Source organism: Neptuniibacter sp. 1_MG-2023, assembly GCF_030547185.1.
GTDB lineage: Bacteria > Pseudomonadota > Gammaproteobacteria > Pseudomonadales > Balneatricaceae > Neptuniibacter.
In genome coordinates this window covers 518,346-574,713 of the sequence record NZ_JAUOQR010000001.1, presented here as the reverse complement: position 1 = coordinate 574,713, position 56,368 = coordinate 518,346, and the positions used below count along the sequence as shown (strand labels likewise).

Sequence of the window (56,368 nt, the reverse complement as noted above, 5' to 3'; positions counted from 1 at the left end):
GGCATTAGCAGAAGAGGCCGGTGCTGATGGTATTACTATTCACCTGCGTGAAGATCGTCGCCATATTCAGGATCGTGATGTTTTTCTGTTAAAAGAAACTTTACAGACGCGGATGAATTTTGAAATGGCCGTGACTGATGAAATGATTGAAATTGCGGAAAAGGTAAAGCCTGCCCATTGTTGTTTAGTGCCGGAAAAACGCGAAGAGCTGACGACTGAAGGTGGTTTAGACGTAGCGGGGCAGGAATCACGAATTAAAGATGCCTGTAATCGTTTAAATGCGGCGGGTATCGAAGTTTCTTTATTTATCGATCCAACGTCTGAACAGATAGATGCCACTATCCGTTGTGGAGCCCCGGTGATTGAATTACATACAGGAGCTTATGCTGATGCAGAAAACTCCTTGGAGCAGGTGGCAGAATTAAAACGAATTAGAGATGCGGCTGCTTATGCTTATCAAAAAGGCTTAATTGTAAATGCTGGACATGGTTTGAACTACCATAATGTTGAGCAGATCGCTGAAATCCCAGAGATGAATGAGCTTAATATTGGACATGGCATTGTCGCACGGGCTTTGTTTGTTGGTCTTAAAGAAGCGGTGTCTGAGATGAAACAGCAGATGCTACAAACGCAAGCACGTATTCAGCCATTAAGAGATGCGCTGAAAAAATGATTGTCGGTGTTGGTACAGATATTCTTCAAATTAGCCGTTTGCGAAAAGCTTGGGTAAGAACACCTAAGCTAGCAGAGAGAATTCTGACCTCTGACGAACTTGCACTTTGTACCGAAGCCCATGACCCTGCTCTGTTCTTAGCTAAACGCTTTGCTGCAAAAGAAGCGGTGACAAAAGCATTGGGGACTGGAATAGGGCGAGGGGTGAGTTGGAAGCATATCGAAATCACCAAAGATAGTTTGGGTCGTCCTTTAGTCGTTTTAACTTTAGGTGCGGCTGAACGGGCATCCAGTTTAAATGTGGCCAATCTTCATCTTAGTTACAGTGATGAAAAAGATTATATAGTTGCATTTGTTGTGGCGGAAAGTAGTTAACCTGACGGTATATAGGAATAACTAAATGAGTAGAGTCTGTGTGATAACCGGCGGTTCTTTCGGTATTGGCCGAGCGGTTGTTAATAAGTTTTTAGACCAAGGTTATTCTGTTGTTAATCTTGATTTGAAGCCATCTGATTTAGCCAAAGATCAGTCTGTTTATATTCAATGTGATGTTTCAGATCCGCAGCAAATAGATAGCGCTATTAAACAGATTAAAGAAAGTATAGGCCGCATTGATGTACTTGTGTCTAATGCCGGTGTGCATTTGTCTGCCTCTATTGAAAACACCTCAAATGCAGAGTTTGAGCGTGTAATGGGCATCAATGTGAAAGGTGCTTTTTACCTACTCAAAGCCGTATTACCTATTATGAAAGCACAGCAATCAGGCTCAATTGTTTTAGTTGGTTCTGATCAGTCGCTAGTTGGCAAGAAAAACTCGTTTGTTTATAACATGAGTAAAGCGGCTTTAGCTTCGATGGCGAAAACAACCGCATTAGATTATGCCACTTATGGTATTAGAGCGAATATAGTGTGCCCAGGCACTATTGAGACACCTTTATACCATCAGGCAATAGATCGCTATTGTGAACGTACGGGAGCCAATAAAGCAGCTATCCATGCAGAAGAGGCTGCGCTTCAACCTTTAGGTAGAATCGGTCAACCAGAAGAGGTTGCATCATTAATCGCTTTTTTAGGGAGCGATGAGGCTAAGTTTATTACCGGCAGTGCTCAGGTTATTGATGGTGGTTATACCGCACAATAATATATTCATCAGGCTTAGGGTGTTTTATGAGTAGAGTGATAGATCCCCATATTCACCTCATTGATTTACAGCAGGGCGATTATGGTTGGCTGCAGGCTGATCATCGGCCTCAGTGGCCTGGTAAAGAAAAAATTAGACGTAGTTTTTTTGAAGCAGACCTAGTGAGTAGCCAAGTAATGGAGCTTGCTGGTTTTGTGCATATAGAGGCCGGTTTTGATAATGCATCGCCTTGGCGTGAGTTGGAATGGCTGGAACAGCATTGCCAGCTACCCTTTAAAAGCGTGGCCTTTGCTGATTTAACATCCAATCACTTTCCTGCCCAATTAGATCGGTTAGCGCAATGTAAATCACTTGTGGGTATTCGTCATATTCTTGATGAACATGCTGAAACGATTTTAAATAATGAGCGTGTGGTTAAGCATTTATCCCTTATTGCTGAAAAAGGTCTGCTCTTTGAAGCTCAACTTTCATTAACTGATCGTTCTGCAGTTAAGCATTTAAATCAGGTTTTATATTCTGTTCCCAAGCTTAAGGTTGTTATCAATCATTGTGGATCATCAGATCAACTATCAGAAAGTTGGATGAACTCGGTTACTCTATTAGCACGTCAGCCTAGGTGCTATATCAAATGTTCAGGGTGGGAGATGCGGAATGTTAATTGGACGTCAGAAGCAATAGAGCCCCTGATAAGGTTTGTTATTCGACAATTTGGTTTGAGCCGAGTGATGCTGGCTAGTAATTTCCCTGTATCAGAGCTTTCGTGTAGCTATTCAGAAGTATGGTCTCGGTATTTGCATGAGATGTCGTGGGAGGGTTTTGAACAGGAGATGCTTGTTTATGAAAATGCGAAACGTATATATGGTTTTGATTGAGACCTGTTTGTTATAAAAAAGGCTCATAAGTAAAATCTTATGAGCCTTTTTTCTTAAAAAATATCTAACTTATTTTATTTCCATTCTAGGTGAGCGCATAACGATCTCATCATTTAGCTCAATCCCTATACCCGGCGCTTCAGATACTTGGAAGAAGCCATCAATAGGTTGAGGGTCTTGAATACATAGTTCTCGATTCCATTTCTTAATAGCATAAGTGTGATGTTCATGAATTAAGAAGTTTGGAATAGCTGTTTCTAGGTGTAGTGAGGCCGCCGTTGCTACAGGGCCTCCACATACATGGGCTTGGATACGCACATCATATACATCTGCATAGTCACAAACTTTTTTGGTTTCGGTAAAGCCGCCGCATAAACCTATATCTGGTTGTAGTACATCTAGGCTTTGGTCTTCTAAGTATGGGCGTACACCCCAGCGATTATAGAGACGCTCACCACCGGCAATAGGGACATTGACTTTGTCAGCTACCCGTTTATGCAGTTCCGAATTAAGGTAATTAACAGGCTCTTCAAAGTACATGCAGCGAGCTTCTTCAACAATTTCACCTAGCTGGATCGCTGTCGATGCACCTGGGAGGCTGTGGCATTCAAAGATAATATCGCCATCTTCCCCCATTACATCACGTATAGCCATTAGTCGCGCACGGAACATTTTCATGTCTTGATTACTAAACAGTTTAGTACGATCAAAATGGGTTTCCCCTTTGGCGTCGTACATAATAGGGTCTACTTTTACTGCATCGTAACCTTCCGCCATCGCTTTCTCTGCTGCTTTGGCATAATCTTCTGGATCGGTTAAGCGCGCGAAATCCTCATCCCAATCAAATTGTAACTGGCTAGCGTAAGTACGAAGTTTATCGTTAACTTTTCCGCCTAATAGCTGATAAACAGGTACACCTAAAGCTTTTCCTTTAAGATCCCAAAGTGCGGTATCTATTGCGCTCATGGCTGAATAAATAATAGGTCCGCCACCTAAGCCCCAAAAACTACCGCGTAGCATTAAATTCCATAGATCTTCTGTTTGAAATGGATCCCTACCAATGAGCATCTCTTCTGCGAACTCTTTTATCATATGAGCTGCAGCGCTGTGACCAAGATCATAGGCTAAACCGGCTTCACCTACGCCACTAATGCCTTCATCTGTATGAATGCGAATAAAAACGGGGTTCCATACTGGACGATCTGGACAGTGGATATCAAAAATTTCTACGCGATTAATTTTCATTATTTAACCTTTTATAACAACTCTAAGCTACTTGTTATTTGAATTAGATAGGGGCATTAGGAAGCAAACGTCGGGTCAAGTCTGTAGGCTTTACGCAACATAGCAGGCCAAGATTTTTGCCCACCGGTTGAGCCTGAATGGACCACATTAGCTTGTTTGGAGATGCCTTCAACAATTTCAGGAGCAATATGAATAGCTTCTGCGCCAGTTGCTTGAATCATTAATTGTATTTCACAAGCACGTTGAAGATCATACATGCGCATAAACGCATCACCGACAGTGGGGCCAAGGGTGAGTGCACCATGGTTAGGGAGTAATAAGTGGTTATGTGTTCCTATATCACTTTGTAAGCGTTTTTTCTCTGCATGATCTACGGCAAGACCTTCATAACCATGATGGCCTAAAGAGGAGAGAGAGAAACAGGCGTATTGAGAAAGAGGAAGCAGGCCTTCTTTAAGTGTTGATACTGCAATTGTCTCGTTCGTGTGGAGATGAATTACACAGTGAGCATCATCGCGGGCCTCATGGATAGCGCTATGGATAGTAAAACCTGCAGGGTTTATATCAAAAGGAGTCTCATCCAGAATTTTACCATCTAGATCGACTTTAACGAGATTAGAAGCGGTAACCTCATCAAAGCTTAGGCCGAAAGCATTGACTAAATAATGCCCAGTATTGGGCACTTTTGCAGAAATATGGGTATAAATTAGATCACCCCAACCCAAATTTTCTACCAAGCGGTAGCATGCTGCTAAATTTATCCGAGTTTCCCACTCTTCTGGAGATACAGTGTTTTTAAGGTCTAATATAGGTGCTTCACACATGGTGCCCCCTAAAGGCTATTTATGCCGAGCTATTCAGTTTTTAAAATATTCAAAAAGGGAATTATACAGAGATTTTTGGAAGCATTGATGAGGAATAAAATTATTTATTTGGTAATAAGAACTATTTACATTTAGTGGTGTTTTAGTGATAATGGTTCTCATTGTCACTATTCGAACGGAGGTAAGTGTGAATACGCGTACTTTTAAATCAAGAATGGAGTTTCCGTTAATTGCGTTAACCGGTGCGAGTTTACTGGGCTTAATGTTTTTAGTTGTTTTGAATTAAATTCCATGACCATCATAAGGTACCGTCTGTGCGGTTAGTATGGGTGGTATTGGATATAGAGTAGTGAATGTTTTGGTTTAGGGAGAGGGGCTTTAAATTGTTTGAAGTACCTAAATTTAGGCGCTCCAGTGAGCGCCTTTGTAGTATATATCTGCCTAAGGTCAATGGGTTAAGGTGTGGTTTTTAAATTCCGCATCCACCCATACCTCGTTTCTCTAAGTATTTTTGATGGTATTCCTCTGCAGGCCAAAAGGTTTCAGCGGGCACTATTGCTGTAACGATTTTAGAGGGTAATAAACCGCTATTATCAAGTTTCTCTTTGCTTAATTCCGCGAATCTTTTTTGCTCTTCGTTGTGATAAAAAATAGCGGAACGGTATTGTGTTCCAATATCGGGACCTTGGCGGTTTAATGTGGTTGGGTTGTGTGCTGACCAGAAAGCATTTAACAGTTCTTCATAACTTGTTTCTTGTCTATCAAAGGTTACTTGAACTACCTCTGCATGGTTGGTATCCCCAGTACAGACGTCTTGATAGCTTGGATTTGAGTTATGGCCACCCATATAGCCGACTGCTGTACTGGTAACACCAGGGAGCTTTGAAAAGTGAAGTTCTATTCCCCAAAAGCAACCCGCTGCAAATGTTGCAATATTCATATGCTATTTCCTTCGTTTATGGCTAAGCCGTTTTAATACTGTAATCTGTTTGAGCTATTTCAGTAACAAAAAGTTCATCTTTGGTGCGGCGCAACAAATAGAGTGTGCTTTTTTGGTGCACTGATATAGTGTTTGATCTGTTTTATTTAGTTATACAGTAACTTTTATTAATTAACTAATTGATTTTAATGTAGTTTTATTTATTGGCATATACTGTGCTTTATAGGGTGTAGTTTAAAGAATTTCATTTTGTCCTAGGGGGAATTATTAATGATGAAATCAACTACGAAAACATTGATTGCTGCAGGTCTTTTGTCTGCTTCTGTTATGGCTGAAGCAGGTTTGTCTGCTAACATCGGCGCAATGAGCGACTACTACTTCCGTGGTACTGATCAGGGCGTTAATGGCGCAAGCATGATGGGTGGCTTGGATTATGACGCAGGTAATGGTATCTCTGTAGGTACTTGGGCTGCTTCATTGAACAATGGCGAGCAGGAGATTGATGTTTACGGTGGTTATGCCGGTGAAGTTGAAGACTTCTCTTACTACGTTGGCTATGCTGGTTACCTATATACAGAAGACGGCGCTACTGATTTCCATGAGATCAACTTTAACGTTGGTTACGGTCCTGTAAGCTTAGAATATACTGTGGGTACTGAAGACACTTCTGGTGGCACACCTGAGCTAGACTATACGTTCTTAGCGCTTACTGGCGAATATGAAGGTGCTTACCTTACATACGGTTCATTTGGTGATGATTACGATGGCGACTATTGGGAAATCGGTTACGGTGCTACTTATGAAGGTCTAGATATGGGCGTTGCTTATATCGATCCTGATAGCCAGATCGGTAGCGAAGACACTATTACTTTCTACATCAGCAAGACTTTCGACTTCTAAGTTTTGCACCTTGTTTGATTTTACATACTAGTATTAAGCCCGTCTTTGACGGGCTTTTTTTATGTCATTTTTAATGATAAAAAAACCGCGATAACCGCGGTTTTTTTGTGATAGTAAAAGCGTTAGCTTACCAGTGCGTCGAGTTTTTGCTTAAGTACACCTTGTACTTGGCCTGGGTTGGCTTTACCTTGAGACGCTTTCATGACTTGCCCCATAAAGAAGCCGATCATCTTGCCGCGTTTATCAGGTTCAGCGTTAACGTATTGCTCCACTTGTGGCGTATTGTTGGCGATGACTTCATCGACAATCTGTTCGATAGCGCCGCTGTCGGTAACTTGTTTTAAGCCTTTGGATTCGATGATCTCATCAGCGTTACCGCCTTCAGACCACATCACTTCAAATACTTGTTTAGCTATTTTTCCTGAAATAGTGTCGTCTTTAATACGTAGTAGTAATCCACCTAGCTGCTCTGCGTTAACTGGGCTGTTGGTGATATCCAGATCATGCTGATTAAGTAGTTTAGATAGTTCACCCATTACCCAGTTGGCTGCGAGTTTCGCATCGTTAGCGGTTTTTGCAATAACCTCGAAATAGGCTGCCATATTATGATCAGCAGACAGAACCATAGCATCGTATTCGCTGAGTTTATATTCTTCGATAAAGCGTGCTTTTCTGGCATCAGGGAGTTCAGGCAAGGTTTGACGTATTGCGTCAATGTAATCTTCATCAATAACAATAGGTAGAAGATCAGGGCAGGGGAAGTAGCGGTAATCGTTAGCTTCCTCTTTTGAGCGCATGGAGCGGGTTTCGTTTTTGTCCGCATCGTACAGGCGTGTTGCTTGTACTACACGTCCTCCATCTTCGATTAGATCAATTTGGCGTTCAATTTCACCCACTATGGCTTTTTCAATAAAGCGGAATGAGTTGATGTTTTTTGTCTCGGTACGCGTACCGTACTCTTCTTGGCCTTTAGGGCGAACGGAAACATTACAATCGCAACGGAAAGAACCCTCAGACATGTTGCCATCGCAGATGCCGAGGCTAGTGACTAGAGAGTGAATTTTGCGTACATAAGCTACCGCTTCTTCAGCGCTGCGCATGTCGGGTTCAGATACAATCTCAAGTAGTGGTGTGCCGGCGCGGTTGAGGTCTATGCCAGTCATACCAGGGAACTCATCATGTAGAGATTTACCTGCATCTTCTTCTAGGTGAGCTCTAGTTACACCGATACGTTTGGTCGTACCATCTTCCAGTGTGATATCAATATGGCCGATACCAACTATGGGGTGGAACAGTTGGCTAGTTTGGTAGCCTTTTGGTAGATCTGGATAAAAGTAGTTTTTACGATCAAATACAGATTTTCGTCCGATCTCAGCATCAACGGCGAGGCCGAATTTGACCGCCATTCGTAATGCTTCTTCATTAAATACCGGGAGTGTGCCAGGTAGCGCAAGGTCTACCGCGCACGCTTGTGTATTAGGTTCGGCGCCAAATGCAGTGCTGGCACCGGAAAAGATTTTGGATTTTGTGGCTAGTTGGGCGTGAATTTCTAGCCCGATTACCGCTTCCCATTCCATGATAATTAACCCCTCAGATGCCTTGTGGTGACTGTTTGTGCCAATCGGTTGCTAGTTGGAACTGGTGTGCAACATTTAGCAGTTTTTGTTCGGCAAAATAGTCGCCAATGATTTGTAACCCAGTGGGCAGACCATCAACGGTGCCGCATGGGATAGACATGCCTGGAAGGCCTGCTAGGTTGAGAGAGAGTGTGAAAACATCTTCCATGTACATTGCGACAGGGTCGGATGATTTTTCGCCTATCTTAAAGGCAGGGTGAGGTGTTGTCGGGCCCATAATAACATCGACTTCACTTAGTACCTTGCTAAAATCATCCCGAATAAGGCGACGGATCTGTTGGGCTTTATTGTAATAAGCATCATAAAAGCCTTCAGATAGGGCGTAAGCGCCCACCAATATTCTGCGTTTTACTTCAGGGCCAAAGCCTTCGCCTCGTGATCGCTTATATAAGTCTTCCAAATCTGTAGGATTTTCGCAGCGATAGCCGTAACGTACACCGTCAAAGCGAGATAGGTTTGAGGAGGCTTCTGCTGGCGCAATAATATAATAAGCGGGAATAGAGAGTGCTGTATTAGGTAGGCTAACCTCTTTAACGGTTGCTCCTAGTTTTTCAAACTCTTTGATGGCCGCTTGAGTCTGTGCTGCAATATCTGCGTTGATATCGCCGCTGAAGAACTCTTTAGGCAAGCCGATACGCAGGCCCTCAAGTGGTTTGTTGAGTTCTGCTGTGTAATCGGGTACGTCACGATCTGCTGACGTGGAATCGCGCTGATCAAACCCTGCCATCACATTTAACATGATGGCTGCATCTTCTGCTGTTTTAGTCATTGGACCGCCTTGGTCCAATGAGGATGCAAAGGCGATCATGCCGTAACGTGAAACGCGGCCATAGGTTGGCTTTAGGCCTGTAATGCCACATAGAGCTGCTGGTTGGCGAATGGAACCACCAGTATCTGAGCCAGTCGCTGCGGGTGTTAGTTGGGCCGATACCGCTGCTGCTGATCCGCCTGATGAGCCACCGGGTACACAATCAGTATTCCATGGATTGCTGCATGGACCATAAAAGCTACTTTCATTAGATGAGCCCATGGCGAACTCATCCATATTTGTTTTGCCTAAAGTTACGGCCCCAGCTTGGTTAAACTTATCGACGATTGTTGCGTTGTAAGGTGAGATAAAGTTATCAAGCATTTTTGATGCGCAACTGGTGCGAACGCCTTGAGTGCAAAAGATGTCTTTGTGGGCGATAGGTAAGCCAGTGAAGGTGCCTGCATCACCTGCTGCAATCGTTGCATCAGCTTTAGCTGCTTGTTCTAGTGCAAGTTCATCTGTAACTGTGATAAAGCTATTGTATTTATCATCTTCAGCCTTGATGCGTGCAAGATAGGCTTGAGTCAGCTCAACGCTGCTGAATTGGCCGGTTTTTAGCCCTATTGCTAATTCGGCGAGTGTTTTGTCAAACATGGACTTCTTATCCTTTAAATGTATTCCTGATGGGTGAAGTGGTTGCTAATTACCGCTTTACTCAATCACTTTTGGAACGAGGAATAGGCCGTTTTCAACGGCGGGAGCGACCGATTGTAGAAGTTCACGCTGATTATCTTCGGTGACATTATCACTACGAAGACGTTGTACTGCGTCAAGTGGATGAGCCATAGGTAACACATCCGTTGTATCAACGGCTTGCATCTGGTCAACCAGATCTAAAATGTTTGACAAATTTTGCGCGTATTCAGGAGCGTCTTGTTCTTCAATTTGAAGTCGCGCCAGATGGGCGATTTTGTCCACATCAGTGCGGTCCAGAGACATAATTTACTCTCACTTTTTGAGGTGTTATCAATGAAAATAACAAAGGAAAAAAATAAAGGCATACGTTATCATATTGGTGCTGTATCCTGAAGGATAAATAAGTAAGTTATTTCGGTAGATTTACTTATTTACGCCTTGCTCAAAACGCGTGCCATTGTTAGAGTTACGTGTTTTCAGGATATAGCGGCTATACCTGCAGGATTTCTTAGGACTCCCTTTACATGTTAAAGAAAATTCGTGGTCTTTTTTCCAGTGATTTGTCTATAGACCTAGGCACAGCAAATACACTGATTTATGTTCGTGACAAAGATATCGTTCTTGATGAGCCTTCTGTTGTTGCGATACGGCAGACGGGTAATCAAAAATCTGTCGCTGCGGTCGGTGCAGACGCGAAGCGAATGTTAGGCCGAACTCCTGGCTCTATTACAGCCATCCGCCCAATGAAAGATGGTGTTATTGCAGATTTTCATGTTACAGAGAAAATGCTGCAATATTTTATTAGTAAAGTTCATGATACCAATTTCCTTACACCTAGCCCGCGGGTACTTGTGTGCGTTCCATGTAAATCTACACAAGTGGAACGTCGTGCTATTAAAGAATCGGCGATGGGTGCGGGTGCGCGCGAAGTTTATTTGATTGATGAGCCTATGGCTGCAGCTATTGGAGCCGGTTTGCCGGTGGATGAAGCGAGTGGCTCTATGGTGGTTGATATAGGTGGTGGTACCACTGAGATTGCAGTGATCTCGTTGAACGGGATTGTTTATGCAGATTCTGTCCGTTTGGGCGGAGATCGTTTTGATGAGTATATTGTTACTTATGTGCGCAGAAATTACGGCAGCTTAATTGGTGATTCAACGGCTGAGCGCATTAAGCAAGAGATTGGTACAGCTTATCCATCTACAGAGATGCATGAGATCGATGTGCGTGGACGTAATCTCGCTGAAGGTATTCCTCGTAGTTTTACATTGAATAGCAACGAAATATTAGAAGCCTTGCAAGAGCCTTTGTCTGCGATTGTTCAGGCAGTGAAAAGTGCCTTGGAACAGTGTCCTCCTGAATTGGCATCAGATATTGCTGAACGCGGTATTGTGTTAACGGGTGGTGGTGCGTTGTTGCGAAATATTGATCGTCTTATTAGTGAAGAAACTGGCTTGCCTGTGATTGTTGCAGAAGATCCTCTTACTTGTGTAGCACGTGGGGGCGGTCGTGCATTAGAGATGCTTGATAAGCATGGTTTTGAGCTGGTAAGTCATGATTAACTTATGCCAGATGTTAGTGTCTTAATTTTTATATCCCGCCTCCTATGTGCGAGGGCTCGCCAGGAGGTGGGTTATTAAATCTATATTTCGCGGACGGTCTTCTGGTCGCCGCTTCCTTCTTCTTATTGTTATTGCGTTTGCTCTTATGGCTGCGGATCTCTATTCCGCAAAAGTAAGGGAAAGCCGTGCCTATCTCTCTCTTTTGTTGACTCCGTTACAATGGGTTATTGATGTGCCAAGCCGGTTTGCTGGTGAGGTTTCCGATATTGTGGTTGATAGGAGTTTACTGGTAAAAGAAAACGCCAAACTTAAGTCTGAAGCCTTATTGCTTGAACGTAAAGTTCAGCAAAATGATGCCCTATGGCTTGAAAATAATAGATTGCGTGAGTTACTTAAAGGTAGTCATAGAGTTGACGAAGAGGTTCAACTTGTTGAGCTTATTGGTGTCAACCCAGATCCATTCCAGCATCAGGTGATTATTAATCGCGGTAGTGAAAATAATGTAGTGCTGGGTCAGCCAATTCTCGATGCGGGTGGTGTAATGGGTCAAGTCACTGAGATCTCTTACTATACCAGTCGAGTTATGCTGATCACTGATGCAAGGCATGCCTTGCCAGTTGAGATTAATCGCAATGGATTCCGGACTATAGCTATAGGTAAAGGGGAGCTCGATGAGTTGGAATTGGATCATGTGCCCGATACCGCGGATATTCAAGAAAATGATTTAGTGATTACTTCGGGCCTAGGAGGACGCTTTCCTAGAGGTTACCCTGTGGCTATAGTTTCTGAAGTTATACGTGATCCGGGTCAGCAGTTTGCTCGGGTACGCATAAAACCAACCGCTCTACTGGATAAATCTCGACATCTCCTCCTGGTTAATATGCCAGAGATTCCCGTTGTGCCAGCTGATGCACAGCTAGAAAATGAAGTCACAGCCTCAGAGGAGAAGCAGTGAATTCTGGTGCTCCAGCTCCTAGCGGTGGTGGCGGATTGATTATATTAGCCACTTTTCTTGTGGGTTTGATGCTCAGTCAAATTCCGTTACCTTATTATCTTGAATGGGCTCGTCCAGAATGGGTCGCTATGATATTGATCTATTGGGTGATGGCTCTTCCGCATCGCGTGGGAATGGGAGTCGCTTTTTTTCTAGGTCTTTTTCTGGATGTGATTAAGGGGAGTGTGCTTGGATTAAATGCCCTTTCGTTAACGATCATCGCCTTTTTGACATTGTTATTGCACCAGCGTTTACGGATGTTTCCTGTCGTGCAGCAAGCACTGATGGTGATGGTGCTAGTGGGTATCAATCAGTTATTATTTCATTGGATGCAGGCTTTCACTGGATATACGGGTGATAACCTGATTTTCCTCCTTCCTTGTCTTATTAGTGCTGTATTATGGCCATGGTTGTTTGTGGTTTTACGCGGCATTCGTCGTCTATTCCGGATTAAATAAAATATTTGAGGCTATAAAGTGAAACTAGTACTTGCTTCTGCTTCCCCAAGACGAAAAGAGTTGTTGGCGCAGATTGGTGTGCAGTTTGACGTTAGTCCTGTTGATATTTGTGAAGATGTTAAACCTGGTGAGCAACCTGTACCTTATGTAAAAAGAGTCGCATTAGCTAAAGCGCAAGCTGGATACGATAAGGTTGAGCAGCAACAGGCTGTTTTGGGGGCGGATACCACGGTTGTTTTAGATGGTAATATAATCGGTAAGCCACAAAATAAAACGGATGCTGTTAATATATTGATGAGTCTATCGGGTAGGACTCATCAGGTTATTACTGCCGTTGCTGTAGTGTGTAGAGAACAAATCTATAGTTGTGTGGTCACAACCCGTGTGAAATTTAGAACACTTTCTCGAGAAGAGTGTGATCGGTATTGGGAAACCGGGGAGCCGACAGATAAAGCAGGCTCATATGGAATCCAAGGTTTGGGTGCTATATTTGTTGACAGCATTGAGGGTAGTTATTCCGCTGTTGTAGGTTTGCCTTTATCTGAAACGGCAGAATTGTTGAAATTGGCAGACGTAGAAATCTGGCATACATAAAGATATTTAAGGAACAGTCATGGGCGAAGAGATTTTAATCAACTTCACACCAATGGAAACCCGAGTTGCTGTGATTGAAAACGGTATGCCTCAAGAGGTCTACATCGAACGAGTTCACCGCCGCGGTATTGTGGGTAATATATATCAGGGGAAGGTTGTTAGAGTACTTCCGGGAATGCAGGCTGCCTTTGTTGATATTGGATTGGAGCGCGCTGCATTTATTCATGTTGAAGAAGTTTTGGCTCAGAATGTAACGCCTGAAGAAAAAAGTAATGCGTCAATTGCGATGGTGTTACGGGAAGGGCAAGCACTGCTGGTACAGGTTACTAAAGACCCTATTGGTACTAAAGGCGCAAGATTAACAACTCATTTATCTTTGCCGTCTCGATATTTGGTTTGTATGCCTGGAAATGAGCATATCGGTGTTTCTCAGCGTATTGAGGATGTGGAAGAGCGTGATCGGTTGCGCAGTATAGTTCAAACTTTATCAGAGACTGATGAGGCTGAAGAACCGACAGGCTTTATTCTTCGTACTGTTGCTGAGGGTGCTGCTGAGGCAGAGCTGGCCGAAGATATACAGTTTTTACGCCGTTTGTGGGATTCGATCAAAGTTAAAATAAAATCCGCAAAAGCCCCTAGCGTTATTTATGAGGATCTTCCTCTTAATATGCGCGCTTTGCGCGATATGGCTCATGGTGGCCTAGAAAAAATCCGTATTGACTCACGAGAAACTTTTCAGAAAGCTCAGGATTTTGTTAATGCCCTCGTGCCAGAGGTTGCAGGTAAATTAGAATACTATCCGGGTGAACGACCTATTTTTGATCTGTTCAATGTTGAAGAGGAGATTCAAAAAGCGCTGGGGCGGAAAGTAGAGCTTAAGTCAGGTGGGTACTTAATTTTTGATCAGACAGAAGCGATGACAACGGTTGATATTAATACTGGAGCTTTTGTTGGGCATAGAAACCTAGAAGAGACTATTTTTAAGACGAACTTGGAAGCGGCAACAGCAATTGGTCGTCAGCTGCGGTTACGTAATCTGGGTGGCATTATTATTATCGATTTTATTGATATGGAAGACTCAGATCACCAGCGCCAAGTTTTAAGAACCTTAGAGCGGGTTTTAGAAAAAGATCATGCAAAATGTAAGCTGACGGGTGTGTCTGATTTAGGACTTGTTGAAATGACGCGTAAGCGGACTAGAGAGAGTCTTGAGCAGGTTTTATGCGATGTGTGTATTGAGTGCCAAGGGCGAGGGTCAATTAAGACTCCAGAAACCGTTTGTTATGAGATTTTCCGTGAAATTTTAAGACAGCATCGAGCTTATGATACCGATAGTTATTTGGTTTTGGCTGCGCAGGCGGTTGTTGATTATCTGTTAGATGATGCTTCAAATCATGTGGCGGAGCTTGAATCATTTATTAGTAAGACCATTCGCTTTCAAGTTGAGCCTATGTATAACGCGGAAAGTTTTGATGTTGTTTTGCGATAGTAGGTATAGATAGTGAAACGTCATGCTCATTCAGTCATGTGGTTCCTTTATTGGCTGCTGGCTTTTTTGTGCGCGCTTTTAGCCTGTGCAAGTATTGTATTAAAAGTATTGGTTGATGATATAAGCCTATACCGTCAAGACGTAGAGGCTTTTCTTTCTTCGCAACTTAATGCAACAGTTCATATAGCTGACCTTCAAGGTCGTTGGGATGGGTGGCAACCTGTCGTTTCTATAGATGGTTTGTCAGTAGATAGGCTTGCAGATCAACCTGAGTTATCTTTTGCGTTGCTACGTGGGGATATAAAGTTTGATCCTGCAGCGTCAATTCGTGCTTTTACTCTTATATTTTCACAACTTGATCTCAATAGTATGACTTTGAGATATGACCTTTCTCAAGAGGTGGCTACTGGGGAGCAAGGTCAAGCAAGTGGTAATAAAGTTGATGGGACTGACCTAACTAAAATTGAACTCCCTCATTCAGGTTTTCTAGCTTTCTTGCTACAGCAAAGCTCCATCAATATGAGCGATACCCGTATTGTATTGCAGCCTAAGCATGGTGATGCGGTATCAGTCGCACCGATCCAGCTTAGCCTTCAGCATGATGGTGTGCTCCATCAGCTGAAAGTTGATGCTGATTTAGTTTCTACGTCAGGACAAGCATCGCTTAAATTTCTTGCTGAAGTTGAAGGAAATCCCTCAAAAAAAGCGGTCGATTTTTATCTTAAATTTGAGGGTGTAGATGAGCAATTGCTCAACCCTTGGCTTAACCTTGGTGAGATTCAACTGGAGAGTTTGAGTGGGGCTCAGGAGATATGGGGGCAGTCTTATCGTGGTCGCTTAACCTACCTCACCGGTAGAACATTAATTCAGAATTTTAAATACCAAGACTATGCTTTAGAGCAGTTTACTGTACAGACGGCATTAAATCGTCGCGATCGTGGCTATCAGTTACAAATTACTGACTTTCAAATTGATAGTGTGGAAAGTGGTATTGAGATACCTAAGATTAGTTTAGATTTTGAGCGTGAAGGCTACCTCGTTAAACCGCGGAGCTTAATGGTTGATAAAATAGAGCTGGCTTCTACATTTGATTGGTTACTTAAAAAGCCGTTTCTTCCTGAAGAGGCTCAATCTGCTTTTTCTGGTCTCGCACCCGTAGGTACGGTCAAAAATATTTTGGTTTCTTGGCCCACCTCCGCTGAGTTGAACGATTTTGAACTAGCGGCTGATCTCGAGAATGTTGGTATTAATGCTTGGACTGATGTTCCTGAGATAAAAGGCATTAATGGCCTACTGAAGGTTAACCGAGTGGGAGGTGAGATTCACTTAAAAAGTAGTGATTTCTTAATGCATTACCCCACCTTATTCGAACAGGCATGGGATTATAATGATGCAGAAGGCGTTATTGGTTGGCGCTTTGAAGACAAAGGAATAGTGGTTGCTTCCCAGCTTTTGAATCTAGCTAATGATAAGTTATCAGCGGCAGGACGCTTTAGTCTTTATCTTCCCTTTGATAGAGATGAGCAGCCGTTACTTAATTTACAGATAGGTTTGCAAGGCGCTGATGGTCTACAGGCAAAGTATTATATCCCGCCTAAAGAGGTTGGACTTGAAACTTATGAGTGGCTTGTTAAAGCGATTCAACAAGGGGAGATTAAGCGGGCTGGTTTTGTTTTAAATGGTGTTACCCGTGCACGGTTGTCCGATTATCAGCTACCGACAGTTCAGTTGTTTTTTGATCTAGAGGATGCCTCTTTTGAATACCAGCCAGGCTGGCCTGCGATTAAAAAAGCGGATGGTTTTATCTATTTCCGTAATGGTGAACTGGTGGCTGAAGCGGCAGGTGGCAATATTTATGATTCTGCTTTGAATTTTGCTTGGATTCATCTACCTCAATCTTCAGACAAGTTATTTGTCACAGGATCGGTCGACGGTGATGCTATAGATTTACAGCGTTTATTAACTGAAAGTGATTTAAGAACTGAGATAGGTGATGACTTTAATGATTGGACACTATCTGGACCTATAAGTACGTTAGTTAATTTAAATTTACCTTTAGCTGGTAAATCTGAGCCGCAGGTTTTTGTGAAATCGGATATCAAACAAGGCCGCTTCCAATCGGTAAAGGATAAGATCAGTTTCAGTAAAATAAATGGCGTCATTAATTATGATTATAGTATCGGCCTTTCGTCGGGTCCGTTAAAAGCTGAGCTATTTGAACAGCCGGTTACCGCTAATATATCCTCACGTTTGATTTCGAATAAAGTTAAGAAAACTGAAGTGAGTATTGATGGTCGTGTTAATGCTGACTATCTAGCGAATTGGCTTGATTCTGATTTCTTATCTTTATTGCAGGGACCACTTACATACAATGCCCGTTTGGATCTTTGTCCTGGCAAAGTTTGTAATCAGTTGGTTATCAAGAGCGATTTAAAGGGAACGCAAATCAACGCATTCCCGCCATTAAGTAAAACTAAAACACAAACCATGCCGTTAACAGTGGTCAGTGACCTTGGTCTTACTTATGCGGATGATCGTAGTGTCATACGTTTGAATTTAGCGGACCAGTTAAGAAGTGTGCTGATTAATAATGATAAGGGACTTGAGCGTGCTAGGTTTAGTTTAGGGGGAGAAAAGCCAGAGATACCGGAAGAGGCTGGTATTTGGGTTGATGGAACTCTTGCTGATCTTGATTATGCTCAGCTCGATGGGTTTTTATCGGGTTTAGGGTTTAATGGAAAGTCGGAGAAAAGCGGAGCTCAGTCTAGTAGTTTAGCGGGGAGTAAACTGAAGCAAGTTGAGCTCTCGTTGTCCCGTTTTAGTGCGGGAGGCTTTGATCTCAATAATCTCTCCCTCTCTTTGAAACCTGAACCTTTAGGTTGGATGTTGCGCGCTCAAAGCCAAGAACTTACGGGTGGATTGTGGCTGCCCAATGATGAAGGCAGTCCTTATAAGGTAGAGTTGTCAGAGCTAAGACTGAACCGTGATGAGTCGGATACTGAAGCTGAAGATGAGCCCCTTCCTGAATCTGTTGATATAGATCCTGCATCGATCCCTTTGGTAGATTTTAATATTAAAAAACTGTTTATTGGCAGTAAGCCATTGGGTAGTTGGTCTTTTAAATTAAGACCTTATGAAAATGATATTCGACTTGAAGATATACAAGCGGATATACATGGGGCCGAGGTGCGTGGGGGATTGCGCTGGGTCTCGGGTGATAACGAGGTTTCCGATCTTACACTTAAACTCAATAGCAGTAATTTTAGTCAGGTGCTCAAGGCGCTTGATGTGAAAGCGATTGAGACAAAAAGTTTAGATTCCTATCTTCAACTATCCTGGAATCATGCTCCTTGGGCGTTTGATATAGCGGACGCAAATGGCGAACTACAGTTTACAGCCAAGCAAGGGCGTATTTTGGATGTAGGTAAGTCGGGTAATATTTTACGCGTGTTCGGTATATTAAACCTTCAATCCTTGGGGCGTCGATTAAGATTGGATTTTACCGATCTAGTTGAAAGTGGTGTTGCTTTTGATGAGATGAAAGCCAGCTATAAGATCAAGCAAGGTATAGCTCACACATCTTCACCTTTTGTTATGACGGGACCTTCGGCCAATATGGTGATGCAAGGTAGTTTAAACTTAGTCAATGAAACAGTGGATAAAGATATAGAGGTGGCTTTACCAGTGACTGGCAATATTCCATTAGTCAGTGTTTTGCTCGGTGCACCTCAAGTGGCGGGGGCAGTTTTTCTTTTTGATAAGCTGATAGGTGATCCACTCGCTAAGTTTACTACCGTAAAATACCATTTGTCCGGTGATTGGGGCGACCCTTCAATTGTGATTGATGATGGTAAAGCGACTAAGCCTGCCAATACAAATACACCAGCGGTAATGGATAATGATCATGGCTAAAGTGGCTGTAGCTCAGATGGTATCGGGAGAGGTGTTAGCCGATAATTTGGCAACAGTCGCGCAGCTAGCTGAAGAAGCGGCGTCCGCATCAGCTAAACTTTTACTCCTTCCTGAAAATTTTGCGTTGTTAGATTCCAAAGCCCTTGTCTCTTTAGCGCGAGAGGAGGTGAGTAGTGGCAATATACAGAAGACAATTGCTAGCCTAGCAAAAAAACATAATTTGTGGATTATCGCAGGCAGCGTACCTCTATTATCGCGTTCGGGCGATAAGGTCTATGCCAGTTGTTTAGTGTTTAATGAGTTAGGGGTTCAAGTCGGTCGCTACGATAAAATACACCTCTTCGATGTAGATGTGGAGGATCGGCATAGTAGTTATCGCGAGTCTGATTTCATCGAAGCAGGAGACCAACTTGTTGTGGTTGATAGTCCGTTTGGAAAAATAGGGTTGTCTATCTGTTATGACCTTCGTTTCCCTGAGCATTATCAAAAACTGCGAGGCTTAGGTGCAGAGATACTTGTTGTACCCTCGGCATTTACCTATGTGACCGGTGAGGCGCACTGGGAGGTTTTGCTACGAGCCCGAGGGATTGAAACCCAATGTTATGTACTTGCAGCGAATCAAGGTGGTAAGCACTCAGAAACGCGCTCTAGCTGGGGGCATAGTATGATTGTTGATCCTTGGGGTGAAGTCTTAGCTTTGCGGGAAAGTATAGGGAAGGGGGTTGTGCTGGCCGATATCAATCTGCCTATGCTGCATAAGCGACGAGAGGCAATGCCCGTTATGCAGCACAGAAAAACGGCTGGTTTCTAAGCGCCAGCCACTTCACGTAGGTATTTAAAAAGCTTTCTGGCTGCTGCTGGTGGCTTTTGTAATTCCAACTCTTTTTTAGCATTTCGAATTAGCTGACGTAAATGTTGTACATCGGCACTTGGGTTCTCGTTTATATATTCTTGAAGTGCGCTATTGTCTTCAGTAACAAGCCGATCTCTCCAGCGCTCCAATTTATGGAAGGTTTGAGTGTGTGCTTGTTGGCCGGCTTCATACAGGCCTAAATCATGCTCAATCTTATCGGTATCTTCTGTGCGCATTATTTTACCGATATATTGCAAATGCCTTTTCTGAGCACCATTTGACTTAATGCGGTGAAACTCTTCGATGGCTAGATGTAAGCGTTCATCTAACTTCATCTTTTCTAGTTGTTCTTTATTAAGCTTTGTAAGGCGCGCACCTAATGCTTGCAGGGCATGCATTTGGCGTTTTGCTTCTGTTTTGCTTAACTCTTCATCTTGGTCATTTAGATGAGAGGATGAAAATTTTGCGTTATCGCTCATGAGTTTTCTCAGGCATAAAAAATGGTGGCTAAGCCTAAAAAGGCAAAGAAGCCTACCACATCGGTTATGGTTGTTAACAGGACACTTCCGGCTAAGGCGGGATCTATACCCATAGATTTCAACACTATAGGCAGTAAGGTGCCAGAGATAGCACCTACAACTAAATTAATTATAATCGCTAGAGCGATGATGATGCCGAGATTTAGATCTTGGAACCATACTGTCGCTACTACAGCAATAACAGCAGCCCAAAGAAGGCCATTTAATATACCTACAATGACCTCTCTGTTAAGTAGCCATCGAGCGTTTGATCGTTCAACATGCCCCAAAGCTTGACCACGGATCACCAAGGTCAAGGTTTGTGAGCCTGCAATGCCGCCCATAGATGCAACTATAGGCATAAGTACCGCTAGGGCTACAACTTTATCGATGGTCTCTTCAAATAAACCGATCACAGCAGAAGCAATAAAGGCAGTAAGTAAATTAATGCCGAGCCAAACGGCACGACGACGTGTGGTTTTCATGACTGGGGCAAAGGTGTCTTCATCTTCGTCTAAGCCTGCCATGCTCATCAATGAATGATCCGCATCTTCGCGGATAACGTCGACCACATCATCAATCGTAATACGGCCAACCAGTTTGCCATTATCATCTACAACTGGGGCGGAGACTAGATCATGCTCTTCGAACAAGGCTGCCACTTGGTCGTCGGGCATCTGGGCATTGATCGCTTTTATATCGGTGTTCATGATCTCTCGAATATTGATTGAGGGATCGGATACTAATAGTTTGGTTAAAGGTAGCAGACCTATATATGAGTCTTTTCGGCTGACAACAATGAGACTATCCGTCATTTCGGGGATTTCATCGTGGCGACGAATGTAACGTAAGGTTGTTTCGACGCTAATATCTGGACGGATAGTTGTTGTATCTGTATTCATTAAGCCGCCGGCAGTATCCTCCGGATAAGAGAGCAGCTTTTCAACCCTACGCAGATTTTGTTTGTCCATGATGCGTAGGGTTTCTTTCATTACCCTATTAGGTAGCTGTTGTAGCACATCTACCATATCATCAGAATCAAGAGATTCGGTAAGTGCTAGCACCTCTTCAGTATTCATACGACTTAAGATGTCCGCTTGGATATCGTCGTTTAAATGCTGGAGTACTACGGCTTCTAAATCATGTGAGATTAAGTTCCAAAGGATCTGACGCTCTTTGGGAGGTGATTTCTCAATTAAGCGGGCAACTTCGGTTGGTCGCAAAGTATTGTTTAGGGTAAAGCGAATTTGACGAAACTCACCACTATCTAAAGCATCGTTTAGCTTATCAAAATGTGATTTGGTTTCTTCAACGGCCATGGTTTTATCGCTTATGGACTTTGCTCGGTCTTCTTTTGTCAGTAGAAGAATAAATAGAATGTAATGCTTTGATTATAACGGAAGCTGAAGGGATAACCCTAAGAATTAATATGAAGAGTTTTATTCGTCTTCATCAAACCTATTGTTGATAAGCTCTTCAATGGCCGACATAGCACTTTCTTCATCATTGCCTGTGATCTTAACAGTTAAGGTTGTGCCTTTGCTAGCTGCCAGCATCATCACAGACATAATGCTTTTTCCATCTACTGCACGTCCGTCTTTCTCCAATAAAATTTCGGATGAAAAACGTGATGTTACACCAATAAGCTTAGCGGCTGCTCGGGCATGTAACCCCAGTTTATTGATGATGAGTAGTTTTTTTTCTTGCATGATAGTTAGCTCAATTCACGATGACGAACATGGACATTATCCATATGTTGAGAGAAATGAGAAGCTAGACGTTCGCTAATATAAACAGATCGGTGTTGCCCCCCTGTGCAGCCAATGCCAATCGTAATATAGCTACGGTTATTTTCTGAAAAGCGGGGCAGCCAGCGTTCGAGGAAGTTGGTTATATCTTCTACCATCTCTCGAACTTCGTGTGATTCCTCTAGGAAGTCCTGAACCGGTTTCTCTTGGCCTGTATATTTGCGTAGATCTGGAACCCAGTGAGGATTGGGTAGGGCGCGTACATCATAGACAAAGTCTACGTCTAAAGGCACACCATGCTTAAAACCGAAAGATTCAAATTGAACCGACAAGGTTTGAGCTTTACGGTTGGCAACCCGAAGTTTGACTGTATCTCGAAGCTCATACAGGGATAAGCGCGTAGTATCTATTCGGATGTCGGCTAAGCTTGCGATAGGTTCTAAAAGCTGTATCTCTGACTCAATTGATTGTTGTAGATTCTTATGGGTATCTGAAAGAGGGTGTTTACGTCGGGTTGAACTATAACGTTTGAGTAAGGTGGCTTCCGATGAATCTAAAAAAATAACTTCATATTCAGCCCAATGATCTTGGCGAAGTTGATTTAAAATATCTGGAAATTTGGCTAAGTTACTGAGCAAATTGCGCGCATCAATACTGACCGCTATCTGGTCAGGGTGACTCGGGTCACTACTCATCTGTTGGATAAGGTCTGGTAGTAAGAGAGCCGGCAAATTGTCTATACAGTAGAAGCCAATATCTTCTAAAGCTTGTAATGCTGTACTTTTTCCTGAGCCGGAACGACCACTAATCACAACAAGCTTCATTTTAACTCCTAGGCAGCACTCAACTTACATAAAGTCTCATACAGAGAATGACTGTCTTGGCTTTCTCTTAGTTTGTTTCTGGCTTCTTCTTGGCTAAAGAGCTCTGCAACTGAGGCTAGTGTAGCTAAGTGCTCAGATGTTGAGTCTTCAGGAACAATCAAAATAAATAGAAGATCAACGGGTTTACCATCGATAGCATCAAAGTCTATAGGTGTATCTAGTTTGACTAGATAGCCTTTAGCTTCAGTGCATTCTGCCAGCCTGCAATGTGGAATGGCAATCCCATCGCCTATGCCTGTACTGCCAAGTTTTTCGCGCGAATGAAGTCCGTTAAATACTGATGATGAACTCATATCGGGATGTTGCTCCGATATTATTTCAGCAGCATTTTCCAGAATCCGCTTTTTACTGCCACCCTCAAGGCCACAAAGGACGCTTGAGGGGGTTAATAGTTCATGAAGCAACATAATTTTTTGGATACAGACCGGTTATTTGTGAGTTTTAGTTTTTTCTTTATGCTTAATGACTTGTCTATCTAACTTGTCAGTAAGGCCATCAATTGCAGCATACATATCTTCGTGTTCATGTGTAGCAAAGAGCTGGGCACCCGCTAAGTGCATCTCTGCCTCAGCTTTCTGGCGTTGTTTATCTACGCTGAGTGTGACTTGCACATTGGTGATGTTATCAAAATGACGCTCAATCTTTTGTAGTTTCGAGAGCACATAATCATTCATTGATTCAGTTAATTCTACATGGTGTCCAGTAATGTTGATCTGCATAGGTTTCTCCTATTTATTGCAGTGACATACTACTCTTGCCACTCTTTTATTAAACTAAACGCTTTCTTTCATTCGACGGTGGAATACCCATCGCTTCGCGATATTTCGCAATCGTACGTCTAGCAACTTTAAAGCCTTGTTCATCAAGAAATTGTGCAATTTTGTTGTCGCTTAATGGTTTAGCATTATTTTCAGCGGCCACCATCTTTTTGATAAGCGCTCTAATAGCGGTTGAGGACGCTGCGCCCCCTGTTGCTGTACTTACATGACTCGAGAAGAAGTATTTTAGTTCAAATATTCCACGGTGTGTGTGCATAAACTTTTGTGTGGTCACTCGAGAGATAGTGGATTCATGCATTTCTACGGCTTCAGCAATGTCATGAAGCACCATTGGCTTCATGCCTTCTTCGCCATGTTCCAGAAAGCCAATTTGTCGTTTTACTATCTCGTTTGACACTTTTAATAAGGTTTCGTTGCGGCTTTGTAAACTTTTAATAAACCATCGTGCTTCTTGCAGGTGGTTTTTTAGGTAGGTGTTATCAGAGCTATTATCGGCCCGTTTTACTAAACCTGCGTAACCTGAGTTGATACGTAGCTTAGGGGAAACTTCTGGGTTGAGGTGAACGCGCCATTCACCTTGCTGTTTTGTAACAAGAACGTCTGGAATAACATATTCAGCGGTACTGCTGCTGATTGAGGCGCCAGGTTTTGGATTTAGTCCTTGAATCAGCTGTATAACTTGCTGCAGTTGAGGTTCTTTTAAGCGTGTTTTTCTCATCAATTGACGGTAATCGTGAGCACCAAGTAGCTTAATGTATTGTTGTGCAACTTTGATCGCTTCATTTTTCCAAAGTGTCTCAGGCGGCAGTTGTTGTAACTGTATGCTTAAACACTCGCTGAGGTCACGGCAGGCAACACCTGCTGGATCAAATTGTTGTATGCGGTGCAAGACGGCTTCAATCTCATCCAATTCTACTTCTTCAAACTGCTCACCTGTTTGCGCATGGAAATGATCTAAGATCTCATCCAGAGTGATGGTTAAATAACCATCAGGATTGATGCCGTCAATAATGTTCGTTGCAATAAGGCGATCAATATCACTCATTGGGGTAAGGTTTAATTGCCAATGAAGGTGGTCTTGCAGTGTTTCTTCTGCAGTGTCATTAGATTCGAAAGAGTCAAAATCTTCTTTGCTTTGACTTAGATTTGGGCCTGATGATTGGAATGTGTCTTCCCAGTTACTATCGGTTGAGAGCTCTTCTGGTATTTTCTCATTCCAGTTGTCTTCAGTTGTAATATTGTCGTCAAGCTCGGCTTCGGCTGTCGCGGTGGCTGTAGCTTCAGATTCTGTCTCTGGTGCCTGTGAATTACTCTCTTGAGTTTCGGAAGCCGAGGCGTGTTCGTCCTCAGAGACATCAAGCATAGGATTACTCTCTAATGCTTCTTGAATCTCTTGCTGAAGATCAAGCGTAGACAACTGCAGTAAGCGAATTGCTTGCTGTAGTTGTGGGGTCATTGTGAGCTGTTGCCCAATTTTTAGATGAAGCGCTTGTTTCATAATACTAAGGGACAAACTCCTGAAACTACATAATTCATTTATAGCTAAGTATATGCTTAAAGTGTGAACTGGTCGCCCAGATAAGCATTTCTTACTGCTTCGTTTGCCATAATATCGGCTGGTGAGCCGTTAGCAAGGATTGTACCTTCACTAACAATATAAGCTGTTTCGCATATATCTAAGGTTTCTCTCACATTATGATCAGTAATTAATATACCAATACCCCTTGATTGAAGATGGCGAATGGTCTGCTTTATGTCATTCACTGAAATAGGATCGACACCTGCAAAAGGTTCATCTAATAGAATAAATTCGGGTTCGGTTGCTAATGCCCGTGCAATTTCTACACGTCTACGTTCTCCACCAGAAAGACTCATGCCCATACTGTCTTTTATGTGTGTGATATGGAATTCTTCAAGCAACTCTTCCATTTTTAACTGGGCAGCGTGTTTATCTAAGTCTTTTCTTGTTTCTAAAATCGCAAGTAGATTGTCCTTCACAGACAGTTTTCTAAATATAGAAGCCTCTTGGGGAAGGTAGCCTATACCTTGCTGAGCACGGCCATGCATAGGTAGTGCGCTGATATCCTGCCCTTTGATTTTAACGGCGCCATTATCGGCTTGAACCAGACCAACAATCATGTAAAAGCAAGTGGTTTTCCCTGCGCCGTTGGGGCCTAAAAGGCCAACGATCTCACCATTCTTTATCTGTAGTGAAACGTCTTTAACAACTTCCCTGCCTTTATAGCGTTTGGCAAGGTTTTTGGCCTCTAATAAGCTCATAGGGTTAGTTGGCCTTAGTTTTCTTTTTAGGTTGAATGACCATATTTACACGTCCTGGCTCACCTGTTTCGTCTTTGCTTGCGCCACCAAATGCGTTCACAATCGACTTATCTAGATCATAAACGATCTTGTTTCCAGTAAAAGTGTCTTCTGCTTGGACGACTTTAGCTTCTTCGGTAATAGTGAGTTTTTGATCATCTACCTGATAAAGTAAGTGCTTGCCCCAAGCGTCGCTGTATGGATCTCCTTTCCTTGGAAGTTGTCTGAAATGTGCAAGGCTTCCTTTGGCAATAAGTTTTTCAACTCCCTCTTCACCACGATACATATCAACATGCTCTCCTTCAATGAGAAGTGAGCCTTGTTTGATAATGACGTTGCCTTTGTAGGTGGTTATGCCTGTTTTGTCATCAATTTGTGCAGTATCTGCCGTAATGTAAATCGGCTGTTCTTGGTCGTCAGGAAGGGCGTACGCATTCGACACTGCAACAGCCAAAAGAATGAAGGCTAGATTATAAAGCTTATTTAGCATTGTCATGGGTCCCTTCTACCCTGGAGTGCAAGTTAAGAACTCGATTATTGAAGTCAATATCCATACCTACGCCTTCAAGTATGCTTTGTTGTGATGTGATCTTAACGGGCTCATTAGTTTCTGCATAATCTTTATCAGGATAGATTGTCAGTTGCTCAGTGTTAAGTATGGTTGCTGATATAGAATCAGGATTATCATTAACTATGACATTTCCTGCAAGGTTTGTTTGATTATTATCATCTAAAACCGTGCCTGTATTTGATGTAAGTTTAACTTTAGATCCATCATTTCTAACGCTAATACTCTCAGGATGATCTAGTGTGCTTAGGCTCAGGTTAGGGTAGTGCTCTAACTTGGCTGTATTTAGCACTCTTGAAAGTTTGCCTTCGCTATTCCACTCTTTGATGGTTGCTTCTTCGACAAAATAATCTATTCCGTGCAGCAGGGAGTTGTTGGTGCGTGGTCCCTCATTTGGGGAAGATGCAAAGCCCCAATAAAGTAATACAGGTATTAAAATAATAGCAGCGAGTGCCACTCTTATCTTATTGCTTAGATCTAACATTTATAAATACATCTGTTTAAGTTGATCCAATTTTCCTTGTGCTTCAAGGATATACTCGCAAAATTCACGCCCAGCGCCTTCGCCTCCCTGACGGGATGTACACCAGTCTGCGTGTTTTTTAACGAAAGGGTGACCATTAGGAACGGTCGCACCAAAAGCACATTGGATAATGGCTGAAAGATCAGGGAAGTCATCACCTATATAGGCGGTGGTTGATGCGTTATGAGCTGTTTTATCCCAGATTTCGTTGAGAGCAATCAGTTTATCTTCTCGGCCTTGTTTAAGGTAATTGATACCTAAGGATTGGCTGCGTAATTCAACTTGGGGCGAGCGCCGACCGGTGATAATAGCGGTCTCGATGCCTGCTTGCATTAATAGCTTAATGCCTAAGCCATCTAAAGTGTTGAACTGTTTGACTTCTTGGCCGTCCGCTAAAAATAGCAGCTGACCGCTGGTGAGTATTCCATCAACGTCAAATACCGCAAGGGTGATGTTTTTTAGTTGCTGCAATGAAGACTCTGACACTAAATAACTCCCGCTTTTAATAGATCGTGCATATTAAGAGCGCCTATAGGCTGATTCGTTTCATTGGTCACGATCAGTGCATTGATTTTTTTTGTTTCCATAATTTGCAAGCATTCTGCTGCAAGCATCTCAGCAGTTACTGTTGTACCGTTTGCGGTCATTACATCATCAATTAAGGTTTTGTGGAGATCGACATCGTCATCAAGCGAGCGTCGTAAGTCACCATCGGTAAATATACCAATAAGCTGCTTTTTGTCATCAACTACGGCAGTCATACCTAAACGCTTATGGGTTACTTCTAAAAGCGCTTCTTTTAATAATGTTCCGCTGGTTACACAAGGTGTGGCTTCGCCTGAGTGCATGATATCGCTAACTTTAAGGAGTAGTCGTCTGCCCAAAGTGCCGCCTGGGTGAGAAAATGCAAAATCTTCTGCGCTAAAACCTTTTGCTTCAAGTAGTGCAATAGCGAGGGCATCACCTAGTACTAATTGGGCGGTTGTACTTGAGGTGGGTGCAAGACCAAGGGGGCAGGCTTCCTCCTCTACGCCGATGTGGAGGTTAGCAGCAGAGGTTTGAGATAAAGTGGATTCTTTGTTAGCTGTAATACTGATAAAAGGTGTGTTCATCCTTTTGAGTAGAGGAATAATTGTAATGACTTCTGCTGTTTCCCCCGAGTTTGATAGAGCAATTACAACGTCATCGGCGGTGATCATGCCTAAATCGCCGTGGCTCGCTTCTCCTGGATGAACGAAGAACGCGGGCGTGCCTGTGCTGGCTAAAGTCGCAGCGATTTTTTTGCCAATATGACCTGACTTTCCCATACCAGTAACAATGACCCGACCTGTGCAATTAAGCATTAATTGGCAGGCATGAACAAAATTGTGGTCGAGATATTTTAGTAAATCGGCCACAGCAGCGGCTTCTAGCGTGATAGTTCGTTTAGCTGAATGTAGAAAGTCAGGTGTGCTCATCTTTGTGATCAACTTTTATCTTAAGAAACGGTCATAGTGTATAGCAGGATGAGATAGCCTGCATAGGCGGAGGCTAGAATCCCCCCTTCGAAGCGACTAATGGATGGAGGCTTTTGCCATAATGCGAAGGCTAGAAGTAGGAAGGTTAAGCCTAACATTGCAACATAGTCTCGCTGCAGAACAATCTCGTCCATGCCTATAGGAGCGATGAGTCCAGGTATAGCCATAACGGCTACTAAGTTAAATATGTTTGAACCTACAACGTTACCTATAGCTATATCGTGGTGGTTTTTTAACGCACTCGCTACCGAGGCTGCTAATTCAGGCAGACTAGTTCCTATAGCTACAATGGTTAGGCCGACAACCAATTTACTCACACCTAAAGAGTAGGCGATTTCACTGGCGCCCCAAACAAGTAACTTGGAACTGAGGGCAAGAATCACTAACCCCAGAATTAACCAGAAGATAGCTTTTCTGTTTTCTAAAGAGGGAAGTTCCTCCTCTTCCTCTACTAAAGAGTCCTTAGATGCGTTTCTTTGGAAACGACTGAAAAGATAAAGGCATACAGCTAAAGCAACTAATAGAATGATGCCATCTAATTGTCCCAGATGGAGATCGAATAATAGGACTCCTGCTAAAATGGTCACCCCTAAAAGTAAAGGAAGTTCTTTTTTTAGTACGCCCGATTTTACTGGTAAGGGTGCGATGAGTGCGGTGATGCCTAGTACCAATGCAATATTAGCAATGTTAGATCCCAGTGCATTACCAATAGCTAGATCGCCTGCCCCAGATGTGGAGGCCATAAAAGATACGAGTATTTCGGGTGCAGAGGTGCCAAAAGATACGATAGTTAAGCCAATCAGCATTGGGGACATGCCGAAGTTTTTTGCTGTGGCTGCGGCCCCTATAACGAATCTATCTGCACTCCATACCAATAGAATAAGTCCAGAGATTAGTGCCAAAATTGGATATAACATAGATAGAAGTTGTTCCAGTAGAATTGAAGAGGGGTATTAAAACAGAATGCTATCTTTGTTTAAATCAATACAGAGCATCATGTTTGAAAATATTCCCGTTTTTAGAACGAAATGGTATAGTTGCCAGCCCTTTATGATACGCACTATATAAAGGGACGTTAACAAAGTCTGAATGGAACTATAAAAATGTTCTTTTCAAAGTTATAACGGAATCTTATGAACGAATTTGATGATGTCGTCATCGATATCCAAAAGCTGAGTTTTTCCCGTGGTGATCGATCCATTTATGATGAGGTCGATATTAAAATTCCGCGTGGCAAAATTACCGGAATAATGGGGCCGTCAGGTACAGGTAAAACAACACTGCTTAGATTAATTGGCGGTCAGTTGAAACCTGATGCAGGTTCTATATTGGTTGATGATGAAAATATTCCAGAACTCAACCGTAGCGATCTGTTTTCGGTGCGAGAGCGTATGGGCATGCTCTTTCAAAGTGGGGCTTTATTTACTGATATAAGTGTATTTGAAAATGTTGCATTTCCTATCCGCGTCCATACAGATTTAAGCGATGATATGATTCGCGATGTTGTTTTAATGAAACTTCAGGCTGTGGGTCTAAGAGGGGCACATAATCTGATGCCTAGTGAGCTATCTGGTGGTATGGCCCGTCGAGTTGCGTTGGCTAGAGCTATTGCACTCGATCCTGATATTGTTATGTATGATGAGCCTTTTACTGGTCAGGATCCTATCGCAATGGGTGTCTTGGTTAATCTTATTCGCCGTTTAAATAACTCCTTAGGGCATACGAGTATTATAGTTTCCCACGATATTCAGGAAACTTTAGGTATTGCTGATTACATCCATATTATTGCGGACTCTAAGGTGATCGCTTCAGGTACACCGGAAGAATTGCGTCAAGATGATTCGCCGCAGGTTAAACAGTTTATGCATGGATTACCTGACGGGCCTGTACCGTTTCATTATCCTGCGGGTGATTATGAAACCGATCTGTTAAGAGGTCAGGGATAATGAATCAATTAGCGTTATTAGGTCACGCTGCACTAAGTAAATTAGCCGCTTTTGGCCGAGCAGGGATGATGTTGTTTCAATCTCTTGTCGCTAAGCCCCAGCCCGTAATTATGTTTCCACTGTTTGTGAAACAAGTTTATTTTGTGGGTGTGTTATCACTAATTATTATTGTGGTATCAGGTTTGTTTATTGGTATGGTGCTTGGTTTACAAGGCTATACAATTTTAGTTGACTATGGCTCTGAGCAAGCGGTTGGACAGATGGTTGCGCTGAGTTTGGTTAGAGAGCTTGCGCCAGTTGTAACTGCGTTATTGTTTGCTGGGCGAGCAGGATCTGCTTTGACGGCTGAAATTGGCCTAATGAAAGCGACTGAGCAGTTATCAAGTTTAGAAATGATTGGTGTTGATCCCCTAAGACGGATTGTGGCACCAAGGTTTTGGGCTGGATTTGTATGCTTACCTATTTTATCCGCTATATTTGCCCTTGTCGGTGTTTATGGCGGTGCGATAGTGGGTGTTGAATGGCTGGGTATATATGATGGCTCATTTTGGGCTAACATGCAGAACTCAGTTGATTTTTATGATGATGTCTTGAATGGTCTTATAAAGGCCGTTGTCTTTGGCTTCGTTGTTACTTGGATCGCTGTGTTCCAAGGCTATGATTGTATGCCGACTTCGGAAGGGATTAGTCAGGCAACAACAAAAACTGTGGTCTATGCATCGTTGGCGGTGCTTGGGCTAGATTTTATTCTTACTGCTGTAATGTTTGGAGAGCTTTAATATGCGTATGCGGATCTTGGAGATCAGCGTAGGTGCCTTTGTTTTGGCCGGCGTCGTTGCTTTAGTTGGGCTTGCATTGAACGTAAGTGGTTTAAACCTGTCTAATTCTGACAACACTTATACTGTCTATGCTCGTTTTGAAAATATTGGCGGTTTAACACCGCGTGCAAAAGTGACTATGTCAGGTGTGGCAATAGGCGAAGTGGCAGATATTACATTAGATCGTGATATGTTGATGGCGCGTGTCGCCATGAATATTCATGGCAATGTAGATTTTCTTTCAGTAGATAGTTCGGCTTCAATCCTGACTGCGGGCCTATTAGGTGAGCAATATATAGGCATTTCTGTAGGGGCTGAAGATGAAAACCTTAAAGAGGGTGCCTATATTGAGGATACTCAATCGGCGTTGGTGCTTGAGGATCTAATAGGAAAATTCCTATTTAATGAGGTGAGTGAGTAAGGCTATGTATTATAACTGTGTGAACCAAGTAAAAACTTGTTTAACGATCGCATTGATTGCGTTGTTGAGTATGTCGGTTCGAGCTGAAATCGATACATATAATGAAGCTGGTGGGGTTATTCAGACCGCGACTCAGAATGTTCTTAAGTTATTAGAGCGTGAAGAGCTTGTGGTAGAAGGGCAAGAAGATCAGCTGGTTGCTGAAATCGATACGGTTTTATCGCCTATTGTTGATTTTGATTATATTTCGAAACAGGTGATGGGGAAATACTATCGCCGTGCTTCAAAAGAGCAACGTATTGAGTTTTCTGGTGTTTTTAAAACGACCTTGTTGAAAACTTATGCAAAAGCTCTAGTCGGTTTCAAAATTGATAAGTATGAGATGGTGCCTCCGCGTAAAGAGAGCCCAGATATCAATAAGCAAATTGTTACGGTTGATGTGTTTTCTGCGGATGGTACAAAGTACTCTTTAGTTTACTACATGAAGAAAGAAGAGGGTGCTTGGAAACTCGTCAATGCTATTCTTGATGGATCTATTAATATTCGCTTGAGCTTTAAAAATCAATTTGCGGACTTAATGGAGCGAAACAAGGGTGATGTAGGATTAGTTATCTCTACTTGGAAAGACAAAGTTGATCCAGGAAAGGATAGCGCGTAATGACAGACGTTAGGCAGATTAATGAACAATTGATTAGTCTAGAAGGGGAGTTTAAATTTCCAGTCATTATGCAGGCCCGTAAAAAAGCCGAGAATATTTTAAGTGGTTGCAAAGGCATTGTTGAGATCGACTTTGCTGAAGTAACAGCTGTTGATAGCTCAGCACTCTCTTTTTGGTTTTGTTGTTTGCGTTATGTGCAAGATCGAGAGGTTCAATTGAAAGCGATTAATCTTCCTGTAGAAATGAAGGGTATTGCTGAGCTTGTTGGGTTGGAAAAGCAGTTTATTTAATACAGCTTGCAGGTATTGAATTAAGGCGATGCTTAGCATCGCCTTTTTTGTCATGATCCGGTATCATTTCCGCCTTATTTTTTCTATCTGTAGCATTCGATCAGGAGCTTTTAATGCAGGCTGAACAGGTTAAGCAGATTATTGAATCTCAACTTGAAGATTGTACCGTAACGACCGCAGGTGAAGGCTGTGATTTTCAGGTAACAGTGGTAGGTGAGCTTTTTCAAGGTTTACGCCCTGTTAAGTGTCAGCAGTTAGTCTATGCTTGCCTGAACGAATATATTGCGAATGGAACAATTCACGCGCTGAGCATTAAGACTTACACACCAGAGCAGTGGAAAGCGACACAGAATTAAATCCTCGATTGGACATACTATGGATAAATTAATGATCACCGGTGGCGAGCCGCTCAGAGGTGAAGTAAAAATCTCTGGAGCAAAAAACTCGGCACTGCCAATTTTGGCTGCGACACTACTAGCATCTGAGCCGGTAACTGTCTGCAACCTGCCTCATTTGCATGATATTACAACCATGCTTGAGTTGCTTCGCCGTATGGGTGTTGAGCTTGTTATTGACGAAAAACTTAATGTTGAAGTTGATGCCAATACGATTACACAGTTAGTTGCTCCCTATGAGTTAGTTAAGACAATGAGGGCCTCTATTTTAGTGTTAGGTCCTATGCTTGCTCATTTTGGTGAGGCAGAAGTGTCTTTACCAGGTGGTTGTGCAATTGGATCTCGACCTGTTGATCTCCACATCCAAGGTTTACGCGCAATGGGCGCAGATGTGGTTGTTGAAGCGGGTTATATTCGCGCTAAAAGTAATGGTCGCTTAAAAGGTGCGCGTATCTTTTTTGATACAGTCACCGTGACGGGTACTGAAAATATTTTGATGGCAGCCACCTTGGCTGAAGGTCAAAGTATTATCGAAAATGCTGCACGTGAGCCTGAAATAGTCGATTTAGCCGAGTGCTTGATCGCTATGGGTGCGGATATTAGTGGTTATGGTACCGACACGATCACGGTTAATGGTGTTGAGAAACTACATGGCTGTAAATTTCCAGTTGTAGCGGACCGAATTGAGACCGGCACTTATTTAACGGCTGTGGCAGCTACGCGCGGTAAAGTTAAAGTTAAAAACACGAATCCTCGAATTCTCGATGCGGTATTGCAGAAGCTTGAAGAAGCGGGTGCACATATTACAACGGGTGAAGATTGGATTGAGTTGGATATGAAAGGTCAAAGACCTAAAGCTATTAACATTACAACAGCGCCGTATCCTGCTTTTCCAACAGATATGCAGGCACAGTTTTCTGCTATGAATGCGGTATCTGAAGGCGTCAGTATTCTAAAAGAAACTATCTTTGAAAATCGTTTTATGCACATGCAAGAGATGATTCGCATGGGCGCTAAAATCAATATTGATGGCAATACAGCGATTGTTGAAGGGGTAGAGAGATTGCAAGCTGCTCCCGTTATGGCAACCGACCTTAGGGCTTCGGCAAGCTTAGTGATTGCTGCGCTGGTTGCGGATGGCGATACGATTATTGATCGTATCTACCATATCGACCGTGGTTATGAGTGCATAGAAGAGAAATTACAGTTATTAGGTGCACGTATTAAGCGTGTGCCAGGTTAAATACAGGTATAAATAGAGCTATGAAGCAGCAACTTACGATTGCCCTGTCTAAAGGACGTATCCTTAAAGAAACACTGCCTTTATTGGCAGAAGCTGACATTGTTCCAGCTGAGGATATTCATAGCAGCCGTAAACTCATTTTTGATACTAATCATGAGAACATAAAATTGGTTGTTATTCGCGCAACGGATGTTCCAACTTATGTTGAGTATGGCGGTGCAGACATGGGGATTGCAGGTAAAGATGTACTGCTTGAGCATGGTGCAGCAGGTCTTTATGAGCCTTTAGATCTTAAAATATCGAAATGTAAACTGATGGTTGCTGGCCCGAAAAACGCGCAGCCGGTCGAAGGTCGTATGAAGGTAGCCAGTAAGTTCGTCAATGTGACCCGCGATTACTTTGCGAAGCAGGGTACACAAGTAGATATTATCAAGCTCTATGGTGCTATGGAGCTCGCGCCGTTAATGGGTTTAGCTGATCGTATCGTTGATATTGTTGATACAGGTAATACGCTACGCGCGAATGGTTTAGAGCCTATGGAAGAGATCGCTGACATTAGTTCTCGTTTAGTGGTGGGTCAGCCTTCTATGAAAATGAAGTATCGTCAGATTCAGCCGATTTTAGATAAGCTAGCTGATGCTATTAACCGTCGTGATGCGGAGGTTACTAAATGAGTGAGTTAAATATTAAGCGTTTAGATTCAAGCCAATCAGACTTCAACGAACAGATGGACAAACTCTTGGCTTGGGAAGCGGTATCTGATGATAAAGTTAACCAAATAGTAAATGAAATTTTACAACGTGTTCGTACCGAAGGTGATAGCGCTGTTGTAGAGTATACCAACCGCTTTGATGGTACCTCGGTTAACAGTATTGCTGAGCTTGAAATGAGCGCTGAGCGTTTGCAGAAAGCATTAGATGAGTTGCCTGCAGATCAACGTAAAGCCTTAGAAACGGCAGCGCAAAGAGTTCAGACTTACCATGAGCGTCAAAAAGGTGAGTCTTGGCAATATACTGAAGCCGATGGCACTATGCTTGGTCAAAAGGTTACACCTGTTGATCGCGTGGGGCTTTATGTTCCTGGTGGTAAAGCAGCCTATCCTTCATCTGTACTGATGAATGCGATGCCAGCAAAAGTTGCCGGTGTAGAAGAGATCATTATGGTTGTGCCGACACCTGGTGGTGTCGTGAATGAGCTGGTTTTGGCTGCGGCTTGTTTAGCGGGCGTTGATCGCGTGTTCTGTATAGGTGGGGCACAGGCTGTGGCGGCACTTGCTTACGGTACTGATACGATTCCTCAAGTGGACAAAATCGTAGGCCCAGGAAATATTTTTGTTGCTACAGCTAAACGTGCGGTCTTTGGTGCTGTTGGCATCGATATGATTGCAGGACCTTCTGAAATCCTAGTGGTTTGTGATGGTAAAACGGATCCCGATTGGGTTGCTATGGATCTATTCTCTCAGGCTGAACATGATGAGGATGCGCAACCTATTTTAGTGACACCTGATGCTGACTTTATTGATGCTGTAGAACAAAGCATTAATAAGCTGTTGCCTACGATGGAACGTAAAGAGATTATTGAAATCTCATTACGTCTACGTGCAGCGCTTATAAAAGTGAAAGATTTAGATGAAGCTATGGACGTTGCTAATCGAATAGCGCCAGAGCATTTGGAACTATCGGTAGCAGATCCTGAAAGTCTTTTACCTAAAGTGCGTCACGCTGGTGCGATCTTTATGGGACGTTATACCGCTGAAGCGCTTGGGGATTACTGTGCAGGTCCTAACCATGTACTACCAACCTCAGGTACAGCGCGTTTCTCCTCTCCTTTAGGCGTGTATGATTTTCAAAAACGCTCATCTTTGATTATGTTTTCAGAAGATGGGGCGTCTGAGATGGGGAAAGTTGCTTCGGTATTAGCTCGGGGTGAAAGTTTAACTGCTCATGCTCGTTCTGCTGAGTACCGAATTAAAGATTAAACGCTTGTCTCTTATATAAATAAAAAAACAGGCATTCGCCTGTTTTTTTATTTTATTGCTCTTGTGTTCTAGGTCGTTCACCAATCACCGCTTTGAAAGAAAGTTTTTCACCATCTCTAAGTATTTCAATATCTATGCTTTCATCGGGTTTGAAACGAGCGATTTCAGTCATAGACTTTCTGCCGTTCATTATGGGTTGTTTATTTATCGTTAACATAACATCGCCAGGCTGAAGCCCTGCTAAGTGTGCTGGTCCATTTCTAAATACGCCCGCAATAATAAGTCCTTGCATGTTTTTAAGGCCAAAGGATTCAGCTAGTTTCGGTGTTAATTCTTGAATCTCAATTCCCAGCCAGCCACGTACGACCCTCCCATATTTGATCAGATCTTGCATAACCTGTTTTGTTAAATTGGAAGGAATGGCAAACCCAATGCCTTGAGATCCACCGGATTTTGAGAATATCGCTGTATTAATGCCAATTAAATTGCCGTATGCGTCAATTAGTGCACCACCGGAGTTGCCCGGATTGATGGCCGCATCTGTTTGAATAAAGTCTTCATAAGTATTGATGCCTAAACTGTGGCGGCCGGTTGCGCTTATAATTCCCATAGTTACCGTTTGGCCGACGCCAAAAGGGTTGCCGATGGCTAAAACAACATCACCCACTCGGCTATTATCTGATTGGGTTAGAGCAATACTAGGAAGGTCTTCCATGGCAACTTTTAGAACGGCTAAGTCTGTTTCAGGATCAGTGCCAATCACTTCTGCTACAGCTTCACGGCCATCTTTTAACGCAACTATAATACTGTCTGCGCCGGTGATTACATGGTTGTTAGTAACTATATAGCCTTGGGAGGTAAGGATAACGCCTGAGCCTAAGCTTGATTGGATTCTCTCTTGTTGGGGGATGCTATCAGCATCAAAAAAGTTACGAAAGAAAGGGTCATTGAAGAGAGGGTGTACTTTCTGTTGAACAACAGTACGTGTATAAATGTTTACAACCGCCGGTGCGGCAATTTCTACAGCATCAGCATATGAGACTGGGCCTAGCCCTATGCCACTCTTAGGTATAGAGGGGGCTTCTCTGAACTTTATGGCCTGAGGTTCTGATGAAAGTAGGCTGGGGAATAGCTGTAGCAGTAATACCGCTACGAGAATCCCTGCTAGAACAGGCCAAACAAGAAAATTTAATTTACGCATGTCTTATGTAATCAATTACCCAGAATAAGCATAGAATTATACGGCGTATTAAAGTTTTGTGAATGGATAAGATAATAATGTCAGTGAAACGTGAAGATTTAATGAGTTATATCGATGATCTTTTGGAGCCATCGCAGTTTAAAGACTACTGTCCCAATGGTCTTCAGGTGGAAGGGAAAGAGGTAATAGGCAAGTTGGTTTCTGGTGTGACAGCATCTCAATTGTTGATTGATGCCGCTATAGCAGAGCAGGCGGATGCTATTTTGGTTCATCATGGTTTTTTTTGGAAAGGTGAAGATAGCTGTATTACTAAAATTAAGAAAAAAAGAATTAAGGCGTTACTTGACCATGATATTAGCTTGATTGCTTACCATTTGCCTTTAGATGCCCATCCGTTACTTGGTAATAATGCACAATTGGCAGAACGCTTAGGGGTTGAAGTACTGTCAGGGTTAGAGCCTGGTAACCCTCGAAGTATTGGTAATATTGGCCAGTTACAGCGTACCTATACTGCAGAGCAGTTAGCAGAGCATATAGGCTCTATTTTAGGGCGAGAGCCTCTATTGATTTGTGGGGGCGAGCATAAGATTAAAACGATTGGTTGGTGCACAGGAGGCGCTCAGGGCTATATAGATAAAGCAGTTGGTTTAGGGGTGGATGCTTACATCTCAGGTGAAATTTCTGAACCTACAGTCCATAGTGCTAGAGAGAATGGTATTCATTACTTTGCCGCTGGGCATCACGCCACTGAAAGGTATGGTGTGCAAGCGCTGGGAGAGGCGCTTGCGCTGCATTTTGGTATAGAGCATCACTATATAGAGATCGACAATCCTGTATAAACTAAGCTTACCTTAGGGTCAGTGGATATTCTGTTATAAAGGTGGGCGTCTTCGTATGGCGGATTTTCAGGCTAGCGTTAATAAACTTGAGGGGTTTAATTTATATGAGTAGTGGCCAAAGTGAAATTAACTCAAATTATTTAGAAGAAGCACCGACGCTTGAGCAAGTTAATGAGATGCAGGGGGATATTCTGCTTGAGTTTGGAGTGCCATGGTGTCCGCATTGTCAATTAGCTCAGCCTATAGTGCAGGAGGGGTTAAAAGATCATCCTGAGCTTACCCATATCAAGCTATATGATGGGAAGGGTAAGCCGTTGGGGCGAGCATTTAAAGTTAAGCTTTGGCCAACTTTGATCTTGTTGCACAATGGCTTAGAGATTGGCCGTTTAATAAGACCTACAAGTACTGAGGATGTTCGTCATTTATTCTTATCCGCCCACTGATGGATTAGTCGTTTAGCAAAACACTCCAGAGGGGATTTGGTTATTGTGCAGTTTTTTCTGTTTATTTGCTTGTGGAAAAGCCGCAAATACAAAAAAGGGTTGGGTTAAAAATAGCGCAACCCTTGATATACAGAAATTACAAAAAACTGATGCTTAGATAAAGGGGTTATCGCTTATTTGCTCTTGGCGATAGGAGGTACTATTTCCGCTGTAGTTGAATCATCCCCTTCTTTACTGGTTTCTTCCCCAGTTGTTTCCTCTTTTAGACCAAAGGTTTCAGATAGGGTACCTTCATCTTCAGGACTTTTGGGCGCGTAGTCTCGAGGAATGTCAGCTGTAACTTCTTCTGTTTTTTCAGAAGGTTCTTCAGGTTCATTGTCCTGATTCTCGATTTTTGCATGCATGGCGGGTTCTAAAGCGAGATCAATGGTGCCTGCTTTACATAAATCTACGGCACCGGTTGCTAAGTGCTCATGAACTTCTTTATAGCTGTTGGTGAGGTTGTTAACTAGTGCAGCTGTTTTTTCAAAGTGTTCATTGACCTCTTCTTTATAGTTCTCAAGCTCTTTGGTTGTACTGTCTAACTGTTCGGCAAGTTCTGCTTGGCGATTAGATGTATTACCTGAGCGCCCCATTAAAAAGCCGATAACAGCACCTATAAGTAAAGAAGTAATGCTGATTAACCATAAATCTTCCACGGGATCTCCTTAATGACTTGCGAATATTAACCGATACACTATGCCATTTATTCTACAGAGCAGCTCCCTTTTTAGGCAGCCTAGAGCTTAGTCTGAGTAGAAGAAAGTGTTTGGTTAGCAGTTGTATAATTAAGTGCTTAGCATAAAACAAATCGTGCTTGATGCCTATGCTTTGAGTATTCTACTTTTTGTAGTCGCTCAGGTATCTTTTTTGGCTTTATATAAGGGATTAGCGTTTGGGGGCCTAATCACGTGTTTTGCTATTGTTGGTGATTTTCTTGCGCTTCTTCATGTAATTGCTGCAGGTAATTAATTTGCTCTTCTAAAATAGCGCAAGCTAGTTTTCTGTCTTGGTTGTTGATAGCGTTAAATATTCTTTCATGCTGACTAGTAATAATTTCTCTTTCTCTAAATCTGTAAGCGATCATATTTGATACAGGTTGGAGTGCTTCGATCAGGGTGTACATAATAAAACTGAGCATTTTATTGTGACTGGCATCAGCAATTGCGCGATGGAAACGAACATCAGCTGCGCAGAACTCTTCTGGACTGATATTTTTATTTTTTTGATGGATGAGATGCTGCTCTAACCGTTTAAGGTCTTCATCTGTACGGTGCTGACAAGCAAGGCGAAAGCAGTAACTTTCCATTTCAAGCCGAGTGCTGCTGATCTCATCTAATGAGACATCATTCATACTGACAAAAAGGGTGGTGGCGGTGGTTAGGTGGTCACTGAGTTCATTTGTTCCTAAATGATTGACAAAGGACCCTCCCGTTGGGCCGCGGCGTGAGCGGATGAGGTTTTTTGCGGCTAATCTTTTAAGCGCTTCTCTGATTGTTGGGCGAGATACTTGGAAGCGTTGCGCGAGCTCTTCCTCTGTGGGGAGGCGGTCATCGGCTTTCAGTGTACCTTCTAAAATAGCCTCTTGAAGCTGATCAGCTACCTGTTTTGATAAGCTACTTTTGTTGATTGGCCCTATCTCTAAATTCACCTGTCACTCCGCTGGTTTAAATTCTTTACTAACCTAAGGTAGAAGATAAATTTAATTATAGCCTATTGATTCAATATTTATAGTATTTTATATTTGTATGACAAATTAACTTATTAAAACGTTCAACGGAGATTAGTATGTTCAAAGCACTGGTTTTGAATCAAGATGAAGGTAAAACAACGTCTGCTATTGAGCAGTTAGCGATGAGCGACCTACCAGAAGAAGATGTACTTATAAAAGTGGATTACTCTTCGTTGAACTATAAAGACGGTTTGGCTGTTACAGGTAAAGGTAAAATCATTCGCAATTTCCCAATGGTGCCTGGAATAGACCTAGTCGGCACTGTTGAAGATAGTGCGGATGCGCGTTATTCAAAGGGAGATAAGGTTGTTTTAACGGGGTGGGGCGTAGGTGAAATGTATTGGGGCGGATATTCCCAGTATGCGCGTTTGAAAGCTGATTGGTTGGTACCTTTGCCTGAAGGTATGGATCCGGTTCGTACTATGCAAATAGGCACTGCCGGTTTAACTGCTATGTTATGTGTTATGGCTTTAGAAGAGGGCGGAGTAACACCTGAGAGTGGTCCTATAGTGGTGAGTGGTGCTGCGGGTGGAGTAGGGAGTGTTGCAGTCGCGATATTAGCTGGACTCGGTTATCAGGTAGCAGCGATTACGGGGCGTGCCGAGACAGAAGGTTACTTGCGTGGTTTAGGTGCAAGTGAAATTTTGAGTCGCGATGAGATGGCGCAGCCGCCGAGACCTTTAGAGAAACAGAGATGGGCGGGGGCTATTGATACAGCGGGTGATACTATATTAGCTAGAATGATTGCTGAAACAAATTATAGCGGTGTTGTTGCCGCTTGTGGTTTAGCGGCTAGTTTCAAACTTCCCTCGACGGTAATGCCTTTTATCTTACGTAATGTGCGCCTTCAGGGTGTCGATTCAGTTAGCTGCCCTTACGAGCGTCGTAATATGGCTTGGCAACGCTTACTGACTCAGTTACCAGAGAATGCTTTAGGTGAAATTGCTCAGATAATTGGCTTAGATGATGTGCCTGAATACGCAGAGAAAATCACTAATGGCCAAGTAAAGGGCCGTGTTGTTATTGATCTTAATGCATAACCCTTAAGGTTAAAAAAAGGGCCTCATATGAGGCCTTTTTTTATCCGTAGATCCCATCTACTCTTGGTTTGATTAGAATCGTTGTGTATTTGAGTAAGAATAAAATCCAAGCGATAACCCACAGACTGCCAGAAATATGCAAGGTACTCATGTAGGGTAGTGGCAGTATGTCAATACTGATACGGAATACCGCAGAGAGCATAAGTAATACAAATGCAGATATTATCATTGGGCCAGCGGTTAGTATTCGTCCTGTATGGCCGAGGGAAACTCTAGACATCATCCCTAAGGTCAGTCCGCCAATCCCACCGGTAGCAAACGCATGATAAGCGATAGACTGATTAACCAAGTTTAAGGTGCTTAAAGCATAAAGTAGATAGCCAAAAGTGATAAATAGATAACTAAGCTGAAGGATCCAAACCAGTGGAACAGTAAAAACTTTGTTGCTGAACCAGCCGCCGAGCCGAATTAAATTCATCAGCCCAACGAGTGCACTGAAAAAAACAATAAACTCAGTATAGCTGGTCAGCGTAGATATAACCCAAATGGCAGTCATCGGAATAATTGAGCGTTCAATTATTGGAAACTTTCTGCTTTGAGTGCCTGCGACCCCCTTTTCTGTAAAAAAGGGTATAACGCGTCCGCCGACAATGCTAATGATCATAACAATCAGAAATAAACCTAATTGAAGGCCTGTTGCTATAGTGTCTTCTGTTATGCCCATTAGATTTAGATGGATGAGTAAATTAGCGATAAAAAAGGCGAAAAGAATAGGGACAAATAGAAGATTTCTATAGTTCTTGGATTTAATAATGGGCCAAGCGATGCTGATGGCAACGAGAGGTATAAAGATTAAATCGGTAATAGCGATGACTGCTTTGGGTATGCTTTCAAATGCAGGAAGTAGCCTAGCTAAGAGCCACACTAAAAAAAGCGCGGCTAAGGGCCAGCTATACAGGGTTTGTACATTAGTCCAAGTGCGAACGGCCGTGAGCAAAAAACCTGCAATGATGGCAATGCTAAATCCAAATATCATCTCATGAGCATGCCAAGTGATAGCTAAATCATAATAATGAGGTTGGTAACCTTGGCTATATATAACAAGCCAAAGAGTAATTAGGATAACAGCGCTGGCAGCTCCGGCTAAGAAAAATGGCCTGAAGCCTAGATTGAAAAGCGAGAAAGGTGAAGGTTCTCTGCGTTCCTGTAATTGAATCATCGGAATCTCCGCTGAAGGACTCTAGTGTTATACTAGGGATCTATTTTTATATTATGTATTATTTATACATGTTAATAAATATCTATCCTATAAACAGGTTAGAGTAGCGGTTTAGTATAGTTAATATAGTCTGTTGGGAGGTTGTGTGCGGCAATTGATTTTAGGGGGAGCTCGTTCTGGTAAGAGTCGTTTGGCACAAGAGCGAGCTATAGCGATTAATAAACCTGTTATTTACATTGCTACAGCCGATGCGGGTGATGCGGAAATGGAACAGCGAATCGCGCTTCACCGCTCAGATCGTCCTGCGGAATGGACGGTTAAAGAAGTACCTATTGACCTACCCCAAGCGCTTTCTGAATTAAGCGGCTCCGGTGAGACTGTTTTGGTTGATTGTCTTACGCTTTGGCTTACCAATTTATTGCTAAAAGATTTATCAGTCATGCAGCAAGGAATGCAAGATATGATAGCGGCGGTTACGGCTTTTAAAGGTGATTTGATCTTAGTTTCCAATGAGGTGGGATGGGGGATAGTGCCTATGGGTGAGCTAAGCCGTCAATTCCAAGATAATACTGGACGTTTACATCAAGAACTGGCCAAAATTGCGGAGCGCGTTACCTTGAGTGTTGCAGGTATTCCTTTAGATGTTAAAACAGAAAAACAGGTGGGTTTGTGAATTTAAAAGATTGGTTAGCGATTAGTGTTCAGCCTGTTGATCTTCATTATAGGGCGCTAGCAACTGAACGGCAGTCACAATTAACTAAGCCACCAGGTTCGTTAGGTTTATTGGAGGATATAGCGGTTCGTTTAGCAGGATTGCAAGCGGTTGAATATCCCTCATGTGATCGTGTAGCTATCTCTATTTTTGCAGCGGATCATGGTGTAGCGAAACAGAAAGTGTCCGCGTTTCCTCAAGAAGTTACGACCCAAATGATTCTTAATTTTGCATCAGGAGGGGCTGCAATTTCTGTTTTAGCCCAACAGTTAAACGCTGATTTTGAGGTTATTAATCTTGGTACAGTTACACCTGTTGAACACCCTGATGTGGTTAGTAAAGTTATAGCCGCTAGCTCCTCTGACTTTACTGAGACAGCGGCGATGAGTGTGCCTCAATTAGAAGCCGCTCTTAATGTTGGAGCGGACGCGGTAATTAGAGCAGGGCGCCGAGGGGTTGAGTTATTTGTTGCGGGCGAGATGGGGATTGCTAATACCACATCGGCTTCAGCGCTTATGGCTGCTTTTCTTGATTTGAGTGGAGCCGATGTTGCAGGCTCAGGGACAGGTATAAGTTCGCAAGGGGTTCAGCATAAAGCCAAAGTGATTGATCAAGCATTGGCTTTACATCGAGCGCACTTATCCTCACCAATGGATATCCTAAAATGCCTAGGAGGGTTTGAAATCGCAGCGATGGTTGGAGCATATTTAAAGGCGGCTAATCTAGGTATCACTATAGTGGTGGATGGCTTTATTAGTACGGTTGCGGCTTATATTGCGATTCAGATTAACCCGAATAGTAAAGATTGGATGGTGTTTGGCCATTGTTCGCCAGAAGCGTTCCATCAAGGTATTTTAGACTCTTTAGATATTCAGCCTCTGCTTGATTTAGGTATGCGTTTAGGGGAGGGCAGTGGTGCGGCCGTCGCCGTTAATATCATGAGAACCGCATGCGCGCTGCATCGTGATATGGCCACGTTTGCTGATGCGGGTGTCAGCCAATAAGTTGGCGGAGAAAATTGTTTTGCTGAAATCCACGCAGTTTGATCTATTGCGACATGGCGAACCTGAATTGAAGGGTGTGTATTTAGGACATACTGATTCTGAACTTTCAGAACAGGGTGTGCGTGATAGTTTAAGTGCTGTCGAGCATGATCCTGGGTGGGATTTGGTGGTGAGCTCACCGCTTCAACGTTGCCGTCATATAGCAGAAACAGTTTCCCTGCGACTTGGTCTTAACCTTTTGATACTTGATCAGCTACAAGAGTACAATTTTGGCGAGTGGGATGGGCAGCGATTTGAAGCTGTTTATGCTCAGCAGCCTCATTTGGCTGATAATTTTTGGTTAGATCCCGAAGCTAATCCGCCCCCGTTAGGTGAGCTTGTTGCTGATTTCTCCAGCCGAGTTCGGGCTGCGAAGACACAGCTTTTAGCGAGAGATGAGAAGCGAATACTTATCGTTACCCACGGTGGAGTAATTAGAGCAATGGTAGCTGATTTACTTGATATTAAGCCCCAGTATTGGGGAAGAATAAAAGTAGACTATGCTTACTTTACTCAGTTAAGGTTTGATACCGACTTGAAACACAGTTGGCCACAATTAATTAGCAGTAATGTGAAGTCTCCTATTTAGTCTTTCCATGAGTTAAGTGCTAACACATAGTAAGCCTTACTCTATTAAGGACATTGGCTTAAAACGGGAAATTATGAAGTACACAGAAACGCTTAAGAATATTCATCATAGCCTTGATCGCTTAGGCGACCTCCCTGTGTTTAGCGCAACGATTAATCGTATTCAACAAATTAGTTCCTCGGATGAGGGCGATGCTATGGCGCTGGCTATGGCAATCATGAAAGATACGGGCTTGTCTGCTCGTTTATTGAAACTTGCTAATTCATCGGCATATAAACGGGGACAAGGGAATGTAAGTGTTATATCCCGTGCCGTTGTGCTGATGGGGTTCAACCAGATTAAGAGCATCAGTTTAACGCTTAAGCTGATAGAGAGCTTTCATGATGAACATCCAGATCTTGATGTGCCTGGGATGATGATGAGGCAGTTTCTTAGCGCAAATATGGCGAAAGAGCTGGCCCTGAAAAGTAAAAAAAGTATAGATCCTGAAGAAGCTTATCTTGCGGCATTATTATTTGGTTTGGGTGAGATCGTTGTTGCTTGTACTTTACCAGATGAATATCGAAAACTGCTTAGCTTGAAAAAAACCAGTAATAAAAGCTGGCCACTTATCCAGACCGAAGTGTTAGGTATTAGTTTTAACGCATTAGGCCGAGAAATGGCTGCTGGCTGGGGTTATCCTAAGCAGGTATTACATACTATGTCTGACGTGAGTATGAACCAACTTGATGAGCATAGTAATTTACTAACTAGTCTGCCCTTCCTTTGTAATGGTTTAGTGCATCAGATATATGGTAAAGATTTACGTAATGAGCAGCCGTATGATCAATTGATCGATGCAATATCAGATGTTTCAGGCATCTCTTTTGATGATGTAGGAGAGGTCGCCATACAATGTTTTCGTCAGGTTTCTAAGGTGAGTCGCACTTATGGTCTCAAAGCGCAGTTATTGATTCCGGAATATGTTGAGTCAGGTAATGCTGTTAAAGATGAGATGGTGCGTAAATTAGCTTTTTTAGCCCATGATGAAGCTGAGCAAGATGAATCTGAACTCAGTGATAATGTACAAAGCACTGATACACCGGTTGTATGTAGTCAGGGGCAGTTAGCGTATCTAAATCAGCTGACTGAATTAATCGGTTCTGAAGGAACTATACACGATATATTTAAATTGGTTGTAGAGGCGATTCATCAGTGTAGTGGTTTTGATCGAAGCTTACTTTGTCTGCTTAATAAAAAGAAAGACCATCTTGCTGTTAAGATGATTGAAGGTAAAAAAATAGAAGCCTTGCAGCGTTATTTTGAGCGTGATCGCTCTAGTAAAGGTGGTGATCTATTTTTTAGAGTGATGGAAAAGCAGGTTACACTTTTAGTGAATGATCTTGAGGACGAGGGCTGGAGCGACCGTTTACCTCAAGACTTTGTCTCCCAAACTGAATGCCAAGGATTTGTGCTGATCCCATTAGTTATGGGTAAGCGGGTAATTGGTATGTTGTACGCCGATCGTTTGAAAGGTAACGGCCCAGTATCGGACAATGATTTTAATATTTTCAATCGCTTCGCCACCCAAACACGCTTAGCGTTAATGTACGCTGATAGTAAAGCTAAGCGTTAGGGGGCTGAATTGAATCTTACTCAGGTAACTATTCAGTTAAACCTTTAACGAAAGATTTAGTATCTTGCCAAGCATCTTTACTCACCTCAACACCTGAATCGATTACCTCGCCTCCAGCGTCAACGGCTGTTTTTGCACCAGATTCCGTTGAGCAGAGCGCGCGTTTGGCGACACATTTGGATTTACAGCCTAGTTCAGCGGCCTCATCTGTGAAATGGACAACGGCACATTGTGTTTCACACAAGGTTTGCTCGGTGGAGCAATCAGCCCAAGTAAATGAGGCTAAAAATAGTAGACCAAAACCATATATTGCTTTCATAAAGTACTCCTTTTAAAGGCGGTTACGTTGATCTCTGGGTTGCCAGAGGATTTCTTTGCCGCCCTGCCTCAGCACAATTGTTCTACTTGCCACAAAAAGTAGATCGGATAAACGGTTTAGGTAAGCTACTGCATCTGAATTAACCTGTTCTTCGTCATCCAATAATAGTGCTGTAATTTGTCTTTCAGCCCGCCGGCAGATACTACGGGCTAAATGGGTATAACAAGCTGAAACCGAACCACCCGGAAGAATAAATTCTTTAAGGGGAGGAAGTTCAGCGTTAAGTTTATCTATCTGATGCTCTAAGTATTCTATCTCTGTTTGATCAATAACTGTATAGCTTTGATCAGCCACGGCGATCTCACCGCCTAAATCAAATAACTGGTGTTGAATCAATGTTAGAGTAGAGTGTAAAGGATCGTCTGAGTCTAGGCCTGAAATAATCAGCCCTATACAGCTATTGAGCTCATCTACCGTACCTAATACTTCAACGCGTTGGGCTGTTTTACTAATGCGTTTGCCATTGGCTAGCGCAGTAGTTCCTTGATCACCTGTACGCGTATAGATACGTGTCAATCTATTAGACATGAAGGACCTTATATTAGTGAATACTTTAATTGGAGTATTTTTAGGGTAAAGGGTTCCATCATCATAACAAGAAAGCGATGCTTAGGTTCATTGTTACAAGGTTGTCCGCGATTGAGCTACTTTATCTTTTTGAGGTGAAATTTTACTATCGGTGAACTTTCTGGACCTTTTTAAGGTATGCCAAATTGATGGGGACAGGGATACTTCGCGCTTTGGCCTGACGACAAAGATAGCCCGTTATGCTATCAATTTCTGTCTGACGGCCTTGGCGCACGTCTTGTAGCATCGACGAGTAATTTTCAGCAGTAATTCCCGCCACATGACAAGCTTGCTCAATGAGTGGGCCATCAAAAAGATCAATATCAAATGCGTGTGCAACGAGTTCCACTTCTCGACAGATCGCCGCCATGGTTGAAAGGTAGTCAGGGTTATTAATTAATTCACCATTCTTACAATCAAAGATAGCGGTCAGAGGATTAATCGCGCAATTGATGGCGAGTTTTCTCCATAAGGTTAATGCAATATTCTTATCTTGCACTACATTGAGGAAACCGCCCTTTATTAGGTCATCGACCCAGGTATATGTTTGGTTGGGAGCGCCTATCTGTGTTACTCCTCTACCGGCATGCTGTACATTAAAGGGGGTTTTGAGCCAAGCGCCATCGGTTGTTGAGGCCCAAACAACATCTGCATGAGGACATTGTGACTGAATCCACTGTTGGCTGCCCATGCCATTTTGTAAAACGATGATTTTAGCGTGAGGGTCTAAACGGCTTTTAATGCTCTTAAAGGCATTTTCTGTATCGACTGATTTAGTCGTAATGAGAAGCTGCTTAATCGTTTCAGGAGCACTAGCAAGCTCCGCAGTCATTGGATAATGCTGACCTGCGAGTACAATTGAATTTTGTTGCTGAAACAGATTAACTTTAGTTTGATTGCGCAGAATCAAGCTAACAGGGAAGCCTAGATCGGTAAGATGACAGGCCCATAATGACCCAATAGCTCCTGCACCTAGGATATGCCATGGTTGTTTCATTATATCTCCATCAAAGTGGGCTGTGGAATTAGAGCAAAATTCCATATCATTATTGTCTATTCTAACGCTGTTTGCAGATTTTATGATTACTCTGACGTGAAAAGCTAATACAGGTCAGCTAGAATTTGAAAAAAATTGAGGAGTTAATAGATGCCATCGTTTGATATCGTTTCTGAATTGGATATGCACGAAGTTTCCAATGCTGTTGATCAGTCTAATCGTGAAATCCAGATGCGTTATGATTTTAAGGGGGTCGACGCTCGCTTTGAGCAAAACGATAGCTCAGTCATTATGTATGCAGAAGTAGAATTTCAATTACAGCAATTATTAGATGTCCTACGTACAAAGATGGTTGGCCGTAAAATTGACATTCGTTGCTTAGAGGTTAAAGACCCAGAAAAAGCCAATATGAGAGCTCGCCAAGAGGTTGTGCTCAAGCAAGGCTTAGATCAGCCTTTTGCTAAAAAAATTGTCAAAATGATTAAAGATGCAAAGCTCAAGGTTCAGTCTCAAATTCAGGGTGACCAAGTCCGGGTAACAGGAAAAAAACGAGATGACCTGCAAACCGTCATGGCATTTTTGCGTGAAGCCGATTTAGAGCTTCCTTTGCAGTTTAATAATTTCCGAGACTAAAGGGATGAGTAGGGAGGTGCTTTACACCTCTCCCTTTTGCTCAAGACAATCCAATAAAAAAAGCTCCTTTACTAATTCTTGAGAGGGGCTTTCGGCAAAGTCTTCAACACAGATACTACCGTTCTCTAGCTTTCTCATTAGTGAGCTACCCTGCCAATGCACGATAGGAATACCGGTAGAGCGATGAATCACCCTTAGGTAAGGGTTACTTCTTTCAAACCAAGCATCAATTACGTAGGTCATGCTCTTCTCCTTGTTTAAGTGAACTGAAGTAGAGCGTTGAGCATAGTACAGTATTTTCTAAATGTAAATGATATTAATTATCATTTGCATTTGTGGGCTTTATAGTTTTGGCGGCTAAGACAATCAGTAAAAGTACGGGTAGCCCAATAAGAGCAACAGATATAAAAAACCATTCATAATCATAGGCATCAACGAATCCACCGGAAAATCCCCCTAAAAATTTAGGGAACAACAACATGACCGAACTAAAAAGCGCATATTGTGTCGCAGAGTATTGGATATTGGTTAAGCTGGAGAGGTAAGCAATAAACGCGGCGGTTGCTATACCTCCGCTGAGGTTGTCCAAAGATATAACGAGGGTTAAAGCGGTTGTGTTATGGCCTAAAGTGGCTAGCCAAGCAAATAGAAGGTTAGTCAAAGAGACCATCAAAGCTCCTGAAAATAGGATTTTCATTACACCAAAACGGCTCACGAGTATTCCGCCTAGGCCAGCTCCAACTATGGTCATAACGACGCCATAGATTTTTATAATCTGTGCTATTTCTCCCTTAGTAAATCCCATATCAACATAAAATACATTGGCCATAATGCCAAGAATGACATCAGATATACGGTAGGTGCCAATAAGGGCCAAAATGATAATCGCTTGTTTTCCGTAACGTTTTATAAAGTCGATAAAAGGGCAGGCCACGGCGACATAAGCCCAGCTGATAAACCGCGAAAGGATATTCGGTAGGTGGGCATATTTTTCACTATATTGAATAACTTTATTTCTCTGTTCAAGGGTCTCGTCGTCAATAGAGATCGCTTGAGGCTCAGATACCGATAAGGTTGTTGCAATACCAATTAGCATCAAAGAGGCCATAGCTAGATACGCAATCCGCCATGAGTCTTGGTCATAGCTGTCCGGTGTAGGCGAAACCCATGCTGCAATGGCGAGGGCTCCTGCGCCCGCGACAATCATGGCGATTCTGTAGCCTGCCATATAAGTTGCCGCCATCGCCGCTTGAAGGCGCTCCTCTGCTGACTCTATACGGTAAGCATCGATAACAATATCTTGAGTTGCTGAGCTAAAAGCAACTAATACGGCCATAAATGCCATAAATTCTAGATGCTCTAGAGGATTAGAAAAGGCTAAGCCTGCAAGCCCCGCAAGTAACATGCTTTGAGCCAAAAATAGCCAGCTGCGGCGGCGGCCGAGTAAGCGTGAAAGAAGTGGGATTGGCAGGCAGTCTACTAAAGGAGCCCAGAGCCATTTGATACCGTATGCAAGCCCAACCCATGAGAAGTAAGTTATTACACTGCGTTCAACACCCGCTTCTCTTAACCAAAATGATAGTGTGCCGAAGACCAATAATAAGGGTAGCCCAGATGAAAAGCCTAAAAAAAGAAGTGTGATGGCCCGGGGGTGTAGATAAATTTTTGCGGACTGAAGCCAAGATACCGGCTGAGGTTCGACTGATGACATCTGAAAACGCCTTCCATGAATAAGCGTCTATTGTCCCTGTCTGCTGTTAGCAAGGCAATGGTTTCAAAAAAGGTTTATATCGAGAAGTAATGAGCGGAAGAATAAAAATAAAAAGGCCCAACACTCGGCTAGATTGTTGGGCTTTTCATAAAAGCGTAGATTTACTGAAGGGGGGAAGTAAACCTAAGCCTTATATCTGCTTAGAACTTAATACGCATACCGGCTAGAACGTCTAGCTCGTAATCAGTACCTGCATCATCATCACGGTTAGTGATTTCCGCAAATACAGAAACGTTTTTCTGTGCAGGGAATTTGTACACAACGTTAGCGTAGATAGCATCTTCATCACTGTTAGCTGCATCGTAGTCATGGTCAACATAACCTACAGCGATTTTTGTGGTTTTTGATGCTTTGAATGTTGCTACAAGGTTTGTCATCGCAACATCGTTGTTTGATCCACCTTGATCAGATACACCGTAGTCAACACCAAACTCAGCGAAGCCGGCGTCAAAAGATGCGCTTACACCCCATACATCTACAGAAGAGGATGTAGGTGTCGCTTTAAGAGTCTGGTATGCCGCGCCTAGAGTAATCGCGTCAAAACCGCCTTCAACGTATATTTCAGTTGATTCGCCGTTAGCACTTTTTTCGCCATCAGCTTCAAGCTCGTGAGAGATCGCTACGTGTGCTACATCAAAATCAGCATCAAAACGGATAACGTCGTCGCCATCTACAGAACCGAACTCATCAAAAACGTCATCACCTAGATCGTTTTCAATTGCGTTTTCAACACCAAAGTCATCGGCAGCATTGTCCATTTTACCAACTTGAACAGAGTAGCCGTGAGATTTAAGACCTAAGTAAGCTTCTTCTAACTGATCGCCATCGATATCGTCTTCAGCTGCTTTTTTAAAGCCGAAATCTAATTGACCGTATGCAGAAAGGCCGTTTCCTAGATCGTAAATGATAGAGTTTTTGATCTCTAAATCATCAAATTCAACTTCAGCGTCTTTGGTTTTGCTAGCGTTATCACGTAGCTGAACCTGCCAGTCACCTTTAATTTTGAAAGTTAGACCTTTATCTTCATAAATAGTCGCTGCAGTAGCAGAGTTTGCTGCAAGAGCGGCAATAGCGGAAGCCAGAATCAGCTTTTTCATTTCAATACTCTCCAAGAGTTTTAAATAAATAATTAATTGTTAATTAATGGTTGTTAATTAATTTTTTGAAAGATTGTTTTGTTTCTTCGTCTGCCTGGTTGTACCAAAATATAAGCATCTGAGCAGGCATGTTTTCCTTGGCATTAGTATTATTATTTTTCGCTTTTGCCGTATTGTTTTTGGTTAATTGATTTGGGTTGAATAAAGGTTTATTAGGCAGTGCTGCTGCGGCATCTGTTTTATTAAAATCTTCTAATTCCCGTTCGTAATCTCTACTTAATTGAAAACCATCATTTTTGATTAAAGAGACTTTGTAATCGACGGGCTGTCCACTTTTAGCGGTTAGTATCCAGTTTCCTTTTTCTTCTAATGCTTTGATATCTTTTATCTTTTTTATTTCTGGGGTCGCTAGAAGTAACTGTTCATCTTTTTGATCAAATAAAAGAACAAAAGCGTTGCTATATTCAAGTTCATATTCGCTTCCGTTTTTTATTTCAGCGGTATAACTAACAACGATCTGGTTTGTTCCATTAGGAAGATTATAAGAACTACTGTCATTAAAAAAACCAGATGATTTAGCTTCTTTACCATTGATTGCAAGTAAATTAACCCCGTCGGAAATGTTTAGTGTGTTTTCGGCAAAAACAAATGAAGATGAAAATAATGTTGCCAGAAATAATATAGATGCTTTTAGGGGGCTTAATGAAAACAATTTTATGTCCTTGGTTTTTTTCTATGTTTAATGATTTATTTTGCAGCGCAATAATAGTTATTGTTTATTTCAATTTGGTTTCATTTTTGTTTATTTTTGTTACGTTTTTTTTAAACTTTTAAATAGATGGGATATTGCTTGTTTTATAGGTATATAAATGAGGAAGACATCTCCTAAGGTTGGTTTACCTTAAGAGATGTCGTTTCAAGCGTGGGAGTTATAATTTTCCAGCAGAGAAAAATAGAGTCTCACCTGAGCTGTCATCTACACCATCATTGTCAGTTACAGCGTAAGCGTGACCCGAAGCATCAATGGCAAAGCCTTCAATTTTATCGGTAACGTAGCCGTTAAGTGATTTCAGATTTGGGATGAAGTTTTTTACGAGCTCTTTCTTCACTACAGGTAAGGTGCTGCCAATCGGAGCAGGTTTTAGGTCGTCAAGACTAACCTTGTATAGCTGCTTTATTTTGGCATTTTCGTCTAGTTGGTTATCACGTTCGATAATATAGAGCGAATCGTTGTAGGCAGTGACCTCTGATAGTCCAACCCAACCTGTTTGGGCTTTTTCTAGAGGATAGTGCACTGCACCCCATTGTTTTGTTTTTAGATCATAAGAAAGTAGTTTTACCAACCCTTTAGGATCGTCAGCCCATTCTCTCTGGATAGCAATCCATAAAGTGTCACCGACCTGCGTGATACCTTCAGCGCCGAAACGTTTTTGATGTGCTAAAAGGCTTTTAGGAAAATCGATTGTTTGATCAATTTCGCCTTTAGTATCGACATGATAGATAGCATGAGGAACTTTTTTCTTAGCGTTACCTTCAGAGGCTAGCCAGAAGCCATTATCGCCATCAATAGAGATCCCTTCTAGGTCTAGCTTTTCTGCAGGTTTGCCATTACGAGTGACTTTTAAAGCTTCAGTTATGATGGCAGGCTTGTGTGTTGCATCAATACTGAAAATAGTTGGTTGGTTTGCATAAAAGCTATCGTTTACTGCAAATAGATGACCCGCTTTTTTCGGATCAGCAGCTAGGCCTGACAGTGCACCCCAGCCGATAGGCATACCTTTATCATCATGCTGAGACATAATTTGTGGGTAAGCCGCAGTTTTATCACTTAGCTCATAAATCATAACGTGGGCACGCGGACCTTTATCTTCAATCAAATCCTTTTCATTGGCACTGATTAACAGATTGCGGCCTGGGATGGTAACTGCTGATTCAGGTGCAATACCTGAAGGGAGCATCTGAATAAATTCAGGGGCTTTGCCTGTATCACGGTATACGCCGATTAGTGATGCGCGTTCAGATAAGATGAAGATGTAAGTCTCTTTACCAAATTTGCCTATTGCAACACCTTCTGGTTCATTACCTTTTTTGCCAGAACGTTTATCTGGATAGTGTCCAGTTGCAATCACTTTGTGTTCGAAGTCAGACCCTGATTCATAGATGACTTCTCCATTTTTGTGGAAAATAGTGAACCCACGTGCGCCGCCTTGGAAATCACCTTCGTTAGCAGTAACGAAGCGATCATTATCGATCCACTTAACCGAATCGGGTTCACGTAGGCGAGTTTGTGATTGGGAAAAATCAAAGGCTTTGTCTTTCTTCGTATCGATCATTGTTAACTCAGCAGAGCCTGCTGAAAAATGATTAATTACTTTGCCTGTTTCCGCATTAACAATGGCGATGTGGTTGTTCTCTTGTAAAGTGACCACGATTTCATTGTTTTCGTTGAAATCAACAAATTCTGGCTCAGGATCGTCAGCGCCTATAGTCGCCATACCTGTCATATTTACTTTTTTCATCTTGCTGCAAACGGGGTTGCCGTTTTCTAACGGATAAATAGTAAGGAAGCCTGCAGGCAGTTGTGGCAGAGCGCCATCATTTAGATCTTCATCGCGTTCATTTTCGATGGCAATAGCAACATATTTCTCATCTTTTGAGACTGCTACAGAGTCTGGCTGACCGCCGAGATCACAGCTTGCGATGATCTTATGGTCGTTTAAGCTTAGAGATACTAGCTTGCCGCTGGGTTTGATATAGCTCTCTGATGTGTTGACGCCAGCAAGAACCGTCGTTGCTGTAACTGCAACCGATGTAGGTTCTCCATTAAGAGAAACAAAACCACCCGGTTTAGGCATTGATGCATTTTTGATATCAATAAAGCCTAAACCACCTAAAGGACTATCAGAGTACACAAGTGAGTTTCCATCTTGTGTTGCAGCAATAATTTCTGCTGATGTCTCTGTGGCAACGTCAGAACCTGCAGGTAGGTTGTGAATGTTTGCAAAAGTGGCGATTCGGTTGAACGTGTCTGCATGGGTTGTCATTGCAGCAGAGGCTAGCGCTAATGCAATTAGGGTGTGTTTACCTGGGTGGTTAAACATCGGGTGTCGACTCCTATAGGCTACTCAATAATGAATTGAGGCGGGATCCTATGGATCTATTGTGACGGTTGCGTGAAAGGTTAACTGCTTTTATCGGATTATTGGTTTTTGTGTCGATCTATCTATATGAAATATATGGATATATTGTGTATAGCCTGGCTATTTTTGGCTTATGTTAAAAATTAATTAAACTTTTATTTCATCTGTTTTGTTCCTCTATTTGTCATGGTTTTGTCACTCATACCTTCTATCTTGCATCACTTCGATTAAGCAGTTTAAAAACTCTTTAGTTGCTGTGTTTATAGAAGAAAATTTAATTTTGAGCCGCTCCTTTTAATTTCAATAGGTGAGTAAAATGGGTTACGACAATTCACATGATCTATGTAGTAATTTGAATCAAGAGCAAGATTCTGAATTTACACGCATGACTGACAAAGCTGTTAGTCGTCGTGGTTTTATGGCGGGAATGGGAGCGCTGGGTATAGGTGCTTTTATTGGTATGTCGCCCATTGCCCAATCGGTTCAGGCGGCAATGTCTGCTTCAGTTAAGAGTAAACTGATCGGTTTTAAACCTGTACCGGCAAGTACTGCTGATTCTGTTGTTGTACCTGAAGGCTATAAAGTCACTAATTTAATATCCTGGGGTGATCCTCTTTTTGACAATGCTCCTGAATTTGATCCGTCAGGCAAGGCTCCGGCGGCAAGTCAGGCATTGCAGTTTGGCGATAATACCGATGGTATGAGTTTATTCCCTCTCTCTAATGACCGCGCGGTGATGGCGGTCAATAATGAATACACTAATGTTGAGTATTTATATGATCATCAAGGTAAAGCAATTACTGCGGATGATGTTTTAAAAGCGCAAAACGCCCATGGGGTCTCTATCTTTGAGATTACTTCTAATGGAAAGGGCTGGAGTGTTGATCGCGCAGGTAAGTTGAATCGTCGTATCACAGCAAATACGCCTATGCAGATTACTGGCCCTGCTGCGGGTGATGAGTTGCTAAAAACCGCTGCGGATCCATCCGGCGTGGAGGTTCTTGGCACATTTAATAACTGTGCTAATGGGCAGACTCCATGGGGAACATATCTCACTTGTGAAGAAAATTTTCATAAGTACTTTGGTTCCAATGATGACGCTTATGCAGTGCCTGCTGAGCAGCAACGCTACGGTATTAAATCTGCTGATAAAACCTATCAGTGGAG

61 protein-coding genes (2 of these 61 only partly in view) are annotated in these 56,368 nt (G+C 42.6%); 30 read left to right on the top strand and 31 right to left on the bottom strand.

Features of this window, described 5'->3' with window-relative positions:
- The 4 genes in view from pdxJ to Q4492_RS02690 are tightly spaced (at most 26 nt apart) and all read left to right on the top strand, a layout consistent with a single transcriptional unit that may run on beyond the window.
- Nucleotides 1-673, top strand: partial view of a pyridoxine 5'-phosphate synthase gene (pdxJ, locus tag Q4492_RS02705; protein WP_303415699.1) — the 3' portion only. Its footprint begins 101 nt before the window's first position; the window shows 673 of its 774 coding nt (coding positions 102-774); the start codon falls outside the window, past its left edge; it ends in the stop codon at nt 671-673.
- Nucleotides 670-1,047 (top strand): holo-ACP synthase, encoded by a 378-nt coding sequence (acpS, locus tag Q4492_RS02700; RefSeq protein ID WP_303415698.1) that lies wholly within the window; start codon nt 670-672, stop codon nt 1,045-1,047. The genes pdxJ and acpS overlap by 4 nt, the downstream gene beginning before the upstream one ends.
- Before the next feature lie 25 nt (nt 1,048-1,072).
- Nucleotides 1,073-1,813, top strand: coding sequence for an SDR family NAD(P)-dependent oxidoreductase (locus tag Q4492_RS02695; RefSeq protein ID WP_303415697.1), 741 nt, complete (start codon nt 1,073-1,075; stop codon nt 1,811-1,813).
- A gap of 26 nt (nt 1,814-1,839) precedes the next feature.
- Entirely contained in the window at nt 1,840-2,685 is an 846-nt protein-coding gene (locus Q4492_RS02690; protein WP_303415696.1) for an amidohydrolase, read from the top strand.
- Nucleotides 2,686-2,754: 69 nt separating this feature from the next.
- Here Q4492_RS02690 and Q4492_RS02685 read toward each other — a convergent pair whose 3' ends face one another.
- From Q4492_RS02685 to msrA, 3 genes are all read right to left on the bottom strand, one after another.
- On the bottom strand, nt 2,755-3,930 hold the full coding sequence (locus Q4492_RS02685; RefSeq protein WP_303415694.1) for a mandelate racemase/muconate lactonizing enzyme family protein: 1,176 nt from the start codon (nt 3,928-3,930) through the stop codon (nt 2,755-2,757).
- 56 nt (nt 3,931-3,986) lie between these two features.
- Entirely contained in the window at nt 3,987-4,754 is a 768-nt protein-coding gene (locus tag Q4492_RS02680) for a class II aldolase/adducin family protein (RefSeq protein WP_303415693.1), read from the bottom strand.
- 469 nt (nt 4,755-5,223) lie between these two features.
- On the bottom strand, nt 5,224-5,694 hold the full coding sequence (msrA, locus tag Q4492_RS02675) for a peptide-methionine (S)-S-oxide reductase MsrA (protein ID WP_303415692.1): 471 nt from the start codon (nt 5,692-5,694) through the stop codon (nt 5,224-5,226).
- 270 nt (nt 5,695-5,964) lie between these two features.
- On the opposite strand from msrA, the gene Q4492_RS02670 reads away from it, so the two are divergent.
- On the top strand, nt 5,965-6,594 hold the full coding sequence (locus Q4492_RS02670) for a TorF family putative porin (protein WP_303415691.1): 630 nt from the start codon (nt 5,965-5,967) through the stop codon (nt 6,592-6,594).
- 122 nt (nt 6,595-6,716) lie between these two features.
- Here Q4492_RS02670 and gatB read toward each other — a convergent pair whose 3' ends face one another.
- The 3 genes from gatB to gatC are packed head-to-tail and all read right to left on the bottom strand — an operon-like array spanning nt 6,717 to nt 9,981.
- A complete protein-coding gene (gene gatB, locus Q4492_RS02665) occupies nt 6,717-8,171 on the bottom strand; it encodes an Asp-tRNA(Asn)/Glu-tRNA(Gln) amidotransferase subunit GatB (protein WP_303415690.1) in 1,455 nt (484 codons plus the stop codon).
- A 13-nt stretch (nt 8,172-8,184) separates the two neighbouring features.
- The gene (gene gatA / locus Q4492_RS02660) at nt 8,185-9,636 is read right to left on the bottom strand and encodes an Asp-tRNA(Asn)/Glu-tRNA(Gln) amidotransferase subunit GatA (protein WP_303415689.1); all 1,452 of its coding nucleotides are present in this window, start codon (nt 9,634-9,636) and stop codon (nt 8,185-8,187) included.
- 57 nt (nt 9,637-9,693) lie between these two features.
- Nucleotides 9,694-9,981, bottom strand: a complete 288-nt coding sequence (gatC, locus tag Q4492_RS02655; protein WP_303415688.1) for an Asp-tRNA(Asn)/Glu-tRNA(Gln) amidotransferase subunit GatC — start codon at nt 9,979-9,981, stop codon at nt 9,694-9,696.
- Between the two features lie 221 nt (nt 9,982-10,202).
- On the opposite strand from gatC, the gene Q4492_RS02650 reads away from it, so the two are divergent.
- Genes Q4492_RS02650 through Q4492_RS02620 form a run of 7 tightly spaced genes read left to right on the top strand, consistent with a single transcriptional unit; the run spans nt 10,203 to nt 19,498 of the window.
- A complete protein-coding gene (locus Q4492_RS02650) occupies nt 10,203-11,240 on the top strand; it encodes a rod shape-determining protein (RefSeq protein ID WP_067868972.1) in 1,038 nt (345 codons plus the stop codon).
- A 46-nt stretch (nt 11,241-11,286) separates the two neighbouring features.
- Nucleotides 11,287-12,195 carry a rod shape-determining protein MreC gene (mreC, locus tag Q4492_RS02645; protein ID WP_303415687.1) on the top strand — a complete coding sequence of 303 codons (909 nt, stop codon included), beginning with the start codon at nt 11,287-11,289 and terminating at the stop codon, nt 12,193-12,195.
- Nucleotides 12,192-12,692 carry a rod shape-determining protein MreD gene (gene mreD, locus Q4492_RS02640; protein WP_067868965.1) on the top strand — a complete coding sequence of 167 codons (501 nt, stop codon included), beginning with the start codon at nt 12,192-12,194 and terminating at the stop codon, nt 12,690-12,692. Before mreC ends, mreD begins: the two co-directional genes overlap by 4 nt.
- A gap of 18 nt (nt 12,693-12,710) precedes the next feature.
- The gene (locus Q4492_RS02635; RefSeq protein WP_303415686.1) at nt 12,711-13,286 is read left to right on the top strand and encodes a nucleoside triphosphate pyrophosphatase; all 576 of its coding nucleotides are present in this window, start codon (nt 12,711-12,713) and stop codon (nt 13,284-13,286) included.
- A 19-nt stretch (nt 13,287-13,305) separates the two neighbouring features.
- Nucleotides 13,306-14,775 carry a ribonuclease G gene (gene rng / locus Q4492_RS02630; protein ID WP_303415685.1) on the top strand — a complete coding sequence of 490 codons (1,470 nt, stop codon included), beginning with the start codon at nt 13,306-13,308 and terminating at the stop codon, nt 14,773-14,775.
- A gap of 12 nt (nt 14,776-14,787) precedes the next feature.
- The gene (locus tag Q4492_RS02625; protein ID WP_303415684.1) at nt 14,788-18,687 is read left to right on the top strand and encodes a YhdP family protein; all 3,900 of its coding nucleotides are present in this window, start codon (nt 14,788-14,790) and stop codon (nt 18,685-18,687) included.
- Entirely contained in the window at nt 18,680-19,498 is an 819-nt protein-coding gene (locus tag Q4492_RS02620; protein WP_303415683.1) for a carbon-nitrogen hydrolase family protein, read from the top strand. The genes Q4492_RS02625 and Q4492_RS02620 overlap by 8 nt, the downstream gene beginning before the upstream one ends.
- On the opposite strand, the gene yjgA is transcribed toward Q4492_RS02620, so the two are convergent.
- The 13 genes from yjgA to Q4492_RS02555 form a co-directional block, all read right to left on the bottom strand.
- On the bottom strand, nt 19,495-20,019 hold the full coding sequence (gene yjgA / locus Q4492_RS02615) for a ribosome biogenesis factor YjgA (protein ID WP_303415682.1): 525 nt from the start codon (nt 20,017-20,019) through the stop codon (nt 19,495-19,497). The genes Q4492_RS02620 and yjgA overlap by 4 nt on opposite strands.
- An 8-nt stretch (nt 20,020-20,027) precedes the next feature.
- A complete protein-coding gene (gene mgtE / locus Q4492_RS02610; protein WP_303415681.1) occupies nt 20,028-21,377 on the bottom strand; it encodes a magnesium transporter in 1,350 nt (449 codons plus the stop codon).
- 120 nt (nt 21,378-21,497) lie between these two features.
- Nucleotides 21,498-21,767, bottom strand: coding sequence for an HPr family phosphocarrier protein (locus Q4492_RS02605; protein ID WP_303415680.1), 270 nt, complete (start codon nt 21,765-21,767; stop codon nt 21,498-21,500).
- 5 nt (nt 21,768-21,772) lie between these two features.
- Nucleotides 21,773-22,630, bottom strand: coding sequence for an RNase adapter RapZ (gene rapZ, locus Q4492_RS02600; protein WP_303415679.1), 858 nt, complete (start codon nt 22,628-22,630; stop codon nt 21,773-21,775).
- Between the two features lie 8 nt (nt 22,631-22,638).
- Entirely contained in the window at nt 22,639-23,097 is a 459-nt protein-coding gene (gene ptsN, locus Q4492_RS02595) for a PTS IIA-like nitrogen regulatory protein PtsN (RefSeq protein ID WP_303415678.1), read from the bottom strand.
- 21 nt (nt 23,098-23,118) lie between these two features.
- The gene (raiA, locus tag Q4492_RS02590; RefSeq protein ID WP_303415677.1) at nt 23,119-23,409 is read right to left on the bottom strand and encodes a ribosome-associated translation inhibitor RaiA; all 291 of its coding nucleotides are present in this window, start codon (nt 23,407-23,409) and stop codon (nt 23,119-23,121) included.
- A 49-nt stretch (nt 23,410-23,458) separates the two neighbouring features.
- Nucleotides 23,459-24,967: an RNA polymerase factor sigma-54 gene (locus Q4492_RS02585; RefSeq protein ID WP_303415728.1), complete on the bottom strand. Its 1,509-nt coding sequence runs from the start codon at nt 24,965-24,967 to the stop codon at nt 23,459-23,461.
- A 56-nt stretch (nt 24,968-25,023) separates the two neighbouring features.
- Nucleotides 25,024-25,749, bottom strand: coding sequence for an LPS export ABC transporter ATP-binding protein (gene lptB / locus Q4492_RS02580; RefSeq protein WP_303415676.1), 726 nt, complete (start codon nt 25,747-25,749; stop codon nt 25,024-25,026).
- A gap of 4 nt (nt 25,750-25,753) precedes the next feature.
- The gene (gene lptA / locus Q4492_RS02575; RefSeq protein WP_303415675.1) at nt 25,754-26,284 is read right to left on the bottom strand and encodes a lipopolysaccharide transport periplasmic protein LptA; all 531 of its coding nucleotides are present in this window, start codon (nt 26,282-26,284) and stop codon (nt 25,754-25,756) included.
- The gene (gene lptC, locus Q4492_RS02570) at nt 26,268-26,840 is read right to left on the bottom strand and encodes an LPS export ABC transporter periplasmic protein LptC (RefSeq protein WP_303415674.1); all 573 of its coding nucleotides are present in this window, start codon (nt 26,838-26,840) and stop codon (nt 26,268-26,270) included. Before lptC ends, lptA begins: the two co-directional genes overlap by 17 nt.
- Entirely contained in the window at nt 26,841-27,365 is a 525-nt protein-coding gene (locus tag Q4492_RS02565; protein WP_303415673.1) for an HAD family hydrolase, read from the bottom strand. It abuts the gene before it with no gap.
- The gene (locus Q4492_RS02560; protein ID WP_303415672.1) at nt 27,365-28,336 is read right to left on the bottom strand and encodes a KpsF/GutQ family sugar-phosphate isomerase; all 972 of its coding nucleotides are present in this window, start codon (nt 28,334-28,336) and stop codon (nt 27,365-27,367) included. The genes Q4492_RS02565 and Q4492_RS02560 overlap by 1 nt, the downstream gene beginning before the upstream one ends.
- A 20-nt stretch (nt 28,337-28,356) precedes the next feature.
- Nucleotides 28,357-29,313, bottom strand: a complete 957-nt coding sequence (locus tag Q4492_RS02555) for a calcium/sodium antiporter (RefSeq protein ID WP_303415671.1) — start codon at nt 29,311-29,313, stop codon at nt 28,357-28,359.
- Nucleotides 29,314-29,529: 216 nt separating this feature from the next.
- Between Q4492_RS02555 and Q4492_RS02550 the strand changes: the two genes are divergently transcribed.
- The 9 genes from Q4492_RS02550 to hisD all read left to right on the top strand — a co-directional run bounded on the left by Q4492_RS02550 (nt 29,530) and on the right by hisD (nt 36,145).
- Entirely contained in the window at nt 29,530-30,342 is an 813-nt protein-coding gene (locus Q4492_RS02550) for an ATP-binding cassette domain-containing protein (RefSeq protein ID WP_303415670.1), read from the top strand.
- Nucleotides 30,342-31,121, top strand: a complete 780-nt coding sequence (gene mlaE, locus Q4492_RS02545; protein WP_197468072.1) for a lipid asymmetry maintenance ABC transporter permease subunit MlaE — start codon at nt 30,342-30,344, stop codon at nt 31,119-31,121. The genes Q4492_RS02550 and mlaE overlap by 1 nt, the downstream gene beginning before the upstream one ends.
- A gap of 1 nt (nt 31,122) precedes the next feature.
- Nucleotides 31,123-31,581 carry an outer membrane lipid asymmetry maintenance protein MlaD gene (mlaD, locus tag Q4492_RS02540; protein WP_303415669.1) on the top strand — a complete coding sequence of 153 codons (459 nt, stop codon included), beginning with the start codon at nt 31,123-31,125 and terminating at the stop codon, nt 31,579-31,581.
- A gap of 4 nt (nt 31,582-31,585) precedes the next feature.
- Nucleotides 31,586-32,239: a phospholipid-binding protein MlaC gene (locus tag Q4492_RS02535; RefSeq protein ID WP_303415668.1), complete on the top strand. Its 654-nt coding sequence runs from the start codon at nt 31,586-31,588 to the stop codon at nt 32,237-32,239.
- On the top strand, nt 32,239-32,529 hold the full coding sequence (locus Q4492_RS02530) for a lipid asymmetry maintenance protein MlaB (RefSeq protein ID WP_303415667.1): 291 nt from the start codon (nt 32,239-32,241) through the stop codon (nt 32,527-32,529). The genes Q4492_RS02535 and Q4492_RS02530 overlap by 1 nt, the downstream gene beginning before the upstream one ends.
- Nucleotides 32,530-32,642: 113 nt before the next feature.
- The gene (locus Q4492_RS02525) at nt 32,643-32,885 is read left to right on the top strand and encodes a BolA family protein (protein WP_067868889.1); all 243 of its coding nucleotides are present in this window, start codon (nt 32,643-32,645) and stop codon (nt 32,883-32,885) included.
- A gap of 19 nt (nt 32,886-32,904) precedes the next feature.
- The gene (gene murA, locus Q4492_RS02520) at nt 32,905-34,167 is read left to right on the top strand and encodes a UDP-N-acetylglucosamine 1-carboxyvinyltransferase (protein WP_303415666.1); all 1,263 of its coding nucleotides are present in this window, start codon (nt 32,905-32,907) and stop codon (nt 34,165-34,167) included.
- Between the two features lie 20 nt (nt 34,168-34,187).
- The gene (gene hisG, locus Q4492_RS02515; RefSeq protein ID WP_303415665.1) at nt 34,188-34,841 is read left to right on the top strand and encodes an ATP phosphoribosyltransferase; all 654 of its coding nucleotides are present in this window, start codon (nt 34,188-34,190) and stop codon (nt 34,839-34,841) included.
- Nucleotides 34,838-36,145 (top strand): histidinol dehydrogenase, encoded by a 1,308-nt coding sequence (gene hisD, locus Q4492_RS02510; protein WP_303415664.1) that lies wholly within the window; start codon nt 34,838-34,840, stop codon nt 36,143-36,145. Before hisG ends, hisD begins: the two co-directional genes overlap by 4 nt.
- Before the next feature lie 52 nt (nt 36,146-36,197).
- On the opposite strand, the gene Q4492_RS02505 is transcribed toward hisD, so the two are convergent.
- Nucleotides 36,198-37,346 (bottom strand): trypsin-like peptidase domain-containing protein, encoded by a 1,149-nt coding sequence (locus tag Q4492_RS02505; RefSeq protein WP_303415663.1) that lies wholly within the window; start codon nt 37,344-37,346, stop codon nt 36,198-36,200.
- Nucleotides 37,347-37,408: 62 nt separating this feature from the next.
- Between Q4492_RS02505 and Q4492_RS02500 the strand changes: the two genes are divergently transcribed.
- Complete coding sequence (locus Q4492_RS02500) at nt 37,409-38,185, top strand: Nif3-like dinuclear metal center hexameric protein (RefSeq protein ID WP_303415662.1); 777 nt, start codon at nt 37,409-37,411, stop codon at nt 38,183-38,185.
- A gap of 104 nt (nt 38,186-38,289) precedes the next feature.
- Complete coding sequence (locus tag Q4492_RS02495) at nt 38,290-38,628, top strand: thioredoxin family protein (protein ID WP_303415661.1); 339 nt, start codon at nt 38,290-38,292, stop codon at nt 38,626-38,628.
- A gap of 173 nt (nt 38,629-38,801) precedes the next feature.
- Here the strand turns inward: Q4492_RS02495 and Q4492_RS02490 are convergent, their stop codons facing one another.
- Both Q4492_RS02490 and Q4492_RS02485 read right to left on the bottom strand, forming a co-directional pair.
- Entirely contained in the window at nt 38,802-39,326 is a 525-nt protein-coding gene (locus tag Q4492_RS02490; RefSeq protein ID WP_303415660.1) for a YhcB family protein, read from the bottom strand.
- 260 nt (nt 39,327-39,586) lie between these two features.
- A complete protein-coding gene (locus tag Q4492_RS02485; protein ID WP_303415659.1) occupies nt 39,587-40,318 on the bottom strand; it encodes a FadR/GntR family transcriptional regulator in 732 nt (243 codons plus the stop codon).
- 137 nt (nt 40,319-40,455) lie between these two features.
- On the opposite strand from Q4492_RS02485, the gene Q4492_RS02480 reads away from it, so the two are divergent.
- Nucleotides 40,456-41,439: an MDR family oxidoreductase gene (locus Q4492_RS02480; protein ID WP_303415658.1), complete on the top strand. Its 984-nt coding sequence runs from the start codon at nt 40,456-40,458 to the stop codon at nt 41,437-41,439.
- A gap of 40 nt (nt 41,440-41,479) precedes the next feature.
- Here Q4492_RS02480 and Q4492_RS02475 read toward each other — a convergent pair whose 3' ends face one another.
- Entirely contained in the window at nt 41,480-42,658 is a 1,179-nt protein-coding gene (locus Q4492_RS02475) for an NnrS family protein (RefSeq protein ID WP_303415657.1), read from the bottom strand.
- A 145-nt stretch (nt 42,659-42,803) separates the two neighbouring features.
- Between Q4492_RS02475 and cobU the strand changes: the two genes are divergently transcribed.
- The 4 genes from cobU to Q4492_RS02455 all read left to right on the top strand — a co-directional run bounded on the left by cobU (nt 42,804) and on the right by Q4492_RS02455 (nt 46,617).
- Nucleotides 42,804-43,331: a bifunctional adenosylcobinamide kinase/adenosylcobinamide-phosphate guanylyltransferase gene (gene cobU, locus Q4492_RS02470; protein WP_303415656.1), complete on the top strand. Its 528-nt coding sequence runs from the start codon at nt 42,804-42,806 to the stop codon at nt 43,329-43,331.
- Nucleotides 43,328-44,374 carry a nicotinate-nucleotide--dimethylbenzimidazole phosphoribosyltransferase gene (gene cobT / locus Q4492_RS02465; RefSeq protein ID WP_303415655.1) on the top strand — a complete coding sequence of 349 codons (1,047 nt, stop codon included), beginning with the start codon at nt 43,328-43,330 and terminating at the stop codon, nt 44,372-44,374. Before cobU ends, cobT begins: the two co-directional genes overlap by 4 nt.
- Nucleotides 44,375-44,393: 19 nt before the next feature.
- Entirely contained in the window at nt 44,394-45,002 is a 609-nt protein-coding gene (locus tag Q4492_RS02460) for a histidine phosphatase family protein (RefSeq protein ID WP_303415654.1), read from the top strand.
- A 73-nt stretch (nt 45,003-45,075) separates the two neighbouring features.
- Nucleotides 45,076-46,617, top strand: a complete 1,542-nt coding sequence (locus tag Q4492_RS02455; protein WP_303415653.1) for an HDOD domain-containing protein — start codon at nt 45,076-45,078, stop codon at nt 46,615-46,617.
- Nucleotides 46,618-46,645: 28 nt separating this feature from the next.
- On the opposite strand, the gene Q4492_RS02450 is transcribed toward Q4492_RS02455, so the two are convergent.
- From Q4492_RS02450 to Q4492_RS02440, 3 genes are all read right to left on the bottom strand, one after another.
- Entirely contained in the window at nt 46,646-46,936 is a 291-nt protein-coding gene (locus tag Q4492_RS02450) for a hypothetical protein (protein ID WP_303415652.1), read from the bottom strand.
- A 12-nt stretch (nt 46,937-46,948) separates the two neighbouring features.
- Complete coding sequence (locus tag Q4492_RS02445; RefSeq protein WP_303415651.1) at nt 46,949-47,524, bottom strand: cob(I)yrinic acid a,c-diamide adenosyltransferase; 576 nt, start codon at nt 47,522-47,524, stop codon at nt 46,949-46,951.
- Nucleotides 47,525-47,669: 145 nt separating this feature from the next.
- Nucleotides 47,670-48,560, bottom strand: coding sequence for a 2-dehydropantoate 2-reductase (locus Q4492_RS02440; protein ID WP_303415650.1), 891 nt, complete (start codon nt 48,558-48,560; stop codon nt 47,670-47,672).
- A 150-nt stretch (nt 48,561-48,710) separates the two neighbouring features.
- On the opposite strand from Q4492_RS02440, the gene Q4492_RS02435 reads away from it, so the two are divergent.
- Nucleotides 48,711-49,193 (top strand): YajQ family cyclic di-GMP-binding protein, encoded by a 483-nt coding sequence (locus tag Q4492_RS02435; RefSeq protein ID WP_303415649.1) that lies wholly within the window; start codon nt 48,711-48,713, stop codon nt 49,191-49,193.
- A gap of 21 nt (nt 49,194-49,214) precedes the next feature.
- On the opposite strand, the gene Q4492_RS02430 is transcribed toward Q4492_RS02435, so the two are convergent.
- The 5 genes from Q4492_RS02430 to Q4492_RS02410 all read right to left on the bottom strand — a co-directional run bounded on the left by Q4492_RS02430 (nt 49,215) and on the right by Q4492_RS02410 (nt 55,162).
- The gene (locus Q4492_RS02430; protein ID WP_067868706.1) at nt 49,215-49,436 is read right to left on the bottom strand and encodes a hypothetical protein; all 222 of its coding nucleotides are present in this window, start codon (nt 49,434-49,436) and stop codon (nt 49,215-49,217) included.
- 73 nt (nt 49,437-49,509) lie between these two features.
- The gene (locus Q4492_RS02425; protein ID WP_303415648.1) at nt 49,510-50,904 is read right to left on the bottom strand and encodes an MFS transporter; all 1,395 of its coding nucleotides are present in this window, start codon (nt 50,902-50,904) and stop codon (nt 49,510-49,512) included.
- Nucleotides 50,905-51,104: 200 nt separating this feature from the next.
- A complete protein-coding gene (locus Q4492_RS02420) occupies nt 51,105-52,061 on the bottom strand; it encodes a porin (RefSeq protein ID WP_303415647.1) in 957 nt (318 codons plus the stop codon).
- 43 nt (nt 52,062-52,104) lie between these two features.
- Nucleotides 52,105-52,773 carry a DUF2057 domain-containing protein gene (locus tag Q4492_RS02415; protein WP_303415646.1) on the bottom strand — a complete coding sequence of 223 codons (669 nt, stop codon included), beginning with the start codon at nt 52,771-52,773 and terminating at the stop codon, nt 52,105-52,107.
- 217 nt (nt 52,774-52,990) lie between these two features.
- Nucleotides 52,991-55,162, bottom strand: coding sequence for an esterase-like activity of phytase family protein (locus Q4492_RS02410; RefSeq protein WP_303415645.1), 2,172 nt, complete (start codon nt 55,160-55,162; stop codon nt 52,991-52,993).
- A 355-nt stretch (nt 55,163-55,517) separates the two neighbouring features.
- On the opposite strand from Q4492_RS02410, the gene Q4492_RS02405 reads away from it, so the two are divergent.
- On the top strand, nt 55,518-56,368 hold the start of the coding sequence (locus tag Q4492_RS02405) for a PhoX family phosphatase (RefSeq protein ID WP_303415644.1). The gene runs 1,072 nt beyond the window's last position; 851 of the gene's 1,923 nt are visible here — the first part of the coding sequence; the start codon lies at nt 55,518-55,520; its stop codon lies off the right edge, out of view.

What these genes read in the sequence shown, in the direction of transcription:
- acpS (WP_303415698.1), top strand. Translation starts at nt 670, where the DNA reads ATGATTGTCGGTGTTGGTACAGATATTCTTCAAATTAGCCGTTTGCGA.
- Q4492_RS02695 (WP_303415697.1), top strand. Translation starts at nt 1,073, where the DNA reads ATGAGTAGAGTCTGTGTGATAACCGGCGGTTCTTTCGGTATTGGCCGA.
- Q4492_RS02690 (WP_303415696.1), top strand. Translation starts at nt 1,840, where the DNA reads ATGAGTAGAGTGATAGATCCCCATATTCACCTCATTGATTTACAGCAG.
- Q4492_RS02685 (WP_303415694.1), bottom strand. Translation starts at nt 3,930, where the DNA reads ATGAAAATTAATCGCGTAGAAATTTTTGATATCCACTGTCCAGATCGT.
- Q4492_RS02680 (WP_303415693.1), bottom strand. Translation starts at nt 4,754, where the DNA reads ATGTGTGAAGCACCTATATTAGACCTTAAAAACACTGTATCTCCAGAA.
- msrA (WP_303415692.1), bottom strand. Translation starts at nt 5,694, where the DNA reads ATGAATATTGCAACATTTGCAGCGGGTTGCTTTTGGGGAATAGAACTT.
- Q4492_RS02670 (WP_303415691.1), top strand. Translation starts at nt 5,965, where the DNA reads ATGATGAAATCAACTACGAAAACATTGATTGCTGCAGGTCTTTTGTCT.
- gatB (WP_303415690.1), bottom strand. Translation starts at nt 8,171, where the DNA reads ATGGAATGGGAAGCGGTAATCGGGCTAGAAATTCACGCCCAACTAGCC.
- gatA (WP_303415689.1), bottom strand. Translation starts at nt 9,636, where the DNA reads ATGTTTGACAAAACACTCGCCGAATTAGCAATAGGGCTAAAAACCGGC.
- gatC (WP_303415688.1), bottom strand. Translation starts at nt 9,981, where the DNA reads ATGTCTCTGGACCGCACTGATGTGGACAAAATCGCCCATCTGGCGCGA.
- Q4492_RS02650 (WP_067868972.1), top strand. Translation starts at nt 10,203, where the DNA reads ATGTTAAAGAAAATTCGTGGTCTTTTTTCCAGTGATTTGTCTATAGAC.
- rng (WP_303415685.1), top strand. Translation starts at nt 13,306, where the DNA reads ATGGGCGAAGAGATTTTAATCAACTTCACACCAATGGAAACCCGAGTT.
- Q4492_RS02620 (WP_303415683.1), top strand. Translation starts at nt 18,680, where the DNA reads ATGGCTAAAGTGGCTGTAGCTCAGATGGTATCGGGAGAGGTGTTAGCC.
- yjgA (WP_303415682.1), bottom strand. Translation starts at nt 20,019, where the DNA reads ATGAGCGATAACGCAAAATTTTCATCCTCTCATCTAAATGACCAAGAT.
- mgtE (WP_303415681.1), bottom strand. Translation starts at nt 21,377, where the DNA reads ATGGCCGTTGAAGAAACCAAATCACATTTTGATAAGCTAAACGATGCT.
- Q4492_RS02605 (WP_303415680.1), bottom strand. Translation starts at nt 21,767, where the DNA reads ATGCAAGAAAAAAAACTACTCATCATCAATAAACTGGGGTTACATGCC.
- rapZ (WP_303415679.1), bottom strand. Translation starts at nt 22,630, where the DNA reads ATGAAGCTTGTTGTGATTAGTGGTCGTTCCGGCTCAGGAAAAAGTACA.
- ptsN (WP_303415678.1), bottom strand. Translation starts at nt 23,097, where the DNA reads ATGTTGCTTCATGAACTATTAACCCCCTCAAGCGTCCTTTGTGGCCTT.
- raiA (WP_303415677.1), bottom strand. Translation starts at nt 23,409, where the DNA reads ATGCAGATCAACATTACTGGACACCATGTAGAATTAACTGAATCAATG.
- Q4492_RS02585 (WP_303415728.1), bottom strand. Translation starts at nt 24,967, where the DNA reads ATGAAACAAGCGCTTCATCTAAAAATTGGGCAACAGCTCACAATGACC.
- lptB (WP_303415676.1), bottom strand. Translation starts at nt 25,749, where the DNA reads ATGAGCTTATTAGAGGCCAAAAACCTTGCCAAACGCTATAAAGGCAGG.
- lptA (WP_303415675.1), bottom strand. Translation starts at nt 26,284, where the DNA reads ATGACAATGCTAAATAAGCTTTATAATCTAGCCTTCATTCTTTTGGCT.
- lptC (WP_303415674.1), bottom strand. Translation starts at nt 26,840, where the DNA reads ATGTTAGATCTAAGCAATAAGATAAGAGTGGCACTCGCTGCTATTATT.
- Q4492_RS02560 (WP_303415672.1), bottom strand. Translation starts at nt 28,336, where the DNA reads ATGAGCACACCTGACTTTCTACATTCAGCTAAACGAACTATCACGCTA.
- Q4492_RS02555 (WP_303415671.1), bottom strand. Translation starts at nt 29,313, where the DNA reads ATGTTATATCCAATTTTGGCACTAATCTCTGGACTTATTCTATTGGTA.
- Q4492_RS02550 (WP_303415670.1), top strand. Translation starts at nt 29,530, where the DNA reads ATGAACGAATTTGATGATGTCGTCATCGATATCCAAAAGCTGAGTTTT.
- mlaE (WP_197468072.1), top strand. Translation starts at nt 30,342, where the DNA reads ATGAATCAATTAGCGTTATTAGGTCACGCTGCACTAAGTAAATTAGCC.
- mlaD (WP_303415669.1), top strand. Translation starts at nt 31,123, where the DNA reads ATGCGTATGCGGATCTTGGAGATCAGCGTAGGTGCCTTTGTTTTGGCC.
- Q4492_RS02535 (WP_303415668.1), top strand. Translation starts at nt 31,586, where the DNA reads ATGTATTATAACTGTGTGAACCAAGTAAAAACTTGTTTAACGATCGCA.
- Q4492_RS02530 (WP_303415667.1), top strand. Translation starts at nt 32,239, where the DNA reads ATGACAGACGTTAGGCAGATTAATGAACAATTGATTAGTCTAGAAGGG.
- Q4492_RS02525 (WP_067868889.1), top strand. Translation starts at nt 32,643, where the DNA reads ATGCAGGCTGAACAGGTTAAGCAGATTATTGAATCTCAACTTGAAGAT.
- murA (WP_303415666.1), top strand. Translation starts at nt 32,905, where the DNA reads ATGGATAAATTAATGATCACCGGTGGCGAGCCGCTCAGAGGTGAAGTA.
- hisG (WP_303415665.1), top strand. Translation starts at nt 34,188, where the DNA reads ATGAAGCAGCAACTTACGATTGCCCTGTCTAAAGGACGTATCCTTAAA.
- hisD (WP_303415664.1), top strand. Translation starts at nt 34,838, where the DNA reads ATGAGTGAGTTAAATATTAAGCGTTTAGATTCAAGCCAATCAGACTTC.
- Q4492_RS02505 (WP_303415663.1), bottom strand. Translation starts at nt 37,346, where the DNA reads ATGCGTAAATTAAATTTTCTTGTTTGGCCTGTTCTAGCAGGGATTCTC.
- Q4492_RS02500 (WP_303415662.1), top strand. Translation starts at nt 37,409, where the DNA reads ATGGATAAGATAATAATGTCAGTGAAACGTGAAGATTTAATGAGTTAT.
- Q4492_RS02495 (WP_303415661.1), top strand. Translation starts at nt 38,290, where the DNA reads ATGAGTAGTGGCCAAAGTGAAATTAACTCAAATTATTTAGAAGAAGCA.
- Q4492_RS02480 (WP_303415658.1), top strand. Translation starts at nt 40,456, where the DNA reads ATGTTCAAAGCACTGGTTTTGAATCAAGATGAAGGTAAAACAACGTCT.
- Q4492_RS02475 (WP_303415657.1), bottom strand. Translation starts at nt 42,658, where the DNA reads ATGATTCAATTACAGGAACGCAGAGAACCTTCACCTTTCTCGCTTTTC.
- Q4492_RS02455 (WP_303415653.1), top strand. Translation starts at nt 45,076, where the DNA reads ATGAAGTACACAGAAACGCTTAAGAATATTCATCATAGCCTTGATCGC.
- Q4492_RS02450 (WP_303415652.1), bottom strand. Translation starts at nt 46,936, where the DNA reads ATGAAAGCAATATATGGTTTTGGTCTACTATTTTTAGCCTCATTTACT.
- Q4492_RS02445 (WP_303415651.1), bottom strand. Translation starts at nt 47,524, where the DNA reads ATGTCTAATAGATTGACACGTATCTATACGCGTACAGGTGATCAAGGA.
- Q4492_RS02440 (WP_303415650.1), bottom strand. Translation starts at nt 48,560, where the DNA reads ATGAAACAACCATGGCATATCCTAGGTGCAGGAGCTATTGGGTCATTA.
- Q4492_RS02435 (WP_303415649.1), top strand. Translation starts at nt 48,711, where the DNA reads ATGCCATCGTTTGATATCGTTTCTGAATTGGATATGCACGAAGTTTCC.
- Q4492_RS02430 (WP_067868706.1), bottom strand. Translation starts at nt 49,436, where the DNA reads ATGACCTACGTAATTGATGCTTGGTTTGAAAGAAGTAACCCTTACCTA.
- Q4492_RS02425 (WP_303415648.1), bottom strand. Translation starts at nt 50,904, where the DNA reads ATGTCATCAGTCGAACCTCAGCCGGTATCTTGGCTTCAGTCCGCAAAA.
- Q4492_RS02420 (WP_303415647.1), bottom strand. Translation starts at nt 52,061, where the DNA reads ATGAAAAAGCTGATTCTGGCTTCCGCTATTGCCGCTCTTGCAGCAAAC.
- Q4492_RS02410 (WP_303415645.1), bottom strand. Translation starts at nt 55,162, where the DNA reads ATGTTTAACCACCCAGGTAAACACACCCTAATTGCATTAGCGCTAGCC.